This is a genomic window from Leptotrichia rugosa (assembly GCF_041200005.1).
GTDB classification, from domain to species: Bacteria; Fusobacteriota; Fusobacteriia; order Fusobacteriales; family Leptotrichiaceae; genus Leptotrichia; species Leptotrichia rugosa.
In genome coordinates this window covers 1-57,671 of sequence record NZ_CP165644.1, presented here as the reverse complement: position 1 = coordinate 57,671, position 57,671 = coordinate 1, and the positions used below count along the sequence as shown (strand labels likewise).

Sequence of the window (57,671 nt, the reverse complement as noted above, 5' to 3'; positions counted from 1 at the left end):
ATGATTTTCTATTATCTTTCTTAGATTTAAACTTTGGATAACCCTTTCCACTAAAAAAGTTCTTATAGGCTACATCTAAATCTTTTAAAGAATTTTGTAAAGAAAATTTGTCCACATCTTTTAACCATTTATTTTCTTCTTTTAAAACTGTTAGCGCTTTACTACACTCACTATATGACATAGATTTTTTCTCTTTGTTATACAATTCCTGTTTTAAACCTAAAAAATGATTATAGATGTATCTTACACAACCAAAAGTACAATTTAACTTTTCTATTTGAGTTTTAGTTGGATAAAATCTGAACTTGTATGCTTTTTCCATTTGATTTCACCTCCATTTACTTATACCTAAGTATACTATTTTTTATACTGTAAGTAAATGAAAAAGTAAAATTTTTCTAAATATATGAACCTAAAAACCGACTTAGTCGTTTTAGAGATTGTCGTTCACATAAGTACGCTACCACTTATGCAGTTCTCTTATGAACTTCTTAATATTTCTATTAAGCACAGACTATATCTTATCCCACAGCTCTACCTGTTTGGGTCTACCCACTTCCACGAAGCTTTTCGTGTACTTCCCTCAGGAGGAATAGTCGTTGAACCTTACCTTCCGGTCTTGGCTGCTGATTGCCCATTATCTTAACACTTAGGGTTTAACCTTATGTCATCTAGTATATTTTTTCTGCTTTCACAACGTTCACACTTGCCTCTCTCCTTAATTTGTTAAGGTGGAGTTGCTATGTTGTAGTTATACTAGCTTTAGGGGTTCCCAGCAATTCGAGTAGTATTGGATAGCTTTTTTAAGTCGCTATCTCTACATACATATTTCTATATATGCTGACTATACTTAATGGTCTAACTCACTTCTTACGTCACAAGTGTACAACCATATTTTTAATCAAATTTACTCTTGGCTGTAGCCCTATAAACTTAACACATCCCAATTGGTTATATTTCTTGGCAATCTCTTTTGAATAAAGATTTTCACTCCCGTCTATCGTCAAATAAACCTTAAAATTTTTGATTCCTTTATTTTCCAATATTTTAGTGGCTTCACAAATCACTTCAAAATTTTTAAAAACTCGTGGAAAACTGGGATAAAGAAAACTATTTTTCTCAATCTTTATATTTTTATTTATTTTCAAATTACCTAAATTAACTTCTGGATGTGCCACAATAACATTTTTTATTTTAAAAGCTTTTTTAAATTTCTCTCGTATCCAATCCTGTTGTACAATAACATAATTATTTTTTTTTATATTTATTTTATAGATATACTTATAAAATTTTGAAAAAAGAAATAATTTAAATGATTTTTTTCTCTCTTCTTTTGTCATATTATAAAACATCATTGGATTATGACAATATACCACTCTTTTATCTGCTGTTATATTTGGTGTCATATCGTGTAAAGAAAACCATAGATATGGCTTAAATTTTTTTGACAACTTTTTAAAATAAATGTACTCATAGTATATTCTTTTAAGATAACTTTTTTTAGAATCCTTGAATTCAATAAATCTTATCCTAGAATCAAATTCAGAAAAAGTTCTTTATTATGCACAAGAGCTATTATTTCATAATCCTTTAAAAGATATTCTTCCACGCATCTAAGACATTCCTTGTAAATTGTTAAAGGACCGCCTTCGCTGAAATTGATAGCGGATATTATTATTGTTTTTTTATTCATATTCCCCTCATTTTTAATTTTTAATAAATTTATACAATCATTTTCTAGTAGACTTTTTTCTGTAATAAAATCTTTTTTCCAAAAAATTATAAGATAATACTGATAAAATAAAATGTAATACCGCCATAATTATCCATATTAAAAACCAATATTTTACAGTATATTCATCTTCTAATTTTAAAAATCTTATTAATAAATATGTTCCTCCAAGTATTGGAAAATTCCATAAATAAATTCCATAAGAAATTTTCCCTAAATATTTTATAAATCTTGTATTACAAAAATTATTAACCCATTCAAAATTATAAAGTATGTATAACAAAGGAGGATAAATAATAAAATCAAAAAATATGTATAAATTGCTTACGAATACATTTGTATTACTTATAAAATTAGAATAATTTTCAAAATGAAAGAAAATATATCCAAATGATATAATAATTATAACTAAGGATATACAAATTAAAAATATCTTTACTTGTTTTTTTAATTCATCCATTTTATTGATCAAAAAATACAATATGATTCCCTCAAAAAATGCTATATATCCTCTTGCAGTACTTAAAGTCAGAAAAGGAAATTGCCAACCTGTTTCAAAAATTATAATTCCTAGTACAATAGGAAAAATAAAAATAATTTTATTAGAAAAATGAATATAAATATAACTAATTCCATAGGCTAAAACATAACAGACTAATAAGACGTTTATATACCAAATTGGACCATTTAATGATAAATTATTATTAATAACATGACTTCCTGAAAATAAAAAATCATATACCAAAGATATTATATTTATATTATTTCCACAAAATGTTGACCAACATTTTATATCATTAATTCTTGTAATAAATGCTAAAATATAACAAATAAAAGAGGTTAACACTACTAATGGCATAATTCTAATAAATTTTTTAAAAATAAAATCATCAAAAGTATATTCCTTTTTTATAATTCTAGGAATGTATACATAAGCAAATAAAAATCCTGATATTATAAAAAATAATTCCACCGACATATATCCTATTGGTCCACGTAATAAGAATAAAAATATTCTTGATGATAAAATAGAACTTTTTATATTTATTCCTAAAAATTGAATAAAGTGATAATTCCAATGTAAAAAAAATGCAATTATACACGCACTGATTATTTTTAATAAATTTAAAAAATTTAGATTACTTTGATTCATTTATTCTTGTATGATAATATATATTTATATAAAATACCATACACTCCTTTCTATGATATTTCTTCTAATATTACTAAAATTTTGAATCACTATTTCTTCATTTATTCCTAGATAACAAAATTTTAAAAAAGTATATTTAATATAATAACTACAATATTTAATAAAATTTCATTCTTTAAAATTCCTTCTTCTTTTATCTATTGTTTTTTAATTATATAAACTTTAACTTTAATTCCATGTTATATAACCCTATTTTTTAAATACAAATAATTTAGAAAAGATATAATTTAATACAATCACAATAATATTAGAGATAATTTTTATTCCAACACTAAACATCTCTTGGTGTGAATGAGAAATATATTTTGCTACAAAAAAGTCTACTCCAACTACAACAAAAATTTGATCTATAATAGCTGTTATTCCTCTTGCCAGAATAAATTGAATAAATTCTTTTATTGCTTGTTTTCCCTTGCTTTTACTTTCAAAAACCCATATTCTATTAGTAAAATATTGGAATAATATACAAATAATAGTGTCTAATATATTACCTGCTCCTGTTGGTAATTTCCATATATTTACAAATAAATGAAATAACACTATATTTAAAACTGTCGCTAATACTCCAAAAACGAGATATAAAAATGTTTCTTTGTTTGCTAATTTTTTTATTAAATCCATATTTCACCAACTTATTTTTTATCTACAGATCTATAAATATAATCTTTTGAATTTAACGAATTTTGCAAAATATGATGTAGATATCTTATTACAATACTTAAAATAAAAAATATTCCAAAAAATCCTAGACTCAACACTATAAATAACGAGGCCCATCCTTCTACTGTTTCCTTTACAATTCTCGTAATTAAACTATAAACAACTCCTAATCCAAATAATCCAAAAAATCCAAAAGCTAATCTTTGAGTAAACAGCATAATTGCATCTGTATAGTAAATTAAAGTATCAAACATCAACATTAAATTTTCTGAAAATCCTCTATTATTTTTATAATTCATGTCTACCACTATAGAAGAACTTCTCAATCCTGAAACTACATAAGCAACATTCCTATTAATAACTCTTTTTCCTACTTCAGCTACTTTATTTTGACCTCTTCTTGATGACAAAGTCATAACAGATGAACTAATATCTTCGTTAAAAGAATTTTTAAAATATTTATTTAAAATTTTGTAAAATATTTTTGAAGATTTTCTTGATTTTTTTGGTGTTAAAAATACAAAATCATATCCTTCTTGACTTTTTTTGTATATTTCTATTATTTTATTATAATCTATATCAAATGAAATATCTTCTATTTCAACAATATAATCACCTATCGCTATTGCCGTTCCCGCATTTAAAGCCTGTTGTGTTCTATGTTTTATTGGTAATTTTATTTCTGTATGTTTAAAGTTTAAAAATTTTAATGACTCTAAAGGATTTATTTTAGTAGTATTATCTACTACTACAATTTCATTGTTTTTAAAATTACTGTCCAAAACTTCTTTAATCTCTTTTATTTTTTTTTCTACTTGATTATTATCATCATTTATAACTAAAACAACTGATATATAATTTTGTTCTAAATTTTTTATCATCTTTTCCTCCACATCACTAAATTTAACCTGTAATATTTATTGTAATTTTTGATCCAGCTTTTTTATCAATTCTTTTAAATATTTTTTTGCCTTATCTTTTAATTCAGAATGTCTTAACCCAAATTCCACATTCGCTACAAACATTCCAAATTTATTTCCAGTATCATATCTCAACCCATCGTAATTATACGCATACAATTTCCCTCCATCATTTTTCATATTCAAAATCGCATCCGTTATTTGAATTTCTCCACCTTTTCCTGGTTTCGTATTTCTCAAATATTCAAAAATTTCTGGTTCCAATACATATCTCCCTAATGCCGCTAATCTACTAGGCGCTTCTTCCAGTGACGGTTTTTCTACAAAATTCCCCACCTCAACCGTTCTTTCATCAATTTTTCTTAAAGGTTTCACAATCCCATATTTATCTACATCTTTTTCTGGTACCTCTTGCACTCCCAAAATATTTCCACCATTTAATTTAACATATTTATCAATTAATTGTTTTGCAGCTGGTTTCTCTCCTTTGCTCTCGTCAGTGTAAATGACATCATCTCCTAATACTACTACAAATGGTTCATCCCCTACAAAAGCTTCCGCACATCCAATTGCATGTCCCAATCCTAATGGTTTTTTCTGTCTTACATAATAAATATTCGCCAATTTTGAAATATTATCTACTACTTTCAGTAATTCTAATTTCCCTTTTTCTTCTAACGTTTTTTCCAACTCAAAGGAATAATCAAAATGATTTTCAATCGAACTCTTATTTCTTCCTGTAACAATAAGAATTTCTTCTATTCCAGAAATAATCAACTCTTCCACCAAATATTGTAATGCTGGCTTATCTACAATAACTAACATTTCCTTTGGTTGAGCTTTCGTTGCCGGTAATACTCTTGTCCCTAATCCTGCCGCAGGTATCACTGCCTTTCTTATTCTTTTCATAAAATCTCCTTTTTTATTTAAATAATATTATATAAATCTAAGACTTTATTGTTTACTTTTCTATAAAATTTCATCTAAATCGTACATCGTATTTATTTTTCCAGAAAATATCGTATAAAAATCCGGATTTTGAGAATATTGTTTTATAATTGTCGGTCTTGAATCATCTATCTCAGAAGCAACTAAAATAGGTTTTATAGTAAATAATGATTTAACATATTTTATTTCTATATCTTCATTTAAATATTTTTTTGCAATTTGAACCATTTCTTCAAATGCTGTTTCTGGAAAAATTCCGCAATGAATACAACCTTTTGAATGTTCAGGATGTTTTTGCTTTTTTACATCTCCACAACAATCGTATGGTGGTAAATTTTCATAATTTGTAAAATGTGGTGTTCTTGAAACAGTTGTTATAGAATGATAACCTGTTAAACCAAATGGCATCAATGAGAAAAAAGGCCCATCCATAACTGTCAATCCAACATTTTTAATATTATCTGAAACTTCACACAAAATTACTTCACAAAATTCATATTTTATTGGTAAATATTCAAATCCTAATAAATCATGGATTATATTGATTCCCGCATAGGTTGCATTTAAAACAAACGGTGCCGAATATATTTCCCCATTTGAAGTTTTAAATACATATTCTTTCTCTTCTTTCTTTATTTCTACTATCTTCGTTTCAAATTTAAAATTACATCCTGATCTTACTAATTCTTTATACAGCATTTTCCCAATTATCTTAGCATCAAATGAATATTCCTGTGTCAAGAATGCCTTATCAATAGTGTTTTCATTAAAGAATTTCCCTTTAGGAATTTCATCACATCTTACATTTAAATTATCACAAAATTTCTGAAATTGTTCTCCATTTGCCCAACTATAGTCAGATGCTACTGCATAAACTTTTTCAAATTTATCATTGATACCTTCTTTGAAATCATTATAAAATCTATTAAAATATTTTTCTGATTTTGATGCTGTAGAATAAGACCTTGGGTAGTGATAACCATTATGCAGCCTAGCTTGATTTATATAAGAACCTCTATTGAATGGCTCTTTTTCTACTTCTATTATCAATATTTTTTCATTAGGATTTTTTTCTAAACTTCGTTTTGCAGCATACATACCATATATTCCTGCTCCTATTATAATTTTGTCATAAATTTGTTCCATTTTTTCTCCTTTTTCTTTTTTCTATTTTTTATTAAAAATAAAAAATTTTGAAAAAATATAATTAAGTACAACTACTCCCATATTAAAAATTTGAATCAATCATAATTGTTAAAATTTACTTACATACTCTCATACTCTCTAATACCAATAATACTAATTGAAAAAATTTTTGCTAGTAATTTCTCTGTATTTTATTTTGTAAAATATTAAAATACAAATCATCATTTCTAGTTATTATTCTATTCTATGCAACTGTATATCTTCAACAGCAAAAGAAAATTTATTTCTATTCCGTACTGTGAATTCAACTTTATGAGCTTTTTCTTTTAATTCAAATTCTATAACTACTGTCTTTTCATTACTTGAAATACTTGTTATATAATTATTGGGCACTTCTGCTTCTTTTAACACACTGAATTCTCCTATAGCTCCTTTAGGAAATTCACATGTGAACTCAACCCTATACTTTCCTATCGGTAAATCAATATATGGTCCATATAAAACTCCATTAGTAGGAATTTTAACTGTACCTTTTTCCCAAAATGCACCATCACCATAAAATTGTAAGCCTAATAAACTTTCTGTTAATTTAGGCAACAATTTATTATTTTTAAGTTTTAATACACTAAAAGTTCCAAAATCTAATTTTGTTACATATTCTATATTTTTTTGTTTAAACTTTTTACTTAATTTATTTGGATAGATAATATAATCAATTTTTGACAAATTATAGTATGGCACATTATTTATTAATGATTTCAGTTGTTTTTTAGATAAATCTACACCATTATTTTCTTGTTCTCCAACATATGATGCTTCATAAACTGCATAGACATTTGGTGCATACATATAAGTATCTAGTATTCTTTGATAATCGTTAAGAGATTCGTTTATAATTAAAAAATTTTTATCTAAATTTTTATTTATGTATTTATTTATTTCTATCACTTCTAATGCTTGACTTTTAGATATATGTGTTCTATTATTGACATTAATAATTTCTCTACTGTTTACAATTTCTAATCCTAAAAATATAATAAAGAAAAGCATTCCTATTATTAAATTACTCTTACTGTTATTTCTGTAAAATACTATAATTACTGTAGTTAAAAATATAATCATAGCACATTTTATAAAATTAATTTTATTATAAGCAATAACATAAACCCAATTTAAAACAGAATGATCTAGACCACTATCATTTTTAGGAGATTTAAAGAAAATTATAGTTAAAATGACTAAAATTAAGACAATTACTATATGAAATAGATTTTTTTTTATATTTTTACATTTTTCTTCTTTTTTTTCAATAATACTATAAAATAATACAATAAATGGTATGTATAAATAACCGAAATATCTTAAATGTGTTCTTGGAATTTCATCTCCAAAATTTTCTATAAAAGACCAAGTATAAGTTACTATACCTATACTAGATATAGCTAAAAAAACTAAAAGATAAAATAAATTTTTTTGCTTATCATTCAATGAATTATAATTCAATATTGGAATAATAATCGGTACAAATAAAATTGAAATCATTATATTTGCAAAATATATGAAGCAAGCATATAAAACATACCTAATTCCTCCTTTTACAGCAAAAACATTTTGAATTTGGCTTCCATATGTATTTTCCATTCCCTTGAAAATCGTATTTTGTACTAAAAAGAATAATATTCCAAATGTTATAGTTATTATTGAAAATTGTATAATTTCTTCTTTAGAATTTTTTATTCCATTATTTATCATTTTTATAAGTATAATTAATAACCAAGCTATTAAAAAAACAATACTAATTTCTTTAGTCATATATAAAGCATAAGTAAATATTCCTACTGATATACTATAAAATTTATTTTTAGTTTTATAAAATAATCCATCATATAAAACTATGCCCCATAAAGCTAAAGGAATAAATAGATTCTCGCTCATAAAGGTTTGCGAAAAATTTAAATCAGAAAAAAAACAATACAATATTAAACATAATAAAAGATTAAAATTATTCTTTATTATCCTTTTCCCTAATATATAAATTGGAAAAATACCAGAAGTAACTAGAATAGAATTTATTAATGCTATTGCTGATAATTGTCTAAATTTATCAGAAATCCAAAATGCTGGAATAAGAAATATATCGTATAAAATTTTTTGATCTGTATAAGGAATATTATAAAGAAATAATCCTTTTCCGTTAGCAAAATTTCGTGCAAAACCATAATATCTTAACTCATCGTAATAAACATATAATACTTTAATATGATTACTTAGTAAAAAATAAATCCCTGTGCTAATTATAAACAAAATAATTCCATATATTTTGAGTTGTTTTTCAGTTATTGATATTTTTTTTAACATTTCAATCCTTTCTTATGTCAAATTTTTAATAAATTCAACTGCTTTAGCAACATTTAAAGTTACAATATCATTACTACTTTTATTATTTATATGTTCTTCAAAACTCTTCAATGAAATACATATATTATTTTTTTCATCATATACTTTGCTTTCTATTATTTTATTATTATAACCATTTTCTGATTCTTTATGTTTTACAATAGATACCGTCGGAATGCCTAACATATCAAAAATTATGTTTCCATATTCACATATAAAGATTATTTTCCTTTCCTTTTTTTCTTCTAATAAACTACAATTGATTATACCTTTTATTTCTTCTATTTTAAATTCTAATGATCCAATTTCAACTATTCCCTGAAAATTTTTCTTTTTAGATATAATATTAGTAATCTTTATTTCTGAATCAAATATATATGATATAGCTGAGAGCATATGTACACCTAAAACCTCAAATACATTATCATTCTGATAAAATTTCCCAAATTGTTTGATGTTACCTTCACAATATAACACTTTTCCTAAAACTGATATCTTTTTTTTGATTTCATTTATTGAAGGAGAAACTGTATATATATAATCTGTAAATAATGTCAGATTATTTTTTTTTGCTAGATTTAAAAGTTCCATTGATTCTTCTAACTTCTTAGACAACGGTTTTTCACAAAAAACATGTTTTCCGTGTTCAAGTAATAATTTTACAGTTGAATAATGTTCATCAATAGGGTTACACACAAAAGCACATTCTATCGATTTATCTGTTAATATTTCTGTCATTTCCAGTTTATCTTCTAATAACGGATCATAAATACCTGATAATTTAAAAAAACTACTTTCTTTTATATATCTTTCTAATATTTTTCCCCAATATCCATAACCTATCAATACACATTTCATTATTTTTTACTCCTTTGGATCATATTCTTTTCTAAACATTTTCCATAAAATTTTTATTAAATCAATATTCCCTTTTATAGGACTAATTTTAGTTGGAATTTTTCCTTTAGCTGGATACTGTCTAAGAACCGGAACTTCTGTAACTTTATAACCTAATTGCGGAATTTTTACTGTAAGATAATGAATAAGAGCATAAGTAGGAAATGTGCCATATCTAAACGGCTGTATTCTTTTATCTTTAAATACTTCTATATTGTGCGCCCTAAATCCATTAGTTGTATCAGTATATTTAAATCCAGATAATGTATTTACTACTGGAACATGAATTAACTTTATTGCCACTTCTCTTAACTTAGGAGTATTTATAGCCATCCCTCCCTTAACATAACGTGATCCTTGTATCAACGAATAACCTTTATCTAGTGCTTCAGCCATTTTAAAAATTCCATCAATTCCATCTTTTCCATTCCCATCAATTGTTATTGTTCCTTTGTATCCATTTTCCAATGCATAGTAATAACCTAACATAAGCTGATCACTCATATGCCCAGGTGATTTTCTTATTACAAGCGCTGAAATCCCATATTTTTTAAGCATTTCTATATCTGCACTCCCGTCTGTGCTTCCTCCATCACATATAATAATATCAGCTACTGCATTTACTCTTAATTCTTTCATTTTTTTTAATTGATTTATAAATTTTTTTCCTTCATTTAATACTGGTATACATATTAAATATTTATTTTTTTTCTCTGTTATTCTATAAAGTTCATGTTTAGGTAATATTATTCTTTTATCTTTTATTTCCATGTATTCTTTTTGCATACTTTACCTCTTTCTATTTAACAATTATCGTCATAGATTTTATATTAACATCTTCATTAGAGTTATTTTCTATAATAGTTTCAAAATCCTGAATAAAATCATTTACTTCAATTTCACCAATAAATTGATTAACTTCCTTTTTTATAACTTTATAACCCATTGCAATTTTTTTATTCTTTTTATTTTTATATGTTATATATAAGGATACTGTATCTTTATCTAAATTTTCTCCTTTTATAATAATTTGATAATGATTAGGTCTTAATTCTATATACGGACCATACATTATACTGTGAGATTTTACAATTCCATTATTTAATTCTTTAGAATCACTTGTTGTAAATATATTATTTAAAGGAATAACATAAGTATTATGTTTTTTAGCTTTCACCTTCTTATTTTCTAAAATATTCTTTAATTCATCTCCTTTATAATATAAATCAAATTTATTATTCTTATTATTTTTTATATCTAATTTATAAATATTATTATCAAGCATAAATGATTCCTTACTTTCACTTACTAAACTTAATTCTTCTCTGTCCGAAAAAATGTTTTGCTCTACAAATTCTTCTGTATAATTTACATTATACCCATTTAAAATCATAAGATATATTGCTGGTGGAATTTGTCCATCTGTTATAAAATTTAAAGATATTTTTTCTTTCTTAGATTCTTTTATCATTTGCAATAATTGATATTTATTTTCTATTACTTCAAATGTTTTATCTGATTTTTCTATTCTTCTGTATCCTAAATTAATATCACAAATTGCATAAATTGATATACCCATTATCAAAGCTAAATATATTTTAGTATTTAATATAAATAACATATATACTGCTATTATAACCAGCAATAAAATAACCATATAAAACTTTTCAGGAGTATCAAATACATAATTAGGAGAAAATGACATTAAAGTTGTTATATTTACATCTACCATTTTAGAATTAACATCATTACTTTCTATTAATAAAAAGAAAACACTATGAACTAATGTAATTGTAATAGCTTGATATATATTACTCATATCTATTTTTTTCTTTATAATCAACACAATAATAAATAGTATAATCACTGAAGTAAAATGATCTGTATATCTTCCATAAATGTAAAAATTATCTGTACCTGTAAAATCCTTCGCAAAAAAAAGAGCTCCGATAATTGACGAAAATATAATCCCTATTACAGAAAATATTCCTACTATAGTATATTTTAGATTTTGAGTGTTATTTTCTTTCCATAATTTAATTAACAATACCAAAGCTAAAGCAAAAATTCCAAAACTCGTAATATTAATATAAAACAAATATGAAAATATAGCTCTTAGTATTGACATTATTGTATTTACATCTGTTATAACATTTAACCTATTATTTACTGTGTCTGAAAAAGTATTTATAAGTGAACCTTTTTGACTAACAAAAAACCATACTTGTAACTTTCCTTTTATAATCTTATCAATAAAAAATGTCAATAAAAATCCGATTAAATAAAAAGAAATACTTAAAATACTTCTTTTTTTAGATATAAAAAAATATAGATATATAATAATTATAACTGGAATTAGAACTATCATTCTACCATGTATAGTATAACTATAAGCCAACAATACTCCTAATAAAAAACTTTTTATTTTTCTATTTTTTTCTTCATAAATTAATTTTAATAATATAAATAATATAATCCAAGTTATTAATCTAATCCATGTTTCATTCCAACCATATTGAGCCATAGAAAAAGTGCCTGGATATATTCCAAGAAAAAAACTAATTAACAATTTTATTTTTCTATTATAAATTTCAAAAAAATCTTCTAGTATTATATATGAAATACATGGTATAAAAGATAATAATATCGAATTTACAAGAATTATACCTCTATAGATTGTAATAGGATTTTTAATTAATGCAAATAAAGGATAATAAAATATTGCTCCTCCCCAACCGTAATATAATTTACTTGCTAAATACCATTGATTCCCAGAAATTTTAGCTGGAATTGCCAAAACATTAATTTCATCAGGATTTATGGCTAATATTTTTACATTTAAAGAAATGATAAAGTTAAATACTAAAAATATTAATATAATTCCTATACAATCTTTTATTTTAGTATGTATAGATTTCATAACCTTTTTCTTCCTCTCTTTTTTTAAAATAATATATCACTTATTTTATTTTTATACTTTTCCCTATCAAAAATTTTATCATAATATTTTTTTATTTTTTCAGAAGTTTCATCATAAAAATATTTATCTTTAACTAATTTATTTATATATTCGGCAAATTCCTTTGGATCTTCTGTGACAAGACATCCACACTCCGTTTTATCTGGTAATCCATCTACTCCTCTTTCAGTACAAACAACCGGAATTCCTTTCTCCATAGATTCAACTACTTTTATCTTTATTCCAGTTCCTCTAAACATTGGACATATTGATACTTTAATATTTTCAAATACTTCCTCTAAATCAGGTACATATTGAATTATATCTACATTAGAATATGATCTGTTTATATTATTTGTAGCTGATCCAACTAATAAAATTTTCAAATTCTTATCAAGATAAGAATAAACTTCTTCTAAAAACCAATTTAGTCCTTCTACATTAAAAGGATTGTTAAAACCTATAAAAAATATATCCCATTTTTTCTCATTTGATAAATTTAAAGCATATCTTTTATTATTTGAAAAATGTGGAATAAAATACATTTTCTTTTCCAATAATTTTTCATAAAAAATTTTTTCATCATTCGAAACACAAAGAAATTCATCAAAATTCTTTAATCTTTCTAACTCTTCATCCATTAATTTTCCTAAAGTTAATTTCTTATTAACTTTCTTATCCCATAAATACTGTTGTAGAAACATACTATCTATCATGTAATAAATTTTTTTATAATTTACTCTATTTTTAGTTTTTATAATTAAATTAGCTAAATAAGAATAAGTTATAATAACAATATCATATTTATTCTCATAAGTAACTTTATCAAAAAAATCTTGTATTTCCTGATTAGTCCAATCTTGTAAATGATTTTCATTTTTAAATTTTATTTTATTTTTTATTTTTCTAACAATTGATAATCTAGAATTTTTTTTACTTTTTCCAAAATCATATAGGTATAATTTATTAACTAATCCTTCACTATTTTGTTCATTAAAATTAGAAAAGTTTGAATCAGGAGTGAAACCTTCGTATGCAAATACATCTACATCATAATTTATTTCTTTAAATATTTTTAATAATTGATATATATTCATATTAGTCCCATGTAATCCTTGTAAAAAATTATGAGGATATACTACTAATATTTTTTTATTATTCATTATAACATCTCCTCGTTTAATATTTTTCAATAATTCCGTCTTTTCTTATATTTGCATACCAATTTTCATTTTTTACTATCATGGAATAAACTTTATCAGATACTTCATTCCAAGTTAAAGACTTTATATTTTTAGATTTAGGTACTTTATCTGTATTTCTATTTTCTTCAAAAAATCGAATTTTATTTTCTAAATCTTCTTCATTTCTATTAAAGAAAATAGCATTTTCATTAGAAATTTCATGAAAAACAGGTATATCAGAACAAATTATTGGTAATTCATAGTATCCTGCTTCAATTAACGGTAAACCAAATCCTTCACCTGCTGAAGCTTGGATTAAAACATCTGAATTTTTATATGCAAAAGCGAGCTCTGAATCTGAAGCACCTTCAATAAATAAGAGCTTATTTTTAAATTCCTTGGACTTTTTTATCTCTTCAACAAATTCTTCCATTTTCCATCCTACATGGCCTATTATACATAATTTCCCTTCAAAATCATTTTCCCACATCTTTTTAAATGTATTGTAAACTAGCTTGTGTCCTTTTCTAGGTTCAATTGTACCAACCATCAGATAAATATTTCTATCATCTCCCATAAACTGAGATAACTCATATCCAATTTCTAAATTTTTATTTTCTTTAAAAGTATCTTGTCCTAAATGAAAATATCCTATTTTTAAATCTTCTTTTATTTTACCTGAACATTTTTTTTCATAATATTCTATAACATCATTTGCAACAGTTTTTGAGTCCGTTAAAATTCCTGTATAATTATTTAATAATTCATCTATATATTTTTTAAAATCATGACTTGTTTTATTTTCAAAATATTCAGGAAACTGTAACGGTAGTATATCGTATATTACTGCATAACAATTTATTCCCTTCTCCCTTAATCTGTTTGCATATGGATGTTCATTCGGAACCTGTAATCCTCTAATTTGGAATTCAGGCATAAAAAAAATATCATTTTCCATTAATATTACTTTTTCTTTAGTTTTTGTATAATCATCCATTGATATTAGTTCAAATTGTGTTTTTTCATCAGAATCTTGACTTACAACAACTGGTAGCACAATACACTTTTCTCTCATCGAATCAAATAATTTTTTACAAACCCTTCCTATTCCAGTACTATATTTATTTTTCAGCCATTCATGAACAACTGTCATATCATAAAGTATTCTCTTATTTCCTTGTATTACATTATCATTTTTGTTATCCTGTAATATTATTAAAGTATCTGTTATCTTCTGAATTTCTTTTTCATCAAATGAAAGTTTATTTTTAGCAAAAAGTAACGAAATATTTTCTAACATTTTTTCTGTAATAACTAATCTTTCATAATTATCTTTATTACTCTTTTTTCTATTAAATTTTGTTTCTATTGCATTTAAAGTCTTAATTGTAACTTTTTTCCAAGTATAACTTTTTGCATACTCAATTGAATTTTTTGCAATATCTAAAGTCTGAACTGGATTATCAAATACATATTTTATCCCTTTCATAATTTTTTTTGGAGATTTTACATCTACCAAAGTAGCATGATTTTTTGCAATTTCTACTAAACTTGAATTATCAGAAGTTACTACTCTCGTACCACACGCCATTGCCTCAAGCACTGGTAATCCAAATCCTTCATAAAGAGATGGAAATACTAGTAATTCTGTCATATTATATAATTGTATTAAATCTTCATTTGAAACATAACCTGTATAACAAATTTCATTTTCAACTCTGTATTTTTCAGATACTTTTATAAAATGTTTTTTTGTCTGTTCTGCCATTTTTCCAGTTACTACAAGTTGATATTTATTTCTTAAGTCCAATGGTAATAAAGAATATGCTTCTATTAATCCCTCTATATTCTTTTTAAAATCAATTCCTCCAGCAAATAAGATAAAAGGTTTCTTTATATTAAATTTTTCCTTTATTTTTTTGAATTCTATTTTCTCCAATTTTTTAAATTCCTGGTTAATTCCAGCATGTATTACAACTATTTTTTCCTCATCTATCCCCAAAAGTCTGACAGCATCATTCTTAGCAGACTCAGAAATCGCTAATAATAGATCTAATTTTTTTATAAATTCAATTGATTTTTCATAATTATCTTTATAAACTGGATCAAATAAACATTGTTCTGGAAAAATCATAGGTATTAAATCGTATAAAATCCCTACAGTGTACACATTCTTAAACCATTCTGCTTTATAAAAATTTCCATATTCATTTGGGCTAGTAAATAACATTATATCTATTTTACTCTGTTCTAAAAAGTGTTTTACTGATTTTTCTATAATTTCTTCTGTTAAATCATTATCAAAAAGTTGTTTTTCCCCTACATCTATAATTTTAGGCCCCGTATAATACTGATACAAAAAGCTGTGTTGATTTATAACAGGATCTCCAAGATAATCCCCATATAAATTTAGAAAGTGATATTTCATATCTTTCCCATTTTTTAAAATTTCAGAAATAAGTTCTCTAGAATACATTCCTATTCCTCTGTATTTTGAACCAGAAAAAAAGGGCTTTAAATCAATTCCTATGTTCACTTTAAAACTCCTTTCTATTATCTTCTTTTATCTATAAATATAGAATTAACTCCAGTAAAAGCATACTCTATATAATCATTCTCAAACATTAAATTTATAATATCATTTCTTTTCTTTGTCACAGATATTTTTTCACGATATTCTATTGTTTCTATAATAAAAATATATGGTCTATATTTCTCAAAATTCGTAGATTTCAATATATCCATCTCTAAACCTTCAACATCTAATGAAACAATTGTAGGAACACTAGCAAAATATTTTTCATATATTTCATCTAATGTATAAACTGGTACTTCAATCTCATCAACAATTTCAATCCAAGGAGTTTGACGTTGAGCTTCTTTTATAGACTCTAAATCAAAAGAATCTAATCCTGGTGTATTAAGTATATAAAATTTCATTTTTTCTGAATTTTTAGCTCCAATTCCACAATTTAAAACAATATCTTCTGGTCTGTACATTTTTATTTCATCAATATAAATTGGATTGGCATCTATTAAAACACCTCTTACTCCTTTTTTGTATAACGCATAAGAATTACTTAAGCTTTTATAATCGTTACATCCAATATCCAAATATGAAAGCCCTACATTTTTTTCTCCTAAATAAGACAATATGAACTCAATAATTTTATCTTCTCCTGCTTGTGAATAACTTTCGTATTTAGAAAGTTCTTCTTGAACTTTATCTTTTTCTTTTATTATATTCCATAAAGTATTTTCAAAATTTGCTAAGTGATTATGAGTATCTGTAAATTTATTTCCCATTTCTTCATTTATTGCTACTATTTCTCTTTTTGAATTCTCTATTTCTCTTTTTGAATTCTCTATTTCTCTTTTTGAATTCTCTATTTCTCTTTTTGAATTCTCTATTTCTCTTTTTGAATTCTCTATTTCTCTTTTTGAATATTTTAATATATTATTGCTATATTTAGCATACTCTGTAAGTGAACCTGTTATTTCACCATTTAATTCTTGAAATCTATACATTTTTTCTGCATAAGGTTGTAACATAAATCTTGTTGACTTTCTAATAGCTCTTTTTATAAAATTTTTTACTTTTTGAAGCGGTGTCCTTCCTTTACCAAAATCATAATCAAAAGTTGAAACAAAATGTTTTGAACTTTCAAATAATTTCGAACTTATTTCATGAAAAGTTTGTTCACTAAAATTATATTTATATTTCTCTAAATTTTCTTCATATTTCGTTTTTAAAATATTTGATATTTCTCTTCTTTCCATATATCATTCCTCCGATAGAATGTAATTGTCTAAAATAAATTTATGTTTCAATCGCAATAATCCTACATCATGTATATTACTATACATTTTGAATTGTGCAATACTTCTATAATGATCATAACTTGCTTTTTCTTCTAAATCAGCAACTGCGATACCAATATTATAATCTCCTGGCAATAAATTTAAATTTTCTAATTCAACTTCTATTATTCCTTCTTTTTGCAATTTAAGTTTTTTATACCCTTCTCTTGAAGTATTAGTTCCATATATATATGTTCCTTGAGTATTACTAATTTCAAATCCAATATTTACTTGTAAATCTTTTGGATCAACCTGACATAAATATTCAGCCTGTAATTTTATATTCTGTCCCGTATTAAAAGAGCGTCTATCTATACCTTTTTCATCTAATAATTTACAACTAGTAAAAATAATATCTCCATTTCCAAAATGTTCTCCTAAATGAGTTATTTTTATTTTTTTATCATCTAAAATTTTTATTTTTCCTGTATTGTTTTCTTTACTTTTAAGATTTTCCTCTTTTTGTCGCTCTTCTTGTTTTTCAGCCATAAATTTTAAATAAGCATTTTCAATTTCTTTAGGGCTTCCTTCTAATATTTTTTTACCTTTTTCTAACCACACAGCATAATCACATAATCTATCAATGGTTGACATATCATGAGTAACCAATATTATTGTAGTTCCTTTATTTTTCATTTCATAAATTTTATTAGCACATTTTGCTTGAAAATTTATATCTCCAACACCTAAAATCTCATCAACTAATAAAATATCAGCATCAACATGAATTGCTACTGAAAACGCTAATCTTGCATACATTCCAGAAGAATATGTTCTGAGAGTATTGTCAATAAAATCTTCTAGCTCAGAAAATGCAATAATTTCTGGTATTCTTTTATCAATTTCTTCTTTAGTAAAACCAAAAATAGTAGCATTATTATAAATATTTTCTCTACCAGACAATTCAGGATGAAATCCAGCTCCTAATTCTATCAAACTCGCTATTTTCCCTTTGATTTTTATTTTACCTTTATCAGGAAACATTGTTCTATTTATCATTTTTAATAATGTACTTTTTCCACTTCCGTTTTTACCTATCAACCCTATTGTACTTCCCTTTTTTACTTTAAAAGAAACATCTTTTAATGCATAAAATTCCTTGTATTCATTTTTTAATCCCTTTATTATTTTTTCCTTTAAAGACATAGGTCTATCGGAATACAATTTAAATTTTTTTGTAATATTTTCTATTTCTATAACTGTTTCCATTAAAACGCTCCTATTCTTATAATATTTCAGCAAATTTTTTCTGCAATTTTTGAAAAACAAAATATCCTGCAAAAAAAACAAAAAAAGAATATGCCAGCACATATATTAATAATAACGGTCTTTTCATTATCCCATAATACATAATATTTCTGTATAACACAATATATCCTGCCATTGGATTTACAAATAACAATATTTTTTGATATTTTTCAGGAAGTATAGTTATATTATACATAATAGGCGTCATAAAATATACTGCCATCAAACCAACATTTATCAAATACTCCAAATCTCTAAAAAATACATTAATACTTGAAACCAATAAAGAGAATCCCAAATTTAAAATAGTTTGACCTAATAATATTAATGGAAGCCATATCAAACTTATTGTTAATGGTATTTTAAATATCAATAACATCGGAAAAACTATCATATAACTGAATATTGTGTTACAAAGTCCACTTAATGTGTGTGTTATAGATAAAATTTCTCTTGGAAAATAAACTTTAGTTACTAAACTACTATTTCCTATAACTAAATTACATGCTCCTTGTACTGAATTTGTAAAAAACCCCCATGGAATAAGTGCTACAAATAGAAACATTGCATAATTTTTTTCACTTATTCTCAAAATAAATGGAAATATTAGCGAATAAACTAATAATTGTAACAAAGGATTAATAAAAGTCCAAAGAAAACCCAAAAAAGAACCTTTATATCTGGTTCTTAATTCCCTTATTGTGAAACTTTTTATCATTTCTTTAAATTTTAAAATTTCTTTTATTCTTTCAAACATAACAACTGAATAACTTCTATTGTTATTCTCTCCTTTCTATAATAACACTTCTCCAATATTCTAATACTTCTTCCAATGTATCATCAATAAGGAACTCTGGCTCCCATCCTGTATCTCTTTTTATTTTACTATTATCACACACTACAAGTGGTACATCTACAGGTCTAAATTTATTAGGATCAATTTCTATTTTTATTTCTTTTTTTGACATACTTATCAATTTTTTTAAAATTTCACTTACTTTAACTTCTTTTCCTGAACCTATATTATAAATTTCTCCAATTTTCCCTTTTTCTAAAAGCAGGGTATAACCTCTAACAATATCTCTAACATCTGTAAAATCTCTAAAAGTCTCTAAATTTCCCACTTTTAATATAGGCTCACTTCCTTTTTCAATTTGAGCAATTTTACTTGCAAAATCAGCTACAACGAAGTTTTTACTTTGTCCTGCTCCAATATGATTAAAGGCTCTTACCATTATTATATTCATATTATAAGCATTTACATAAAGTTTACACATTTCTTCCTGTGCCTTCTTACTTACACCATAAGGACTTTGTGGATTTTGAACTTTACCTTCTTTGATTGGACATTCTTCTGGTTTTATTGGACCGTATTGATCACTTGAACCAATGATTAATATTTTAGAATCTTTACTGTGATTTCTCACTGCCTCAAGTAAATTCAATGTTCCATTTACATTTATATTTACAGTCAAAACAGGTTTTTCCCATGAAAGTCCTACGGCACTTTGTCCTGCCAAATGAAATATTTTATCTGGTTTTACATCATTTATAATTTTATTAATCCGTTCTGTATCCAATAAATTCATTTTTTTTACATTAATTTTGTTATTTTTATAATTTTCTGATATTGTTGTTCCATATACTTCATAACCTTGTTCTAAAAGATATTCAGATAAATATTTCCCTACAAAACCATCAACACCTGTTATCAATGCTTTCATTTGTTCTCCTTAAAGTGTTTTCAATTTAATTTCTTTTTTAACTAATTCCAAATCATTTTCAACCATTCTTTCAACTAATTTAGCAAACGGTATTTCTCTTTTCCATCCCAATTTAGTTTCAGCTTTTGTAGGTTTTCCAATTAAAATATCAACTTCTGCAGGTCTATAAAATTTAGGATTAACTCTTACTACAACGTTACCAGTTTTAGAATCTTTTCCTGTTTCCTTCTCATCTTTCCCTTCCCAAACAATATCAATACCTACATGTTTAAACGCAGTTTCCACAAATTCTCTAACTGTTCTAGTTTCATTTGTTGCAATTACATAGTCATCGGCTTTATCCTGCTGCAACATTAGCCACATCGCCCTCACATAGTCCTTTGCATGCCCCCAGTCACGTTTTGCATCAAGATTTCCAAGTTCCAATACATCTTGAACTCCTAATTTTATTCTAGCTACTGCATCTGTAATTTTTCTTGTTACAAATTCTTTTCCTCTTCTTTCAGATTCATGATTAAATAAAATTCCTGAACAAGAATACATATCATAACTTTCTCTATAGTTTTTAGTTATCCAATGTCCATATAACTTAGCTACTCCATATGGACTTCTTGGATAAAATGGTGTATCTTCTGTTTGTGGAATTGCTTGAACTAATCCAAACATTTCACTTGTAGATGCCTGATAAAATCTCGCTTCTGGTTTTACAATTCTAATTGCTTCTAACATATTTAATGCACCAATTCCATCAATATCAGCTGTCGCCACCGGTTGTTCCCAAGAAGTTCCAACGAATGACTGTGCTGCTAAATTGTATACCTCATCAGCTTGAGAAATTTTCATAGCATTCACTAATGAAACAATGTCTGTCATATCAGCATATATAAATTTAATTTCATCTTTTCTATGTTCTATATTTCCAAAACTAGTTCTACTTTTTCTTCTAACTAATCCATATACTTCGTATCCTTTTTCTAATAATAATTCTGCCAAATACGAACCATCTTGTCCTGTTATTCCTGTTATTAAAGCTTTTTTCATAAAAATTTTATCCTCCTAAAGTTTATTTATTTTTATAAATATTCTGTTCTGTTGCATATTTTTAAGTTGTTTATTACCGCTTTTACTTCTTGGGTATTATCTTTGTTGCAAATTAATATTGCATCTTTTGTATCAACTATTATTATATCTTCCAATCCAATTGTCGCAATTAATTTTTCAGTTCCCTGAATTATTGAATTTTTAGTTTTAATGCTAATTACATTTCCATTTATTACATTTCCATCTTGATTTGTTTTATTTATTCTTTCTAATGATAACCAGCTTCCAACATCATCCCAACCAAAATTTCCAGGTATTACATAAATATTTTCAGCTTTTTCCATAATTCCATAATCTATTGATTCTGAAAGAATACTTAAAAATTCTTGCTTCAAAACTTTATCATAATTTGGGGTTCCGATAGTTTCGCCGATTCTTTTTACACTTTTATATATTTCAGGCAAAAATTTTTTGAAATTTTCTAAAATTGTTGAAACTTTCCAAACGAACATTCCACTGTTCCAAAGATACTGACCACTTGCTAAGTATTCCTTTGCTTTTTCTAAATCTGGTTTTTCTTCAAATTTTAAAACTTCGTAGACATTATGTTCAAGATTTTGAGCTTTTTTAAAATTTATATATCCGTATCCTGTTTCAGGATAATTTGGAGTTATTCCTATTGTTACAAGATTTTCACCTTCCTCAACTACATCCAAAGCTGTTTTTAAAGTATCAATAAAAATTTCATTGAATTTGATTAAATGATCTGAAGGTAACACTATCATTTTAGCATTTTTATCTTTTTTTGCTATGTATTCTGCCGCTAAAGCAATACATGGAGCTGTATTTTTAGCTATTGGCTCTACAATTATATTTTCATTTGGAATATTAGATATATGTTTTTTTACCAAATCTATGTAAAGCTCATTTGTAACAATGTATATATTTTCTATTTTGACTAATTCCTTCAACCTTTCCACGGTATGTTGAATCATAGATTTTCCATCTGATGTCAAAGATAAAAATTGTTTTGGCATATTTACTCGACTTTTCGGCCAAAATCTCTCACCTTTTCCTCCAGCCATAATTACTACTGATGTCATTATTTTCTCCTTTTCCAATATTGATTTAATTATGAAAAAATTTTAAATTAATAAATTTTTTAAATAAACCTTGTAATCACAGTTTTTTAATTCATTTATCGTATGCAATAATTGTTCTTTTTTTATCCACCCTTTCTGATAAGCAATCTCCTCAATACAAGCGATATAAAATCCTTGCCTTTTTTGAATAGCTTCCATATAATTGGCAGCTTGTAACAAAGCTTCATGAGTACCTGTATCTAGCCACACAGTTCCTCTTCCCAAACTTTTAACATTTAATTTACCTTTTTTCAAATATTCTTCATTTATCGCTGTAATCTCTAATTCATTTCTAGAGGATGGTTTTATAATTTTAGCTTTTTCAATAACCGTATTATCATAGAAGTATAATCCTGGTATTGCATAATTTGATTTTGGATTTTTTGGCTTTTCTTCCAACGAAATTGCTTTTCCATTTTTATCAAACTCTACAACTCCGTAGGCCCTCGGGTCTTTTACAGGATAACCAAATACCACTGCTCCCTCTTTTAACTTTGAAGCTTCCTCCAGTAATCCTGAAAGACCACTTCCGTAAAAGATGTTATCCCCTAAAATCAAACAGACATTGTCGTTTCCTATAAACTCTTCACCTATTATGAATGCTTCAGCTAAGCCGTTTGGATGCTCTTGCACTTTATATTCCAGTTTTAAACCCAATTGACTTCCATCTCCCAACAATTCTTCAAATACTGGAAGATCTCTAGGAGTAGAAATAATTAAAATTTCTCTTATATTTGCTAACATCAATACTGATAATGGATAATAAATCATAGGTTTATCATATATTGGAATAATTTGTTTTGAAATTGCTTTTGTTAAAGGATAAAGCCTTGTTCCACTTCCTCCCGCTAAAATAATTCCTTTCATAAAATCCTCCAATTTTATTTAACTATTATTTTCCCTTTCCAAATAGTATCACTTTGACTGTTTTAAAGATTATCAAAACATCTAAAATTAAATCCTGATGTTTTAAATAGTATAAATCGTATTCTAACTTTCTTTTTGTATCTTCAATATTTTCGCCGTAAGGATACATCACTTGCGCCCAGCCTGTAAGTCCAGGTTTTATCATGTGTCTTAAATTGTAGTATGGTATTTGCTTTTCATACTCTTTGGCTAAGATATCCCATTCTGGTCTTGGACCCACAAAACTCATCGTTCCTTTTAAAATGCAGAAAAGTTGTGGCAATTCATCAATTCTTGTCTTTCTTATAAAGTTTCCGATTTTTGTCACTCTATTGTCGTTGTCCTGTGCATATTTTGAATATTTTTGGGGATCATGTATTTTCATGCTTCTAAATTTATAAACTTTAAATGGAACCATATTTTCTCCAATTCTTACCTGTTTAAAAATAACTGGACCTTTTGATTCCAACTTTATTAAAATTGCCACGATTAGTGCCATTGGCGAGAGCAAAATCATTAGTGTTGAAGCTATGACTAAATCTACTCCACGTTTCATATTTTTTTGCATTCCATCATTTAAAATATCAAAACCATTAGACTGCAATAACCACTCTTCGTCAATTTTACTTGCATCTATTTTTTTTTGAATTTCTTCATTAAATATTTCATAGCTCAAAACTTTTAACCCATTTATTTTTAAATCAAAAAGTCGCTTTAAATACTTTTTAAAACTGGGACTTTGCATATCTTTTACAATTACAAGAAGATCAACTTTATTTTCTTTTATTATTTTTTCCATCTCGTCGTAATTTCCAATTAAATATTTTGTTGCACGGCTTTTGTTGTTGGAAATATAACCGATGTAGTTATAGTCCAAACTATTGATGATATCTTGCTGAATGTTGTTTTCAATGTGGTTTGAGCCAAAAATTAAGACATTTTTCTTTTTCATGTAAATTGAAGATATTATCTTTCGAAATATTGTCTGAAAGATAAAAACTGCACCAAAAACATAAAATATCTCTAATTTTCTTAAAAAGATAAAAAACACAAATGCAAAAATTGCATCAATTGAAAAATTTACAAAAATATTTTTTAATCTAAATCTTTCAGCATAAAAATCCAATTGTCCAAAAATAAATTTTATAAATATGAAAACCAAAAAGATAAAATTTGTCAAATATCTTGTTACATAATCGTATTGATTTAACAGTATATTGTAAATCAAATACAGAACAATAATATATATTATTCGAATTATAACGATTTTTTTTATTTTCATATCTTTTTCCCTTAAAAACTTCTTAGTTTCTCAGTAAAAAGTATAGCACAAATTAGAGCATAATTCAACTGAAATGTAAAAAGAATTTATTGATTTTTGGAAGTAATTTCTATATAATTTGTGTAAGCATAATTGTTTGTGAAAAGGAAGGAGTTTTAAAAAAAATATGAAAAATAAATTTATTTTGCTCGACAGAGATGGCGTGATTAATGTTGAAAAAAATTATTTGCATAGAATTGAAGAATTTGAATATGAAAAAAATGTTGTCTCTGGGCTAGCAAAATTGAGAGATTTGGGTTATAAATTTGTCATTATTACCAATCAGGCTGGGATTGCTAAAGGATTTTACAGCGAAGAAGATTATTTTAAATTGCAAAAATTTATTGAAGAAGATTTGCGAAAAAAGGGAATTAAAATTGAAAAGTCGTATTTTTGTCCGCATCATCCTGATGGGATTGGGAAATACAAAAAAAATTGCGAATGTCGGAAACCAAATACGAAAAATTTTGAGTTGGCAATAAAAGAATTTGAAATAGATGAAAAAATTTCTTTTATGATTGGCGACAGAGTGACAGATTTGATTCCTGGACAAAAGCTTGGGATGAAAACTGTTCTTGTGAAAACTGGATACGGAGTTAAAAACATTTCAAAACTTAAAGAAAATGGCTTAGATTCTATTGTTGCGGACGATATTTTGGAATTTGCCAACTTAATTGAAGAAGGAGAAAATCAATGAATACAAATAAATCTAAAGAAATTTTTGAAGAAGCAAAAAAATCTATTCCAGGTGGTGTAAATAGTCCAGTCAGAGCTTTTCAGTCCGTAAAAAAAGACTATCCCATTTTTATTGAAAGTGCAAAAGGAAGCAAACTTTTTGATGAAGATGGGAATGAATATATTGATATGATTGGATCTTGGGGACCTATGATACTTGGGCATAATTACCCTGAAGTTCTTGAAGTTGTGAAATCCGAGATGGAAAAAGGGACATCTTTTGGGCTTCCGACAAAAAAAGAAGTTGTATTGGCAGAACTTGTAAAAGAATGTTTTCCTGCGATTGAAAAAATTAGGCTTACAACTTCTGGGACTGAAGCTACGATGGCGGCTGTAAGACTTTCTCGGGCATTTACAAAAAAGAATAAAATTTTGAAATTTGAAGGATGTTATCACGGGCATTCGGATTCACTGCTTGTAAAAGCAGGGTCTGGACTTCTTACTTTTGAGCATCAGGACAGCAACGGAATTACCGAAGCCGTAACTCGAGACACGATAACTGCTCCTTTTGGAGATTTTGAAAAGATAAAAAAAATTATTGAAGATGAAAAAGACATCGCCTGTGTCATTGTTGAGCCTATTCCAGCAAATATGGGAGTTATTGAGACTTCAAAAGAATTCTTGGAATTTTTGCGAGAAATTACTCGTAAAAAAAATACTGTTCTAATTTTTGACGAAGTTATCACTGGATTTAGAATTTCGCTTGGTGGCGCTTGTGAAGTGTTTGGAATACAGCCAGATTTGGTGACTCTTGGGAAAATCATTGGTGGCGGATATCCAGTTGGTGCGTTTGGCGGAAAAAAAGAAATTATGGATTTGATTTCACCAGTTGGAAATGTTTATCACGCCGGAACTCTTTCTGGAAATCCAGTTTCTGTCGCCGCTGGAATTAAAACGATTTCCATTTTGAAAGAAAATCCTGAAATTTACAAGACTTTGGAGAAAAGAACGAAAGAATTGGTTTCTAAAATAGAAAACTTAATTCAAAAATATGAAATTCCTGCGACTGTGAACTATGTTAATAGCTTATTTACAATCTTTTTTGCAAAGGATAAAATAGAAAATCTGGAAGATGCGATTGACACAAGTGATGAAATGTTTGCCATTTATTTTGACACAATGTTAGAAAATGGGATTATTGTGCCGCCGTCAAAATATGAAGCTCATTTTATTTCCTATGTTCATTCCGACGAAGACTATGAAAAATTTTATTTTGCGTTGGAAAAAGCATTTGAGAAAATAAAAAATAGTTTGTAAAAGTAAAAATTTAGGAGAAAAATGAAGATTTTGAAAAAAACTTTGACCCAAATTGAAGCGGCAAATAGACAACGAATGGAAGAAAAAGAAAAAAAACTTGATTCTTTGCTAAAAACTCCGAAAGGACTTGGAATTATTGAAAATTTGGCAATAAAACTAGAAGGAATGCGGCAAAATTATCGACCTAAGAAAAAAATGGTACTCGTTATGGCGGCTGACAATGGTGTAGAGTGTGAAAAAGTGAGTAAATCCAAAAGATTCATAACTCAATATGTCGTAGAAGCGATGTTAAACGGCACTTCTTCAATAAATTCCTTAGCCAAAAGTTTTGGTGCTGATGTAAAAGTTGTCGATTTGGGAATTGATGAAAGTTCAAGCAATTCAAAAAAATTTGATTTTAAAGGAATTATTGACAAAAAACTTATGCCATTTGGGACGAATAATATTGCAGACGAAGCTGCTATGAGTTATGAAACCGCTGTATCCGCCATTGAAATTGGAATAAAAATGGTGGACGAATTTGTGAAAAAAGGTTATAATCTTTTTGCGACTGGAGAAATGGGGATTGGAAATACTTCGACGAGTAGCGCTATTTTAAAAGTTTTTTCAGATTTGCCGCTGGACGATATTGTTGGATTTGGAAGCGGAATTGATAAAAAGACTTTGGAGCATAAAAAAGAAGTTGTAAAAAGAGCGATTTTGACTAAAAAAATTGATAAAAAAGATCCGATTGACGTGCTTTCCAAAGTTGGCGGACTGGATATTGCAGGAATGTCTGGAACTTTTTTAGGTTGTGCTAAAAATGGCGTTCCTGTTGTCATAGACGGCTTTATCTCAGCTGTTGCGGCATTAATTGCACAAAAATTATGTCCGAATGCTCGTGACTATATGATTGGTTCGCACTTGAGCTGTGAGCCAGGGATGAAATATATTATGAGTGAGATTAATTTAACCGCGCCACTTCTGATGAATATGAAGCTTGGCGAAGGAACTGGAGCTATTATGATGTTTCCAATCATAGAAGCGGCTTGTAGAATAACTGAAGATGTGAGAACTTATCCAGATGTTTGATTAACTTAATTGACTTGATTAAAAAATAAAATATAAGAATTTAAAATTTAAAAATTAAAATTTTAAAAAAAAAGAAATAAATTTTAAAAAATATATATAAAAGAAAGAAAAGAAATAACTTAAAGAAATTAAAGAAACGAAAGAAAAAGAGAAAGGAAAAAAAAATAAAAAATGAAAGAAATTAAAGAAAATAAATTAAAATTATACATTGTAAGACATGGACAAACTGAATGGAATGTCCTGGAAAAATTTCAGGGACAAATGAATTCGCCACTTACAGAAGAAGGGATTGAAAAAGTTAAGAAAACTGCGAAAGAATTGGAAGATGTTAAATTTGATGCTGTTTATACTAGTCAAATGGGAAGAACAGTTGAAACTGCAAAAATTATTTTGGAAGATAATAAAAATGAGAAACCAGAACTTCAAGAAATTCCCGAGCTTAATGAAATTTATTTTGGGAAATGGCAAGGGATGACTTTTAGCGAGATTTTTGATTTTTCTCCGCAGGAAGCTCACAACTATTTTTATGATGTAAAAAATTACTGTGCGACAAATGTTGGCGGAGAAGAGTTGAAAGATGGACTAACTAGATTTTTACAAGGACTTGATAAAATCGTGAAAGTTCACGAAAGCGGAAATATTTTGATTGTCACACACGGAACTGTTTTAGAGCTTTTCTTTAACTATATTGAAAACAGGGAAGCAGACGATTTAGATGAGAGAAAACTTATTGGAAATGGAGAATGCCGAGTATTTTATTTTGAAAATGGTAAATTTTTTCAATAGAATTATTTAAAAATTATAATAAAATAAATAAAAAATTTTGGAAAGAGAGAAACATGATTTGGATAATTGGCGGAACGAAAGACGGAAGAGATATTTTGGAAAAACTTGTTAGTGTGAAAAATAAAAAGGATATTCTTGTTAGTACTGCCACTTCCTACGGTGGAGAACTTTTGAAAAAATATACTTTGGATAGCAAAAAAAATATTCAAGTTATTTGTAAAAAATTGGATGAAGAGCAAATGGAAAAAGTCATAACCGAAAAAAATATAAATCTTATCATCGATGCAAGTCATCCGTATGCTGCAAATGTGAGCCGTTCCATTTTGAAAGTTACAAAAAAACTTGGGACTAAATATTTGAGATTTGAGCGGGAAATGCTTGATTATGGAGATGAAAACGTCTTTAAATTTGAAACTTTGAGTCAAATGAATGAATTTATCTCAAAATATGAAAATAAAAACATTTTGAGTACACTTGGATCGAATAATCTAGAAGAAATAAAAGCTATGAGTAAAAAAAATAATCTTTTTGTGCGGATACTTCCAACAACTGCTTCCATTCAAAAGGCGGAAAATCTTGGATATTTACCTAAAAATATAATTGCAATTCAAGGGCCTGTTGACAAAAATTTGAATTTAGCTATGCTTAAAAGTTTTAAAATTGATTTTTTGATTACAAAAGAGAGTGGAAAAACTGGCGGAGAAAAAGAGAAAATTGATGCCTGTAAAGAATTTGGAACAGCTGTTTTAGTGCTAAAAAGACCTTTTGTGAACTACAGAAATGTTTATTCTGACATTGATAAACTTATAAATCATATTTAAAAAAGCCGAGAAATTTTTCCCGACTTTTTTATTTATTTTAGATTCTTTATTTTGACACGATGTATTTCAATCTTGTGAACTACTCCCACTTGTAGAAGAGGGAGCTTCTTGGGAAGTATCTGTTTTTGCTAGCCAAATATATTTACCAAACTCTTCGGACAGTCCCTGCCCTGACTACGAGTATTATACCATATAAGAGCTGTTATTTCAAGCTATATTCTGCAATTCGATGGTTTAAAAATTTTAGGGGCAGATTTTTTAATTTCAAATTTTTTAGCTTATTTTTGATTACAAGATGTTATTTTGTTTAATATTATTTTTTTATTTTTTTATTTTTTTATTTTTTTACATAAGGGGAAAGGACCGCCATTTCCCCTTATAATCCCCACGCTCGTCTAAGCATTTTTTTGAAGCAAAGCCGAAACTCGCACTAAACGTGCTCAAACAGTCGTCTTTACTCCAAAAAAATCACGACACCTTTTGTATAACAGTAAAATTTAAACCGTCGGAGCATTTTTATGTGCTGACAAAACTGTCTGAGCGTAAGCGAGTTTTTTGGCAGTGCATAAAAATGTCGAAGACTAGCCGGGGTGCAGGGGTGCGGCGATGAGCACTTCTGCTTAAAAAATAAAAAAAATATTTTAGTAACTTTCTGGATTGAATGAAAAACTTAAAATAAGATTTTTTATTTACCCCTAACTATTTTACTCTGTCTCTGCAATTCATCTCCCACTTATAGAAGAAGGAGACTTCTTGCTAAATATTGTTAAAACACTTATTTTAATACAACATCTCTTATAAAGAACTCTCCACCAATTGAAACAAATCCTAAATTAGTAACTCTCGGATTAACTAAATATTGTTTTTGTTTTTGGAATAAAATTACAACTGGAGCTTCCTGTGAAATTATTTTTTCCATTTCTATCATCGCTGGTACTCTTGTTTGCGGATCATCTGTTGATTTTACAGTTTTTACAAGCTGGTCATATCTTGAATTTACGAATTTTCCACGATTATTTGCATTTGTACTTTCAAATAAATCTAAATATGTAATTGGATCTAAGAAATCTCCAGTCCAGTTCATTAGAGCAATATTAAAGTTATTTTCTTTTGTACGGTTTATACGCTCTTTTCCAGTAACCATTTCCGCATCAACCTGAACGCCTAAATTAGTTTTTAAATTATCTTGAATATATTCCACAATCGCTTTTCTGCTTCCACTGTCGTTAAATAATATTTTTATATTTGGCAATTTAGAAATCCCTGCTTCTTTCATTCCTTCAGCTAACAATTTTTTAGCTTCTGCCACATCATATTTTGGCTGATCTGTTGGAACTTCTTTGGCAAAATCACCTTTTAGTCCGTTAAGTCCAATTCCTTGCGGTGTGAAAGTCTTAGTCGCTTTTTCAGAATTTGAAAGTGCTTTAGTCAACAAATCATTTTTATTGATTGCCATTGAAATAGCTTTTCTGATTTTCACATTTTTGTAAGCTGGATCGTTTACATTAAATAACAAATAATAAATTCCTCCATCTTTAGCTGTCACTAATTCAGGTTTTCCATTAAATTCTTTAGCTTGTTCAAATGTAACTGGTGTAACATCAACTTCATCATTTTTAAAAGCATTTACAGATGAATTACTGTCAATCATTTTTAAAACTACATTTTCTGTCTTAACATTTGCCGCATCCCAGTAATTAGGATTCTTTTTCAATCTCAATTCTGAATTATGTGTCCAGTCGTCCAAAGTGTAAGGACCTACTGCTATTGTATATTTAGCTTCTGAAAAATATTTGTCTTTAACTTGGTTGTAATATTTTTCATCTAAAGGCATGTATGCTTTAAATGTTACCAAATCATCAAAATATGAAACTGGCGCTTCCAATGTAACTTCCAAAGTTTTGTCATCAACCACTTTAATTCCAACTTCTTCGGCACTCGCTTTTTTAGCGTTATATTTTTCTCCATTTTTTATTACAAATAGCATATTTGCGTTACTTGCCGCTGTTGCTGGATTTAGCGCACGAAGCCATCCTGCTTTAAAGTCTTTTGCGGTAACTGGATCTCCGTTTGACCATTTTATTCCATCTCTTAAGTGAAATGTCCATTTTAATCCATCTTTTGATTTTTCCCACGATTTTGCAAGTCCTGCAACCGATTTTCCGTTTTTATCTTTTCGAAGTAATCCTTCTAAAATAAGTTCATCAACTGTTCCTCCAGGAATGTCAGTAGTAATTTGCGGATCAATTGAACTTGGTTCTGCCACAATGTTTAATGAAAATGTATTTTGGTCATTTCCACCATTTCCACAAGATAGTAGAAATAGCGACATTGCCAATGTTAACAATAATTTTTTCATCTAAAAATCCTCTCTTTCTTTTTTTATTATTTTTAAAATTTATTTGATATAAGTATAGTCCAATACATAATCTTTTCCAATTGGACTAAATACTATGTCGTGAACTCTTGGATTAACTAATTTTGTATTCTGTCTGTAATAAAGTATTCCAACTGGCATATCGTCAGCAAGAATTTTTTCCATTTGAATCATTGAAGCCACTCTCGCTTTTTGATCTCCAGAAGATTTTACAAATTTAACCAATCTGTCATATTCTGGATTTGAGTAATCTGAATAATTATTTCCATCTTTTGTAACAAATCTGTCCAAATAAGTGATTGCGTCATTAAAGTCCCCATTATAACCAGCAAGTGCAATTTCATAGTTTCTCTGTTCCATTCTGGCAAGTCTTTCGCTAAAAGTCATAGCTTGTATTTTTATATCGACACCTAAATTTTTATGAAGCTGATCTTGAATATATTCTGAAATTATTTTATTATTTCCACTGTCGTTAAAAATCATTTCAAGTGTCGGCAACTTTTGTAAATTTAGCTCTTTTAATCCTTCAGCTAATAAACTTTTCGCTTTTGCAGCATCAAATGCAGGAAAAACTTTTCCAGCTTCTTCAGAAAAATCTTTTTGCACTCCCATTATTCCAACGCCTTTTGCAGTATATGTATAAGCAGGTTTTCCAGTTCCACTAAGCACATCAGACACCAATTTTTCTCTGTCCACAGCAAGAGACAACGCCTGTCTTATTTTTTTGTTGGCAAGAACTTTATTTTTCATATTGTAAGTCATATACCAGACAGAACCATCATCTGTAAGTATTTTTCTCTTGTCATCTTTAAATTCTTTAGCTTGTTCAATAGAAATATTTGTCGAATCTATCTCATCATTTTTAAATGCGTTCAAGCTTCCATTTGGATCGTTTATAAACACAACTTTTACACCTTCAAGTTTTATGCTGTCTTTATTCCAGTAATTTTCATTTTTTTCAAAGACAATTTGTGAATCTCTTGTCCATTCTTTTATTTTATAAACACCTGATGAAATTGAAGTTTCTTTACTAGTCATGTATTTATCCTTAACTCTGTCATAAAACGCTTTGTTAAGCGGCGCATAAGTTTGAATTCGCACAATTGAGTCAAAATATGGCAATGGATCATTTAAAGTTACTACTAAAGTGTAGTTATCCACAACTTTTATTCCCAATTCATCAGGATTTTTGATTTTTCCTGAATTAAATTCTTTTGCATTTTTTATGTAAAATAATTTATCCGCATATTTTGAAGCAGTTTTTGGATCTAATGCTCTTACCCATCCATCTTTAAAGTTTTGCGCTGTAATCGGATCTCCATTTGACCATTTTGCATTGTTTCTCAAATGGAATGTCCAAACTGTTGAATCTTGATTGTGTTCCCAAGTTTTTGCTACCCCTGGCAATGATTTTCCATCTTTTGCCTGTCTTGTAAGTGTTTCTGTCACAAGAGAGTCCACAAATTCTCCTGTTGAATCATTTGCTAATTCTGGGTCATAAGATTTTCCTTCTTCTTTTAAATTTAAAATTAGCTCATTATCGCCGCTTCCACTTCCGCAAGAAACGATAAAAAACGCAACTAAACTTAAAAGTAATAAAATTTTTTTCATTTTTTTACCATCCTTTTTTTATTTATTTATTTTTATTTTGTTTTTTTATTTAAAATGACATTTAAATCAAATTTTTTTCTCTCAAAAATGCCGTTTCCACAAAATGTCCCGGTCTATATTCTGTAAGCTCCGGTTCACTTGGAACTTCATTAATTTCAGTCACATTTCCAATTGGACTTCGCAAATACGATTCGTCCATGTCAATTGTTTCAGTCTTTTTATAATCTGGATCTGCAATTGGTACGGCAGAAATCAACGATTTTGTATAACTGTGAACAGGATCTCCGTAAACTGCGTGAGGTGTTCCAAGTTCCACAACTTTTCCCCGATACATAACTGCCACTCTGTCTGAAATATATTTTACCATCGACAAATCATGCGCAATGAACAGCATAGTCAAGTTTCTCTCCTTTTGCAAATCCTTTAATAAATTTACAACTTGCGCTTGAATTGACACATCTAGTGCCGAAATTGGCTCATCACACACCAAAACACTTGGATTTACAGCAAGTGCCCTAGCAATCCCAATTCTTTGCCGTTGTCCTCCAGAAAATTCATGTGGAAAACGACTGGCATGTTCCCTATTTAATCCAACTAATTCCAATAAACTATAAACTTTTTCCATTCTCTCCTGCTTTGAACTTGCAAGTTTATGAATGTCAATCCCTTCGGCGACTATATCTCCTACCGTCATTCGGGGATTTAGCGATGCCTGCGGATCTTGAAATATCATCTGAATCTCTTTTGTGAAATCCTTTAAGGTGTAATCTTCCACAGGTTTTCCATTATACAAAATCTCTCCATTTGTCTTTTTGTAAAGTCTACTAATTGTTCTTCCAAGCGTTGTTTTCCCACTTCCAGATTCCCCGACAAGACTTAGGATTTCTCCTTTGTAAATATCCATCGTCACATTGTCAACCGCTTTTAATACAGTCTTTTTTTTCATTGGAAAATATTTTTTTAAATTTTTCATCTCTATTATTTTTTCCATAATTCACTTCCTAGTCATCATTTTTTTCATCTTTTAAAAATTCAATTTTAGGAGCTCCTTTGACATACAGCCACGATTTTACAAAATGTCCGCCTCCTAAATCAATCATAGGCGGCTTTCTCTCGTAGTCAATTTTCATCGCATATTCAGAACGAGCCGCAAACGGATCTCCTTTTGGTGGATTTAACAAATCTGGCGGTGTACCAGGAATTGAAGTAAGCCTTTCATTTGAGTTCATATCCAGTCTTGGAAGTGATTTTAACAGTCCCCAAGTGTAAGGATGCTTTGGATTTCTAAATAATTCTCTGACTGGCGCTTCTTCCAATTTTTCTCCTGCGTACATAACAATAACTCTATCCGCCGTCTGCGCTACAACTCCCAAATCGTGAGTTATAAGAATGACCGCTATATTTAATTCCTTTTTTATTTCATTTATCAAATCCAGTATCTGTGCTTGAATTGTAACATCTAACGCCGTTGTTGGCTCATCACAGATAAGTAAATCTGGCTCACATGCAAGAGCGATTGCAATTACAACCCTTTGCCGCATTCCTCCGGAAAATTCATGTGGATATTGATTAAATCGCTCTTCTGGCTTTGGAATTCCAACTTTTTTAAGCATTTCAATAGCTCTCTTTTTAGCTTCAATTTTATTTACTTTTTTATGAATTAAAATTCCTTCCATAATCTGCTTTCCAATTTTCATTGTTGGATTTAGTGAAGTCATTGGATCTTGAAATATCATCCCAATTTTTCCACCACGAAGTTTTGCCATTTTCTCATCACTTATAGCGACCAAATCTTCTCCGTCAAACAAAATTTCTCCCGATTTTATCTCTCCCGGCGGCATTTGAATAAGTTTCATAATTGTCTGAACTGTAACCGACTTCCCACTTCCAGACTCTCCGACAATTGCCAAAGTTTCTCCTCTTTCAACGAAAAAACTTATTCCACGAAGCGCCTGAACTTCTCCTGCGTAAGTATTAAAAGAAACACTTAAATCTTTTACTTCCAATAATTTTTTTCCCATTTTTTCCATTTTTTCCTTTCCCAATTTTTAGAAAAAATTAAATTTTAACTTCTCAATTTAGGATTTAGTGCATCATTTAGCGCATCTCCTATAATATTGAATGACAATGTAATAAGTGAAATTACAACTGACGGAATAATAAATAAATACGGATAAGAAGTTATATTAGACGACCCGTCATAGACTAAATTTCCAAGCGAAGCCTGTGGAATGGGTACTCCAAGTCCAATAAAGCTCAAAAATGCTTCCGTAAAAATAATATTTGGTATATCCGTCGTAAGTCTTATTATTATTATGCTAAGTGTATTTGGCACCAAATGTTTTAGCGTTATCCACCAAAAATTTCCACCAAGCGATTTTGAAGCCAATACAAATTCATTTTCTTTTATTTTCAAAACCTCTCCACGAACTAACAGTGAATAATTTAACCATCTTGTAAGCGACATCGCAATAATTATTGTCTTTATTCCATTTCCCATAATTACCATAAGTAAAATTATATAAATCATAGAAGGAATAATCATCAAAATTTCCACAAATCTTGTCATAATTGTATCTACAATTCCTCCAAAATATGCCGAAATTGCTCCATAAATTGTCCCAAATACAACACATATAGCAGCGGTTACAATCGCAAGTTCCATAGAAATTCTAATTCCCTGTGAAAGTCTTGCAAATAAATCTCTTCCCAAATTATCAGTTCCCAAAAAGTGACCTTTTTTCATTCCTTCCATTGGAGTCAAAAACTTAGAAGACAAGTCATTGCTGTTATAAGTGTATTTCGTCATCATCTGTCCAAATATTGCCAAAAATAGAAATACCGTAGTTATCACTAAAAATGTAAGTGCCAATTTATTCTTTTTAAACCTTCTCAGCCCGTCTTGCCAAAAAGTTAAACTTGGCTTGTAAATAACTTCACTTTGTGCCAAATTTGGTCCCACTATTTCAAAGTCTTCTGGTTTTGGCAAATAATCATTATTTTTTATATCTTGTGTCATTTACTCATTTTCTCCTTTCCCAAGTTTAATTTTAGGGTCAACCAAAACATAGATAATATCCATAACTATCATAATCGAAATCAAAAAGATTGCATAAAACACCGTAACTCCCAAAATTAAAGTATAATCTCTGTCGTTAATACTACCAACAAAATATTTTCCAAGTCCCGGAATCGAAAACATCTGCTCAATTACAAACGAACCTGTAAGAACCGCCGCAATTGTCGGTCCCATTATCGTAATAATCGGCAAAATTGCATTTCTCAAAGCATGTTTAAAAACCACATCTCGTGGTTTCACACCTTTTGCAATCGCAAGTTTTATGTAATCCTGCCCCATCACTTCTATCATTTTATCCCGCAAAAGTCTAGCCACAAGCGCTATCGTATAAAGCCCCAGTGAAATTACAGGAACTATTTTATTCTCAGGTTTTCTCCAACCAAGCAGTGAAATTTTTAAAAGTGGCAAGTGCAATTTACCAATCAAAATCCTGTTATGAACATCAACAGAATATTTTTGCAAAAGACCCGCCAATACAAAACTTGGCACAGAAATCCCAATTATCGCAATCAACATCGCAATTTTGTCCTGATATTTTCCTCTATTAAGTCCAGCTATAATCCCTAAAGGAATTCCCACTATAAGTGCAAAAATTAAAGCCCTTGCTCCTAAATCAGCTGATTTTGGAAATCCATCCTTTATCATACTGTTTACCGTTCTTCCAGACGCCTTCATAGACATTCCCAAATCTCCAGTTGAAACACTTTTTAAATATTCCACATACTGAACGCCTAAAGGTTTATCCAAATGATATTTTGCCATCAAATTTGCTTTAATTGCAGGTGGTATCGCTTTTTCATCTTGAAATGGATCGCCGGGCAACATATGTATCAAAAAAAATGTAATCGTAACGACAAGCCAAAGTGTTCCAAGCCCCATCAAAATCCGTTTAATCAAAAATTTCAAAATATTTTTCATACTTAGATTTTCTCCCTTTCTTTTCCAAAATTTTTATATATCTTATTATATCTATAAAAATACATATTTGCAAGTTATTTATTTTTGTATACAAATATTTTTTATTTTAATATAAAAAAACTACACTCTCTTATCTTGTATTTAAGATTTTAAGTGCAGTTTTAGTGAACTACTCCCGCTTCTAAAAGCGGGAGCTTCTTGGGAAGTATCTGCTTTTGTTAGCCAAATATATTTACCAAGCTCTTCGGGTAGTTCCTACCCTGATATATTTAGTGTAATACATTTTGCTATAAATGTTAATCAAAAATGCAATTCATCTCCCACTTATAGAAGTTGGAGACTTCTTGCCATCTTTTTATTAAAATAGTTTCAGTTTAGAAAATTTTAATTTAGAAAACTAATTATTCTTCTTCTTTTCTATAATCTTTTGTTCCATAATAGGTTTCCAGTAAAATTTCCTTTAATTCAGAAATCAGTGGATATCTAGGGTTAGCTGCTGTACATTGATCATCAAATGCATTCAATGCCATTTCATCAACCGCTTCTAAAAAGTCTTTTTCAGGCACTCCCCAATCTTTAATTGTCATAGGTATACCAATTCGTTTTTTAATTTCAACAATTCCGTCAATTAATTTTTCCATTTTTTCTTCTTTTGTATGTACATCTTTTCCAAATCCTAAATGGTCAGACATTTCTGCATATCTTTGCATTGCGTTTGGATATCTGTACTGAGGGAAAACTCCCATTTTTGTAGGTGCGTCAGCAGCATTATATCTTATTACAGTTTCTAATATAAGTGCATTTGCAATTCCATGAGGAATATGGAATTTTCCACCTAATTTATGTGCAAGCGAATGGTTAATTCCCAAAAATGCATTTGCGAAAGCCATACCTGCAAGACAAGAAGCATTTGCCATTTTTTCTTTAGCTTTTATAGCTTTTGCTCCACCATCAACTGACTCTGGAAGATATTTGAATACCAATCTAGCCGCTTCCAATGAATAAGGTTTTGTATATTCTGTCGCCATAACTGAAACATAAGACTCAAGTGCGTGAGTAAATACATCAATTCCTGAAGCCACAGTAAGTCCTTTAGGCATTGAAAGCATTAATTCTGGATCATTTATCGCCACATTTGGAGTTAATTCATAGTCTGCAAGTGAATATTTTACTCCAGTTTCGTCATCTGTAATAATTGAAAATGGTGTAACTTCTGAACCAGTTCCAGCTGATGTTGCAACTGCAATAAATTTAGCTTTTAGTCCCATTTTAGGGAATGGCAAAATTCTTTTTCTTATGTCCATAAATCTCATTGCCAAATCTTTAAATTTAGTTTCTGGATATTCATATAGAACCCACATAATCTTAGCGGCATCCATCGCTGAACCTCCACCAAGCGCAATAATTACATCTGGCTTAAATTCAAGCATAGCTTTTGCTCCCTCTTGAGTTGAGCTAAGTAATGGATCTGCTTTTACATCAGAGAAAATTCTAAAGTCAATTCCGATTTCTTCCAAGACTTTTGTAATGTGATCAGTGTATCCCAATTCTGCTAACACGCTATCTGTTACGATAAAGGCTTTTTTATGTTCTCCTTTTAATTCTTCCAAAGCTGTTGGAAGTGAACCATATTTAAAATATACTTTCTGAGGCACTTTGAACCACAACATATTTTCCCTTCTTTCCGCTATTGTTTTAACATTGATAAGATGTTTTACTCCGATATTTTCAGAAACTGAGTTTCCACCCCAAGAACCGCATCCAAGTGTCAATGATGGTTCCAATTTAAAGTTAAACACATCTCCAATTGCTCCAAGTGAAGCCGGCATATTAATTAGTGTTCTTCCTGTTTTCATTTTTCTTCCAAATTCATCGATTTTTTCTCTTTCTGCCAAATTTACATAAAGAGCTGAAGTGTGTCCAAGTCCTCCCAATTCAACCAATGTTTCCGCTTTATCAAGTGCATCTTTAAAGTTTTCACTTCTGTACATTGCAAGTACTGGCGATAATTTTTCGTGTGCAAATGGTTCTTCCATTCCTGTCGATTCAACTTCTCCAATCAACACTTTTGCAGTATGAGGAATTTCAAGTCCTGCCATATGTGCAATTATATAAGCACCTTTTCCAACTACTTCCGCATTTAATCTGCCATTTACAAACAAAATTTCCCTAACCTTTTGTTTTTCTTCCTCGTTTAATATATAGGCACCTCTGTCTAAGAATTCCTGTCTAACTCTGTCATAAATTTTATTGTCCACAATGACAGATTGTTCAGTTGCGCAAATTACTCCGTTATCAAATGTTTTAGACATTAAGATATAATTTACTGTCATTTTTATATCAGCTGTCTCGTCAATTATAACTGGTGTATTTCCAGCTCCAACTCCGATTGCTGGTTTTCCAGATGAATAAGCCGCTTTAACCATTCCAGGTCCACCTGTTGCAAGGATTAAATCAGCATTTTCCATAAGTTCTTTAGATAATTCCACACTTGGTTCATCCACCCATCCGATTATATCTTTTGGAGCTCCGTACTTAATAGCTTCTTCCAATGCAAGTTTTGCTGCATAAATCGTACATTTTTTTGCTCTTGGATGTGGTGATAAAATAATACCGTTTCTCGTTTTTAATGTTAATAATATTTTAAAAGCTGCTGTTGAAGTTGGATTTGTAGTCGGTATAACTCCTGCTATAACTCCTATTGGAGTAGCTATTTTTTTAACTCCATAAGATCTATCCTCTTCCAAAACTCCACAAGTTTTTTCATCTTTGTATTTATTATAAATATATTCCGAAGCAAAGTGATTTTTGATAACTTTATCTTCTATTATTCCCATTCCTGTTTCTTCCACTGCCATTTTTGCAAGCGTAATTCTTTCATCATTAATTTTTTGAGCTACTTTTCTAAAAATTTTATCAACTGTTTCTTGGTCAAATGTTGAAAATTCTTCCTGCGCTCGTCGTACACGAGCAATCAATTCCTTCAAACTGTCCAAATCTTTAACTGCCATTTATGATTCCTCCCAATAATTTATAAGTATATACTTCATTTTGATATAATAATACTACTACTTTTACTAAAAATTGTCAAGTGATTTTTTTCATTTGATAAAAAACTTAATTTTACATTTAATTTAAAATAAATAAGAACTATCTTTTTGTTATTTTTCAGATAGTTCTATTTTTTTATTTTTTTTAATTTTTTGTGTTTAATAAAAATTATTTATCTTCTTCACTATAATCATAAGTTACATTCCCTTTTGCAAACTTTTCTTTATAATCTTTGAAAAGCGCTTTTACTTCAAATGACATCCAGACAATCGCAATTAAGTTCGGAAGCACCATTAAACTGTTAAATATATCAGCTAGCGACCATACAATTTTTACTTCTTGCAGAGAACCTGCTATTATACAAAGAATTACAACAATTCTATATGGCAAGAGCATCTTTTTCCCAAATAAAAATTTGATATTTGATTCTCCGAAATAATACCACCCGATTATTGTTGTAAATGCAAAAAATGCTAGACAAACGGCTAAAAGTATTGCTCCAAATTCTCCAAAAGAACTTTTGAAAGCACCTTGCGTCAGTTGTGCTCCCACAAGAAAATCTCCATTTGCATCTTTTAAAATGTAAGCCTTTGTAACTAAAATAGATAGCGCAGTTGCACTACACACCAAAATTGTATCAATAAATACTCCAACCATAGCTGAAAGCCCTTGCTCTGCAGGATGTTTTACATGTGCCACAGCGTGAGCGTGAGGAGTTGAACCCATTCCTGCTTCATTTGAAAATAGACCTCTGGCAATTCCTTTTTGAACAGCCACTTTCACACTGGCTCCAGCAATTCCTCCCACAACTGCATTAGGACTAAATGCACTTTTTACAATCCAAGTAAATGTAGGTATAACTTCTTTATGAAATATCAGCAGTACCAAAATACTTGCCAAAATATACACCGCAGCCATAATAGGTACTACTAACTCAGCAAATTTCGCAATTTTATTCATTCCACCGATAAAAATTAAAGCGGCTAAAATCGCAACTATAATTCCTATTATACCAGGATTTATATTTTCAAGTCCAGATATTCCTTTTATTCCCGCAGCTATTGAATTTGATTGAACTGCATTTCCCATAAATCCAAGTGCCAAAATAATTGTCACAGAAAAGAAACTAGCTAAAAATTTGGCGAATTTTCCTGTTTTCTTAAGTCCTCTTGAAATGTAATATGCAGGTCCTCCAACAAGTTCTCCGTGAATTCTTTTTCTATACTTTTGCGCCAAAACCGCTTCTGTAAAAATTGTTCCCATTCCTAAAAATGCCGAAACCCACATCCAAAAAACTGCACCAGGTCCCCCGGCAGTAATGGCAGTAGCAACTCCCGCCACATTTCCAGTTCCAACTTGTGCCGCAACAGCCGTCGCCAATGCTTGAAACGAAGACATAGAACCTTCATTAGAATTTTCAGTTTTTCTAAACAGCCCTCCAAATACCATTTTAAAAGCATAGCCTATTTTTGTAATTTGTGGAAATCCAAGAAGGAAGCTCAAATAAGTTCCAGCCCCAAGCAACCCCCACATCAGAATATTACTAGCAATAAAGCTATTAATGTCGTTAATCAGTTTAACTAACTGTCCATAATCCATTTTTCTCTCCTTATTTAAAAAATTTTTACTTTATAAATAAAATTATACCAAAAAAATAAGTATTTTACAACGAAAGAGTGAAATTTAAGTTAATTTTTTCATTTTTTTAATAAAAAGATAGCAAGAAATCGTAGGCTTTCTATAAGTGGGAGTAGTTCACCAAATAATTATTTTGCCATGTTTATATAAAAAAAATCTTGACTTATAAAATTAAATATGATAGTATTCAATTATATCATTGAATAGTTTAAAAGATTGAAAGGATAAAGATTTTATGGCTACATTTGAAGATTATTTAAAATATGAAGTTACAGAAGAGCAGGAAGATAAAAAACAGTTAAGAATTATAGAAAAAGTTCAGCTTTCGGAAAAAACGGTAAAAGCAATAAAAAATATTGAAAAAGAAATAGAAATTATTGCAATTGCGCAAGTTTACTGTCCAGATTGCAGAGCTGCGGTTACATTTTTGAAAAAATTTAGCGATTTGAACGATAAAATTAAAATAGATTATCGAAATAGAAAAACTGGAGCTGAGTTTTTTCCAAATCTAAAAGAAGGAGAAAAAATAAAAATACCGTCTTTATTTGCCAAAAAGGGAGAAAATTATGAATTATTCTGGAATGAGTTTCCAAAAGTTGTGAGAGAAGAAATGGAAAAAAATCCAGATAATTTTGAAGATTTAAAATACAATTACAGAATTGGAAAATTTAACGATAAAATTGAAGAAGAATTGGTAAAATATTTTCTTTCTTTACAAAAATAATTTTATAAATTATTAAATTAAAAATACAGGAAATTTATTTAAAATAATAAAAATCCTGTATTTTTCATTTTTATAAAAAATTTTTTTATTTTTCAAACATTTTGTTTAATCCATCAATTTGCATAGTTCCTTTTTGGAAATCTTCTATTACAGATTTATTTATTTTAACGTTAGTCGGAACTTCAGTTATTTTAAATCCTTTTGAAATTGAACCATCAAAGTCGTAGTACACAGGGAAAGTAAACTTCTGTGTTTCCACGTATTTTTTTGCATTTAATAATGAAGATTTTTTGTTTGTAAATACAACTACCACATTTACATTGTCTTTATTTTCCTCATAAAACTTTTGTACATCAGGTAGTTCCATATGACAATCTGGACACCATTCGGCAGCCACTATAAACAAAGTTGGTTTACCGTTATTAAAGATTTTTCTACTTTTTGTCTTTACTCCTTTAAAATCTTTTAGTTCAAAATTTGGAACTTTAGTTCCTGGTTCTGCATTGATTTCAAAAGTTTTAACAGTTTTGGCACAACCTAGCACAAATGTCATAAGCAGTGACAAAATAATCAATATTTTTTTCATTTTTACATCCTTTCATGCAACTAATGTATTTTTAAATTCTGTTCATTAAGTTTCTAGAAATTTTGTTCAAATACAGTTGTTGCAGATTTTTAATTTTTTATAAAGTTATTATAGCACAATAACTTTATAAGTCAACATTTTTATATACAATTTTAAAAAAATAAAAAATTATTTTTTAGAATTATATTTATTCATCAATTTTTGAATTGGCATATTGTCTTTTATATCATCAATTAAATTAAAAATCTTTTCTCTCGAATCTCTTAAAACTTCCTTTTCTTCAGGTGTAAATTTTCCAAGCACATATCCCAATGTTTCTTCTTTCGTCTTGGGTTTTCCAATTCCAAATTTTATTCGCACAAATTCATTTCCAACATGCGAAATAATGGATTTTATCCCATTATGTCCTCCAGCACTTCCATTTTGCTTAATTTTCAATTTTCCAAACTGCATATCCATATCGTCGTAAATTACAAAAAGTTCAGTTTTGGGATCAATCTTAAAAAATCTTACCGCTTCTCCAACTGCTTCTCCACTTAAATTCATAAAAGTCAAGGGTTTTTGATAAAAAACTTTGTCACCATTGTAATTTGTGTTTACAAAAAGAGATTTATATTTTTCAGTAAAATTTGTAATTTTTTTTTCTTTTAAATATTCGTCAATAAATATAAATCCTATGTTATGTCTGGTTAATTTGTATTGTTCGCCTGGATTTCCTAATCCTACGATTAATTTCATGATAAAATTTCTCCTTTTTATTTTTTTTATTGTATTTTTTTATTTTTCTTCTTTTGTAGAAATCGCATCAACATCGTAATTATTTTTTTTGTCATCAATTTTTTTATTTTTAAGTTCGTAATAAGCCGCAACTCCAATCATTGCCGCATTATCCGTACAATATTCCATTTTGGGAAAATGAACTTCAATATCTGAAAAATTTTCAAACTTTTTCCGAAGACCTTTATTCGCCGAAACTCCTCCAGCTACAAGCAAAGTTTTTACATTTTTTTCTTTTACCGCTTTTTCCACTTTGTCATACAAAATGTTTACAATAGCTTCTTGTAACGACTTTGAAATATCTTCTTTTGAAATCTCATTTTTTTTCATTCTTTCGTGATTCACATAATTTGTAATAAAAGTTTTAACTCCGCTAAAACTAAAATTATATCCGTCAACTTTAGGTTTTTTGATTTTTAAAATATCTTTTCCATCAACTGAAAGTCTGTCAATTTGCGGACCACCAGGATATGGAAGTCCCAAAATTCTAGCAATTTTGTCATAAGTTTCTCCAACTGCGTCGTCTAAAGTTTCTCCCAAAAGCTCTGTCACAATTTTCTCATCTTTTTCGTAAATATAATACAAATTTGTGTGTCCACCCGAAACGACAAGTGAAATTGCTGGAAGTTTTACATCACTTTCAATAAAACTTGAAAAAATGTGTCCGTTTATGTGATTTATTGGAATAAGCGGAATATTGTTGGCAAAACTTACTGATTTTGCAAACATAAGTCCGACTAAAAGTGATCCAATTAGTCCCGGTGTATTTGTAACAGCGATGTAATCAATATCTTTAAGAGTTATATCTGCTTTTTTTAACGCTTGTGTAAAAACTGGCAAAATATTTTCGATGTGGTGACGAGAGGCGATTTCAGGCACAACTCCACCAAATTCTTTATGAATGTCAATTTGTGTTGAAATGATGTTACTCAACACTTTTTTTCCATCTTCAATTACAGCGACTGAAGTTTCATCGCAGGAAGATTCGATTGCGAGTATTTTCATTTTTTTCTCCTTATTTCAAATTATTTTTATTTTCAGTAATTTTTTCATATTCAAAAATTATTTTTTGTAGCACTTCTTTTACAGAAATTCCTGACATGCAGTCTTCGTATTTTTTAGGAAATTTATCATCTCCGTAAAGCGAGTGAGGTTTACAATTTGGATTTTTTATTAAAAAAGTATTTTTCTCAAAAGAAAATAAATTTGGATCTGTCGGGCCAAAAAATACAAAAGTTGGAGTTTTGACAGCACGAGCTATGTGAAATGGTCCAGAGTCATTTACAACAGCAATTTTTGCATATTTCAAAATAATTCCGCTTTCTTTAAAAGAAATTTTTCCACATAAATTAATAATTCTCCCATTTTCATCGTCTTGCACAATTTTTTTATCTTCTTTTCCACCAATCACAAAAATTTTTATATTTTTTTTGGAAAAATATTTTAACAAATCTTTCGCCAATTCATTGTAAAATGGCCATTTTTTCGTAAATTTAGAAGCTCCAGGTGCAAGGACAAAATAATCTTCATTTTTTAAATCATATTTTTCAATCAAATTTTTTTCTACAGAATTTTCCACATAAAACTCCAGCGCATCCCCAAGTCCATTTTTTTTATTTTTCCAAGAAAATTCAATTCCCAATTTTTTTAGTGCAGAAAAATAACTTTCCACAATCGTGCAATCGGCGTTATAATCAATAATTTTTGCTTTAACCAAAAGAGTTTTCCACCATTTTCTTTTTTTGTAGCAAAAATATTTAGTTTTAGAATTTTTCAATTTTATTCCGATTATTCTCGACAAAATTTTAGAATGTAAATCAATCACAAAATCATATTTTTCTTTTTTTAATTGAGAAATTATACTTTTTATATATTCTTTATCCTTACTTTTTTTCTTTTCAAAAACCACAAGTTTTCGGATATTTGGATTAAGCGAAATCGCTTGAGAGAAAGTGTCATAGACGGTAAAATCAATTGTGGCATCTGGATATTTTTTTTTAATCGCTCTGATCACAGGTGTCGTCAATAAAACATCACCAAATGAGCTAAATCTCATTATTAAAATTTTCATAATTATTTTCCTTTTGTTATTATTTATTTAAATTTTATACATCAAATATCGAATTAAGTCAAGTTTTTTAAATAAAAAAAAAGAAAGCTAATTAACTTCCTAACTTAAAATTATTTTTTAAAATGGTGCCTAGAAGAAGATTCGAACTTCCGACCCTACGGGTATGAACCGTATGCTCTAGCCAACTGAGCTATCTAGGCATAATTTGGTGGCGGGAGCTGGATTTGAACCAACGACCTTCGGGTTATGAGCCCGACGAGCTACCTGACTGCTCTATCCCGCGACAAGCTAAACACTATGGTGCCTCGAGCCGGACTTGAACCGGCACGGAATAATATTCCACAGGATTTTAAGTCCTGTGCGTCTACCGATTTCGCCACCAAGGCTAAACAAATTTACAAAAATAATTATACTATATATTTATTTTTATGTCAAGTGTTTTTTTGATATTTTTTAGGGTTGTACTGTATAATCAAGTGCAACACTAAAATGCATAAAAAAAAACAGAGTAAATCTGTGTCATTTACAAAATATAAAGTTTTCCTTCCTGCTAAAAAGGGATATTATGAAATTGGTGCAGTAAAAAAAATGGAAAAAATGAAACCTGTATTATTACTTTAGTTGATAGAAAAATTAGATGCAGAAAAATACCATTTTGATAATACTATAGCAGAAAAAAATTAAGAACAGAAAAAATTCTGCTCTTAAAAGATATTTTTTTATTATTTTTACTTTTTTATTGTACTTGACTTGACAATACACTAATAAATATTTTTTATTTGCTTCTAAATATTTAACTTCACCAATCCAAAGAATGATAAAAATTTTTTCTTAAATATATTTTTGTTATTTTTATTTATTTAATTTACACATTTCAACAAAAAACTTATGTACTTTAAGATCATCATTTAACTCAGGATGATACGAAGTCACAAGAATATTATTCTCCCTTGCTGCGACAACATTCCCATCAACTTCCGAAAGAACTTCCACATTTTTTCCCACACTTGAAATATATGGTGCTCGAATAAATGTCATTGGAATAACTCCAATCCCTTTAAATTCACTTTCAGTAAAAAAACTTCCAAGCTGTCTTCCATAGGCATTTCTTCTAACTTTTATATCCATCGCTCCCAAATAAGTCCGACTGTCATTTTCAATTTCCCTTGCCAAAAGAATTAATCCTGCGCAAGTACCGAATACAGGCAATCCTTCCAAAATAAGTTTTTTTATGTCATCAAATAAATCAAGGTCATAAAGCAGCTTTCCAATAACTGTACTTTCTCCACCTGGAATAATTAACCCATCAATATCATTATTATCAACAGCATTGCTTAAATCAGATTTTTTTCTTATTTCAAATGATTGTATCCCAAGTTTTTTCAGCATTTTTCTATGTTCTGCAAAAGCTCCTTGTAAAGCCAATACACCGATTTTCATTATTTACCTCTTTCAGCCATAAGTAACTTAATTTCATTTTCATTGATTCCAACCATAGCTTCTCCCAAATCTTCAGAAATTTCAGCTAACACTTTTGGATCGTTGTAGTTAGTAACAGCTTTAACTATCGCCTGAGCTCTTTTTGCAGGATCTCCAGATTTGAATATTCCCGATCCGACAAATACCCCTTCGGCTCCAAGCTGCATCATTAGTGCAGCATCTGCAGGAGTAGCAACACCACCTGCTGCAAAATTTACTACTGGCAATTTACCATTTTCGTGAACATATTTTACTAAATCAAAAGGAACTTGTAATTCTTTGGCAGTAAAATAAAGTTCATCTTCTCTCATATTTTGTATTCTTCTTATTTCTTGATTCATCATTCTCATATGTCTTACCGCCTGTACAATATCCCCAGTTCCTGGCTCACCTTTAGTTCTTATCATCGAAGCTCCTTCAGCTATTCTTCTAAGAGCTTCTCCCAAATCTTTTGCTCCACATACAAAAGGAACTTTAAATTTTTTCTTATCTACATGAAATTTATCGTCAGCAGGTGACAAAACTTCACTTTCATCTATGTAATCAATTTCTATCGCTTCCAAAATCTGCGCTTCTACAAAATGTCCAATTCTAACTTTTGCCATTACTGGAATTGAAACGACTTCCTGAATACCTTTAATCATTTTAGGGTCACTCATTCTTGAAACTCCACCCACAGCTCTAATATCAGCTGGAATTCTTTCAAGTGCCATAACCGCCGCCGCTCCAGCCGCTTCAGCTATTTTTGCCTGTTCAGGAGTGGAAACATCCATTATAACTCCACCTTTTAACATTTGTGCCAGATTTTTGTTTAATTCATATCTTTCATTTTTCATAAAATTTCATCCTTTCATGATAAAAAAATTTAATATATAATTATTATACTACTATTCAAAAAATTTTACAAATTTATATAATTAATTTGCTCACTTTTCATTGACTATTTTGAAAAATTAAGGTATACTTTAATGTAAAAAATAATAAATTAAAACAAATTGTGACTACGCAAAACTAAAAATTTTGAAAAATTATATTTTTTCTATTTTTAGTTTTGTTTTTTTATTTATAAATTTATTTAACTTAATAATTTTGTTTTTCAAAAAAGTTTCTAGCATTACAAAAAAATTTTATTGTAAACTTTTTAACATCGCAATTAAAATTGAAATGTCATTGTAGGTTACCCCACTGATTCTACTAGCTTGTCCAATATTTTTAGGATTTCCGTAGATTAATCCAGAAATTGCTATATTACTCAGTCCTTTTACATTTTCATAATCAAAGTTTTTTGGAATTTCCATCTCTTCCAACTTTTTAAATTTTTCAATCTGAGCTTTTTCCCGCTCTATAAAAATTTTATATTTCGCATTTATTTCAACTTGTTCTTTCGCCAATTTTGATAAATTTAAAGTTTCACAAAACTCACTTAAATTATCATAATTAATTTCTTTTCTTGCCAAAAAGTCAAATGCCGAAACGGGACTATTCATGCTATTTTCTGTGCCACCTTCAATATTTTTTAATTTTTCGTTATTTTCTTTTGTCGGATAAATTGTAATTTCTTTTAGTCTTTTTATTTCATCGTCAATTTCTTTTACAGCATCTTCCAATTTTTTTGTCGTATTTTTGTCCAAAATTCCGATTTCTTTTGATTTTTCGAGAAGTCTTATAAAGACATTGTCCTGTCTTAATGTAAGTCTATATTCAGCTCTTGACGGCAGTACCCGATATGGTTCTGGCGTTTTTTTATTAATTATATCGTCAATCAAAACTCCAATATATCCTTCACTTCTGTCAATCACAATTTCTTTTTTTCTCAAAATTTTTCTAGCCGCATTCACACCTGCAATAAATCCTTGACACGCCGCTTCTTCATATCCGCTTGTCCCATTAATCGTTCCCGCAGTATAAAGCCCTTCCAAAACCTTCGTTTCAAGCGTCAAATTGAGCTGATGAGCTGGAATGAAGTTATACTCCACAGCATACCCATATCGCACGATTTGAGCATTTTCCAAGCCTGTGATTGTATGCAGCATAGCTTCTTGCACAAATGGCGGCATAGCTGTCGTAAATCCGTTTATATAAATCTCATCTGATTCTATAGATTCCTGCTCCAAAAATATCTGGTGGTCGGTTTTTTGCGGAAAATTCATAATTTTTCTATCAAGCGAAGGACAATGTCTAGGCCCTTTTGTACTCACAATTCCAGTTACAATCGGCGAATATTTTAACATTTCCTGTCCAACTTTTATCGTTTCTGGTGTTGTAAATGTAAGCCAGGTGGGAAGTATTTCACTGTATTCCTTTTCAGTTTCATAAGAAAAATACCTTGGATTTGTCTCTCCGCCCAGTTTTTGCATTTTAGAAAAATCTATTGATTTTTTAGCAATTCTAGGTGGCGTTGCAGTCTGGTATCTGTCCAGCTCAAATCCATATTCTTCCAATCTATTGGGTAAATCAACGCTCGCAGGTTCCCCTACTCTTCCCGAAGAATATTTAACATCTCCCATAATGTATTCTCCGCCTAAAAATGTTCCTGTGCAAAGCACAACCGCTTTTGTCCCATATTCGATTCCAAAATTGTCCACAACACCACAGACTTTTTTTTCACAAACTTTTAAATCCACGACAATTGCTTGAACAACCTCTAAATTTTCTTGATTTTCCACAATTTCTCTCATTTTAATTCTATATTTATATTTATCGGCTTGAGCTCTCGTTATTCTTGAGGCAAGTCCCTTTGTATGATTTAAGTTTTTAAGCTGTAAATTATACTTATCGATATGTCTTGCCATTTCTCCGCCAAGCATCCCTAATTCTGACACCAAATGACTTTTTCCAGGTCCTCCAATTGACGGATTGCACGACATCATAGCAATACTGTCTAAATAAATAGTAAATAAAGCTGTTTTTAGGCCTTGTCTTGCTGAAGCCAGAGCTGCTTCCACTCCTGCATGTCCCGCTCCAACTACTATTACATCATAATTTTTACTCATCTTTTTTCCTTTCTAAAAAAATTTTTTCTTAAAATTATTTTTTCTTTTTAAAAGCTCTTCTAACTGGTCTAGTTAAATCCATTATAAACACATAATTTTTATGTTTTTTTATAAATTTATTCAAATTTTTGTAGACAACTTTTTCAGGTAGTTTACAATATTTTGCATATTCATTGCAAAAAATTTTAGCCAGTTTTTCATCTTCCATCATTCTTGAAACATTTTTCATCCGACTTTTAATACTCATCTTAACATCAAATTTCATTCTGTTCAAATCCACAAGATAAAACTCATAATTTTTGCTTTTTTCTATAATTAGAACATTTCCTGGCGAATAATCCTCAAAATAAATCCCCTTTTCGTGCAGTTCATACGAAAATTTTGCAAACTGTCTTATAACTTTTTCTCGTTTTTCTTCAATTTTTTTGTACCAATTCTCCTCTTTAACTTCTTCGTAATCTTCAGGCCAAAATATCTCCCGACAGGTAAAATCATATTTTAAATCTTCACTTATATAATAATCCCTTTTATCTTTTCCAAATTTATCAAAATAAGCAATTGGCTCCGGTGTTCCTATTTTTTTTTCCAAAAGCTTTTTGGCATATTCAAAAGAGCGTTTAGCCTTTGATCCTTTTATATATTTATAAATAACATTTGAAATAAAATTTGGTTTTTTAAATTTTTTTATGTTTAGCGTTTTACAAAAATTTTTTTCATCTATAACAACTCTTTTTATCTCATTCCGACCGGGTTCCACGACATATTCACCAATTTTATCAAAATTTTCTAATGTTTTTACCAAAATTTCCTTTTCATAATTTTTATTTATTTTATAGTTATTCATCTGTAACCTCTTGTTTTTTATTTTTTAAAATTTTTTTATATTTTCTTTTACCTTCATTCAACTTTTTTTTGAGTTCTTCTAAAATATTTTCATTTGTCAAAATATTTTTATTGTTTTTTATGCACTCAAAAGCTTCGTCATACTTGTGTTCCTTTTCCAAAACAAATATCAAATTGTAGTAATGTCTAGGAACTTCTGGCTCAATCATTATCATCTTTCGACAAATTTTTTCAGCTTCACTAAATTTTTTTCTTGCAAGATAATATCGCCCCTTTAAATTTAACATCTTTATTCTTGATAAACCTGAATTTTCATAATTTAAAAATAACAGTTCAATTTCTTTATATTCCTTCGCTTGAAGCAAAATTTCAAAAAAATCTTCAAATATGTAATCCTGCACATCTTCACAGCTTATAGCGATATTGTAATACTTTATAGCCTTCTTAACATCATTTGAATAAACCATTGTATCTCCCATTCGAGCATATAGTTTAGCCAATTTTATTCCTTTAAAATTTACAAGATTTTTATACTGCAAGATTGCACTGTCATATTTTTTCATCATTGTAAAAATATCACCTTTTTGGACATATGCTTCAACACTTTTTGGTTCCAATCCAATAGCTTTTTCCACATATTCCATTGCCTTTTTAAAATATTTTAAAAAGGAATAGCACATTCCTAAATTCAAGTAAACAAAATAGTTGTCCTCCTCTTCCAAAAATTTTTTGTAAACAGAAATCGCTTTTTTAAACTTTCCCAATGTCTGATATATGTATCCAAGAGAAAAAATGGTATCTTTGTTTTTAGGATATTTTTTATAACGCTTCTTTGCATATTTTACTGCTTCCCCATACATTTCAAACTCAGAATATAGTTCAACTATTCCAGTCAATGCCACAAAATTGCTTTCATCTATTTCTAAAACTGTTTTTAAATAAAGCATGGCGTTATCATATTCCTTTTTTTCTATCATTTTATCCGCTTCTAAAAGCAGTTGCTCCACATTCACTTGACTTTTCCCTTTCTTTCAAATCTTTAGTTTATCTTCAATTTCAAAAATTTTATTTTTATCTGTATCTGTATTTCATTCTGAATTCCACATCTTTTTTTAATTTTGACAAAATTCTTTTTCGCTCAATTTTAAAAACTTCTTTATTGTCACTTCCAATTTTGCAATCAATATAATTTTTTATCATATCTTCCATTTCTTTTTTAGCTTCGTTTCGTATTTCAAAGCTATATTCTTCATTATTGCCAATTTCTTTATTTTTTTCAATACAAAAGTATAAAAGTTCATTATAAATCTGCTGTGCCAAAACTTCCCGTGCCTTGTAATATGTCTTTTTATCCGTCTTTATAATTTTTAGTGCCTGTCTTTCCCCAGTAAATGGTTTTTCTTGAATAAGCCGAAGCATACTCTCAAAAATTTTATTTTTCTTTGCCATTTCGCACTCAAAACAAATTTTTTCATCTTTCATTGGCTTAAATAGACTTTTACACATTTTGCACTCCGCATACCCAAGCTCTTTTAGACAAATTCTCCGCTTTTCCATCTTTATCAAAATTCTTTCCAATCTTTCTGAAAGTTTTTTATCGCGATTTGGATTTTCAGTCATAGCTTTATGAATTTTGTCGATTATTTCTTTTGGCAAAATAACTTTATTTATATCAATTTTACCTTTTTTTGTAAATTTTTTAGTAAAAACTTTTTTTTTATTATTTCCCCATCTTCTTTTAGTAACTTCGTGTTCTCTCAACATCTCTCCAACTTTTAAAGTTCCAAAATTTTCTTCATTTTCAATTAATTCATCTAAAATTTCTCTTTTTATTTTATAGTTTACTTTATGAATCTCAATATTTCCTACGACATCTTCACCCAAAAATTTATTAATTCTGTCCTTTACCACATTTTTATGCAGAAGAAATGTGTGATAAACCGTTGCATCTGTCAAATTTACTGTCAAAATTTTCTGAAACAGACTTTTTGGCTCAGACCTTTCAAAAATTGGACCACCAACAAATATTTCCCAATTTTTTTTTATTTTCTCCAAAATATATTTTTCATTATTAAAAAAAGAAATTTTTTTCTTATCATGTATATATTTAGCTAAATTACCTAATTTATTGACTTTATCTTCCATTTTTATTCCCCCACTTCTGTTTTTCCACCGTCAACAATAAATTTTTTTCCAAAAATTTTCAAATCTTGCGTCGAAGTTATAAAACACTGAATTTTTTTATTTTTGAAATAATCCAAAATGCTATTTTTTCTAATTTCGTCAAAATATGAAGAGATATCGTCCATAATAAAAATCGGATATTCATTTTTTTCCGCCATCAAAATGTCAATCTCAGAAATTTTTAGTGAAAATATTATTGATTTTTTTTCTCCTTGAGAAGAATAAGATTTTGCATTTTTTCCATTTAACTCAAAGACGAAATCATCTTTTTGCGGTCCCAGCAAACTGTATCCCAAAAAATTTTCCCTCCCCATTTTTTTTAAACACTGCTCTTCAAATTTTTCCACTAATTCAGACTTACTTTTTTTTTCTACATCTCCCAAAAAACAGTCATATCTTAACTTTAACTTAGCTTTTTTGTCAAACAGTTTCTGGTAATTAAAATTTAGCAAAACCGATATCTTTTGTATAAATTCTCTTCTGTGAACTATAATATTCACACCCTCTTCAATAAATTTTTTGTTGTAAATCTCATAAATTTCGCAACAAGTTTTATTTTCTTTTATAAGTTTATTTCTGACTTTTAGTATTTTTTCAAAATTTACAATCGACTTCAAGTAATCTTTTCTCGCCTGTGAAATTTCATAATTAAAAAAGCCTCTTCTGATATTAGGATTTCCCACAATTAGCTCAATATCTTCTGGAATAAAAGAAATTACATTTAAGTTTCCGATGTAGTCTATATATTTACTTTTACTTTTATTTATGTAATAATCCTTCTTTTCTTCGTTGACATCAATTGCAATAATTTTATTTCCATCATTTGTCTCAAATTTTCCAAAGACAATTGTTCTATGGACATTATACTTTCTCATTTCCTTAATTTTTTTTGTCCTAAAACTTTTTCCTGTTGCGAGAAAATAAACAGCTTCAATAAGAGAAGTCTTTCCTTGCCCATTTTTCCCATAAATTAAGTTAAAATTCCTATTAAACAGCAATTTATCATCTTTCAAGCAACGAAAATTATTAAAATTTATTTGACTTAAATACATTATATTTTTCCCTTTTTTATTTTTTTAAACTTCTTTTTCCATAACAATTTTTTCTCCATTAAATTCCACAACATCGCCTGGATATATTTTTTTCCCTCGTCTAGTTTCAATTTCCCCATTTACCTTCACATCACCATTTAAAATTACCATTTTTGCCATAGCCCCCGATTCAACTAAATTTGCCCACTTTAACAACTGATCTAACTTTATAAATTCTGTATGTATTATCATTTTTTTCTCCCTTATTGATTTTCTATTTTTAACTATTTATATTTATATCATAAATTCCAAAAAATTTATACTTTATTAAAAATTTCTAGTCAATTTTTTTAATCATTAATAATATTAATGTTTAAAATTGAATTGTGGAAAACTCAATTTTATTGTGGAAAACTTTTTCCACATAGTTTTCCACATAGTTTCCACAATACCATTTTATACCTGTTTTTAGAGGATTTCAAACATCCTAAAAATTTATTTTAAAATTTTACTATTTTTGGATTTTGTGGAAAACTCATTTCTTTCTTTTTGTTTTTAATTAAATTTATAATATTTTTTATATATAATTTAAATTTTTATAAGTTTTCAACATTTAAAATAAATCTTGTCAGTTTTCCACATTTTTTAAATCCAGTTTTCCACATAGTTTTCCACATTTTTATTTCTTTCCGTTTAAAAATAAGGATTTATTTACTCTCATAAAAAATATAGATTGTGGAAAACTTCTCTTTTTTCCACATTTTTCCCAAAAAATTTTTTACATTTTAAATTATTTTTTTATTTTTTTTAATATATAATAATTTTTATTTAATTTTTTATAAATAATTTTTTCCCTGTGGAAAACTTTTTCCACATTGTGGAAAACTATCTAAATTTTTCAAAAGTTTTCCACATAGTTTTCCACATTTTTAAAATTTTTTTCCACACACTAAATAAAAAAAAATTCTATATTTTAAATATCTTTTTATATAAATTCTCTACTTCTTTTTTGAATACGTCATCTTCCTCTTTTGATTTTTCTACTTTTCTTATGCTACTTATTACTGTACTGTGGTCCTTTCCTCCAAAAAGCCCGCCAATAGCGGTTAAACTTAAATCTAACTCAACATTATGCTTTAGTATATACATTGCAATTTGTCGAGATTCTACTATTTTTTTTTGCCTTTTTTTAGATTTCATATCGTCAACACTTACACCATAATGCAATGAAATCATCTCTATCACTTTTTGAGCTGTCATCTTTGAGCGCTCCTTTTTTATGTTGTGAGAAAGCATTTCCTGAACCTGATCTATTGTAATAGGTTCATTTAATAGCTTTGCTCTAGCATTCAAATTCGTCAAAATTCCCTCAAGTTCTCTAACATTTGAAACGACTGCATCTGAAATATATTCCAAAATATCATCGCCAATTTCTATGTCTTGACTTTTTGCAATATTTTTTAAAATCATCATTCTAGTTTCAAAGCCAGGACGCTGGATTTCTACCGTAAGTCCAGATAAAAATCTAGATTCCAGTCTTTTAGATAAATTCTTTATTTCTTTAGGAGATTTGTCGCTTATCATAATAATTTGTTTTCCCAATTCCTGTAATTTGTTAAAAGTGTGGAAAAACTCTTCTTCCACAGTCCCTTCACCACGTCCAAAAACTTTTTCAAAAAATTGAATATCATCTAACAAAAGTACGTCTAAATTTCTAAATATATCCCTAAAATTCTGGATTCTTCCACTGTTTAAAACTTTAAAAAATTCATTTGCAAATTCTTCGGATGTAGAATAATACACTCTTTTTTCAGGACTTTTTTTAAGAATTTCATTTCCTACAGCTTGCATTAAATGAGTTTTTCCAAGTCCAGAACTTCCAAAGATAAAAAGAGGATTGTAAACAGGTTTGGGATTTTTTACTACAGCAAGGCAAGCATTATATGCAAGTCTACTATTTTCACCAACTACAAAGTTGTCTAGCCTATGTTTTGGATTTAAACCAGTATTTGCCATTTTTTCGTTTTTAATTTTAGGCTTTTCCAGATCCTTTGTGGTAAAAATCTTCATTTCAGGATGTTTTATCTCCTTTTTTTGCTTCTTTATTTCTATTTTTATTTCCATTTTTTCATCAGTTACAAGTTCTAAGATTTCTTCCATTTCAATTCTGTAGTTTTCCACATTTTTTTTAATAATTTTTGAGTTACAGGATAACAGAAGCGTATTCTTCACAATTTCCACAGCCTTGACATTTTGAAAAAATGTTTCAAAAATTACTTCTTCCACACTTTTTTTTACTAATTTTTTTAACTTTTCCCATAATTTTTCAGCTTCCTGCAC

At 28.6% G+C, this 57,671-nt stretch carries 48 protein-coding genes and 3 tRNA genes (1 of these 51 running past the window's edge); 6 read left to right on the top strand and 45 right to left on the bottom strand.

What is annotated here, in order from left to right; genetic code table 11:
• The 21 genes from tnpB to AB8B22_RS00155 all read right to left on the bottom strand — a co-directional run.
• On the bottom strand, positions 1 to 322 hold the 5' end (the start) of the coding sequence (gene tnpB, locus AB8B22_RS00255; protein WP_369711128.1) for an IS200/IS605 family element RNA-guided endonuclease TnpB. Its footprint begins 782 nt before the window's first position; only the first 322 of its 1,104 coding nucleotides appear in the window; its start codon is at positions 320 to 322; the stop codon falls past the left edge of the window.
• 553 nt (positions 323 to 875) lie between these two features.
• The gene (locus AB8B22_RS00250) at positions 876 to 1,451 is read right to left on the bottom strand and encodes a hypothetical protein (protein ID WP_369711127.1); all 576 of its coding nucleotides are present in this window, start codon (positions 1,449 to 1,451) and stop codon (positions 876 to 878) included.
• 279 nt (positions 1,452 to 1,730) lie between these two features.
• Positions 1,731 to 2,885 (bottom strand): acyltransferase family protein, encoded by a 1,155-nt coding sequence (locus AB8B22_RS00245; protein WP_369711126.1) that lies wholly within the window; start codon positions 2,883 to 2,885, stop codon positions 1,731 to 1,733.
• A gap of 249 nt (positions 2,886 to 3,134) precedes the next feature.
• On the bottom strand, positions 3,135 to 3,566 hold the full coding sequence (locus AB8B22_RS00240; protein ID WP_369711125.1) for a GtrA family protein: 432 nt from the start codon (positions 3,564 to 3,566) through the stop codon (positions 3,135 to 3,137).
• 11 nt (positions 3,567 to 3,577) lie between these two features.
• Entirely contained in the window at positions 3,578 to 4,486 is a 909-nt protein-coding gene (locus AB8B22_RS00235) for a glycosyl transferase family 2 (RefSeq protein WP_369711124.1), read from the bottom strand.
• A 36-nt stretch (positions 4,487 to 4,522) separates the two neighbouring features.
• On the bottom strand, positions 4,523 to 5,434 hold the full coding sequence (galU, locus tag AB8B22_RS00230) for a UTP--glucose-1-phosphate uridylyltransferase GalU (RefSeq protein ID WP_369711123.1): 912 nt from the start codon (positions 5,432 to 5,434) through the stop codon (positions 4,523 to 4,525).
• Between the two features lie 60 nt (positions 5,435 to 5,494).
• Complete coding sequence (locus AB8B22_RS00225; protein WP_369711122.1) at positions 5,495 to 6,619, bottom strand: FAD-dependent oxidoreductase; 1,125 nt, start codon at positions 6,617 to 6,619, stop codon at positions 5,495 to 5,497.
• A 234-nt stretch (positions 6,620 to 6,853) separates the two neighbouring features.
• The gene (locus AB8B22_RS00220; protein ID WP_369711121.1) at positions 6,854 to 8,977 is read right to left on the bottom strand and encodes a hypothetical protein; all 2,124 of its coding nucleotides are present in this window, start codon (positions 8,975 to 8,977) and stop codon (positions 6,854 to 6,856) included.
• 12 nt (positions 8,978 to 8,989) lie between these two features.
• A complete protein-coding gene (locus AB8B22_RS00215; protein ID WP_369711120.1) occupies positions 8,990 to 9,874 on the bottom strand; it encodes a Gfo/Idh/MocA family protein in 885 nt (294 codons plus the stop codon).
• 6 nt (positions 9,875 to 9,880) lie between these two features.
• Positions 9,881 to 10,699, bottom strand: coding sequence for a glycosyltransferase family 2 protein (locus AB8B22_RS00210; protein WP_369711119.1), 819 nt, complete (start codon positions 10,697 to 10,699; stop codon positions 9,881 to 9,883).
• 13 nt (positions 10,700 to 10,712) lie between these two features.
• Positions 10,713 to 12,833: a hypothetical protein gene (locus tag AB8B22_RS00205; protein WP_369711118.1), complete on the bottom strand. Its 2,121-nt coding sequence runs from the start codon at positions 12,831 to 12,833 to the stop codon at positions 10,713 to 10,715.
• 23 nt (positions 12,834 to 12,856) lie between these two features.
• A complete protein-coding gene (locus tag AB8B22_RS00200) occupies positions 12,857 to 14,035 on the bottom strand; it encodes a glycosyltransferase (protein ID WP_369711117.1) in 1,179 nt (392 codons plus the stop codon).
• A 16-nt stretch (positions 14,036 to 14,051) separates the two neighbouring features.
• Positions 14,052 to 16,592, bottom strand: coding sequence for a glycosyltransferase family 4 protein (locus tag AB8B22_RS00195; protein WP_369711116.1), 2,541 nt, complete (start codon positions 16,590 to 16,592; stop codon positions 14,052 to 14,054).
• Between the two features lie 17 nt (positions 16,593 to 16,609).
• On the bottom strand, positions 16,610 to 17,836 hold the full coding sequence (locus tag AB8B22_RS00190) for an FkbM family methyltransferase (protein ID WP_369711115.1): 1,227 nt from the start codon (positions 17,834 to 17,836) through the stop codon (positions 16,610 to 16,612).
• 3 nt (positions 17,837 to 17,839) lie between these two features.
• Positions 17,840 to 19,126 carry an ABC transporter ATP-binding protein gene (locus AB8B22_RS00185; protein WP_369711114.1) on the bottom strand — a complete coding sequence of 429 codons (1,287 nt, stop codon included), beginning with the start codon at positions 19,124 to 19,126 and terminating at the stop codon, positions 17,840 to 17,842.
• Between the two features lie 16 nt (positions 19,127 to 19,142).
• Positions 19,143 to 19,922 carry an ABC transporter permease gene (locus AB8B22_RS00180; protein ID WP_369711112.1) on the bottom strand — a complete coding sequence of 260 codons (780 nt, stop codon included), beginning with the start codon at positions 19,920 to 19,922 and terminating at the stop codon, positions 19,143 to 19,145.
• A gap of 22 nt (positions 19,923 to 19,944) precedes the next feature.
• Entirely contained in the window at positions 19,945 to 20,889 is a 945-nt protein-coding gene (locus tag AB8B22_RS00175) for a GDP-mannose 4,6-dehydratase (RefSeq protein ID WP_369711111.1), read from the bottom strand.
• Positions 20,890 to 20,898: 9 nt separating this feature from the next.
• Positions 20,899 to 21,930 carry a GDP-mannose 4,6-dehydratase gene (gene gmd, locus AB8B22_RS00170; RefSeq protein ID WP_369711110.1) on the bottom strand — a complete coding sequence of 344 codons (1,032 nt, stop codon included), beginning with the start codon at positions 21,928 to 21,930 and terminating at the stop codon, positions 20,899 to 20,901.
• Positions 21,931 to 21,962: 32 nt separating this feature from the next.
• Positions 21,963 to 23,033 (bottom strand): mannose-1-phosphate guanylyltransferase, encoded by a 1,071-nt coding sequence (locus AB8B22_RS00165; protein WP_369711109.1) that lies wholly within the window; start codon positions 23,031 to 23,033, stop codon positions 21,963 to 21,965.
• A gap of 42 nt (positions 23,034 to 23,075) precedes the next feature.
• Positions 23,076 to 23,939 carry a glucose-1-phosphate thymidylyltransferase RfbA gene (gene rfbA, locus AB8B22_RS00160; RefSeq protein ID WP_369711108.1) on the bottom strand — a complete coding sequence of 288 codons (864 nt, stop codon included), beginning with the start codon at positions 23,937 to 23,939 and terminating at the stop codon, positions 23,076 to 23,078.
• 25 nt (positions 23,940 to 23,964) lie between these two features.
• Positions 23,965 to 25,260: a sugar transferase gene (locus AB8B22_RS00155; RefSeq protein WP_369711107.1), complete on the bottom strand. Its 1,296-nt coding sequence runs from the start codon at positions 25,258 to 25,260 to the stop codon at positions 23,965 to 23,967.
• A 166-nt stretch (positions 25,261 to 25,426) separates the two neighbouring features.
• Here AB8B22_RS00155 and AB8B22_RS00150 point away from each other — a divergent pair, with 166 nt between their 5' ends.
• From AB8B22_RS00150 to AB8B22_RS00130, 5 genes are all read left to right on the top strand, one after another.
• The gene (locus tag AB8B22_RS00150) at positions 25,427 to 25,996 is read left to right on the top strand and encodes a D-glycero-alpha-D-manno-heptose-1,7-bisphosphate 7-phosphatase (protein ID WP_369711106.1); all 570 of its coding nucleotides are present in this window, start codon (positions 25,427 to 25,429) and stop codon (positions 25,994 to 25,996) included.
• Positions 25,993 to 27,291, top strand: coding sequence for a glutamate-1-semialdehyde 2,1-aminomutase (gene hemL, locus AB8B22_RS00145; protein ID WP_369711105.1), 1,299 nt, complete (start codon positions 25,993 to 25,995; stop codon positions 27,289 to 27,291). Before AB8B22_RS00150 ends, hemL begins: the two co-directional genes overlap by 4 nt.
• A gap of 21 nt (positions 27,292 to 27,312) precedes the next feature.
• Complete coding sequence (gene cobT / locus AB8B22_RS00140; RefSeq protein ID WP_369711104.1) at positions 27,313 to 28,362, top strand: nicotinate-nucleotide--dimethylbenzimidazole phosphoribosyltransferase; 1,050 nt, start codon at positions 27,313 to 27,315, stop codon at positions 28,360 to 28,362.
• Positions 28,363 to 28,533: 171 nt separating this feature from the next.
• Positions 28,534 to 29,148, top strand: a complete 615-nt coding sequence (locus AB8B22_RS00135; RefSeq protein WP_369711103.1) for a histidine phosphatase family protein — start codon at positions 28,534 to 28,536, stop codon at positions 29,146 to 29,148.
• A gap of 53 nt (positions 29,149 to 29,201) precedes the next feature.
• A complete protein-coding gene (locus AB8B22_RS00130; protein ID WP_369711102.1) occupies positions 29,202 to 29,969 on the top strand; it encodes a cobalt-precorrin-6A reductase in 768 nt (255 codons plus the stop codon).
• 775 nt (positions 29,970 to 30,744) lie between these two features.
• Here the strand turns inward: AB8B22_RS00130 and AB8B22_RS00125 are convergent.
• The 8 genes from AB8B22_RS00125 to AB8B22_RS00090 all read right to left on the bottom strand — a co-directional run bounded on the left by AB8B22_RS00125 (position 30,745) and on the right by AB8B22_RS00090 (position 42,604).
• Entirely contained in the window at positions 30,745 to 32,328 is a 1,584-nt protein-coding gene (locus AB8B22_RS00125; RefSeq protein WP_369711100.1) for a peptide ABC transporter substrate-binding protein, read from the bottom strand.
• Positions 32,329 to 32,367: 39 nt separating this feature from the next.
• Entirely contained in the window at positions 32,368 to 33,957 is a 1,590-nt protein-coding gene (locus AB8B22_RS00120) for a peptide ABC transporter substrate-binding protein (RefSeq protein WP_369711098.1), read from the bottom strand.
• Positions 33,958 to 34,018: 61 nt separating this feature from the next.
• The gene (locus AB8B22_RS00115) at positions 34,019 to 34,948 is read right to left on the bottom strand and encodes an ABC transporter ATP-binding protein (RefSeq protein WP_369711097.1); all 930 of its coding nucleotides are present in this window, start codon (positions 34,946 to 34,948) and stop codon (positions 34,019 to 34,021) included.
• Positions 34,949 to 34,958: 10 nt separating this feature from the next.
• A complete protein-coding gene (locus tag AB8B22_RS00110; RefSeq protein WP_369711959.1) occupies positions 34,959 to 35,978 on the bottom strand; it encodes an ABC transporter ATP-binding protein in 1,020 nt (339 codons plus the stop codon).
• A 44-nt stretch (positions 35,979 to 36,022) separates the two neighbouring features.
• Positions 36,023 to 36,976: an ABC transporter permease gene (locus tag AB8B22_RS00105; protein WP_094079542.1), complete on the bottom strand. Its 954-nt coding sequence runs from the start codon at positions 36,974 to 36,976 to the stop codon at positions 36,023 to 36,025.
• Positions 36,977 to 37,954 (bottom strand): ABC transporter permease, encoded by a 978-nt coding sequence (locus tag AB8B22_RS00100; RefSeq protein ID WP_369711096.1) that lies wholly within the window; start codon positions 37,952 to 37,954, stop codon positions 36,977 to 36,979.
• A 401-nt stretch (positions 37,955 to 38,355) separates the two neighbouring features.
• A complete protein-coding gene (gene adhE, locus AB8B22_RS00095; RefSeq protein ID WP_369711095.1) occupies positions 38,356 to 40,965 on the bottom strand; it encodes a bifunctional acetaldehyde-CoA/alcohol dehydrogenase in 2,610 nt (869 codons plus the stop codon).
• A gap of 208 nt (positions 40,966 to 41,173) precedes the next feature.
• Positions 41,174 to 42,604, bottom strand: a complete 1,431-nt coding sequence (locus AB8B22_RS00090; RefSeq protein WP_094079539.1) for an alanine/glycine:cation symporter family protein — start codon at positions 42,602 to 42,604, stop codon at positions 41,174 to 41,176.
• Between the two features lie 274 nt (positions 42,605 to 42,878).
• Between AB8B22_RS00090 and AB8B22_RS00085 the strand changes: the two genes are divergently transcribed.
• A complete protein-coding gene (locus tag AB8B22_RS00085; protein ID WP_369711094.1) occupies positions 42,879 to 43,367 on the top strand; it encodes a thioredoxin family protein in 489 nt (162 codons plus the stop codon).
• An 85-nt stretch (positions 43,368 to 43,452) separates the two neighbouring features.
• Here AB8B22_RS00085 and AB8B22_RS00080 read toward each other — a convergent pair whose 3' ends face one another.
• The 16 genes from AB8B22_RS00080 to dnaA form a co-directional block, all read right to left on the bottom strand.
• Positions 43,453 to 43,953: a TlpA family protein disulfide reductase gene (locus tag AB8B22_RS00080; protein WP_369711093.1), complete on the bottom strand. Its 501-nt coding sequence runs from the start codon at positions 43,951 to 43,953 to the stop codon at positions 43,453 to 43,455.
• Between the two features lie 168 nt (positions 43,954 to 44,121).
• Positions 44,122 to 44,691 carry an aminoacyl-tRNA hydrolase gene (gene pth / locus AB8B22_RS00075; RefSeq protein ID WP_369711092.1) on the bottom strand — a complete coding sequence of 190 codons (570 nt, stop codon included), beginning with the start codon at positions 44,689 to 44,691 and terminating at the stop codon, positions 44,122 to 44,124.
• Positions 44,692 to 44,730: 39 nt separating this feature from the next.
• Entirely contained in the window at positions 44,731 to 45,735 is a 1,005-nt protein-coding gene (gene tsaD, locus AB8B22_RS00070; RefSeq protein WP_094079535.1) for a tRNA (adenosine(37)-N6)-threonylcarbamoyltransferase complex transferase subunit TsaD, read from the bottom strand.
• Between the two features lie 10 nt (positions 45,736 to 45,745).
• On the bottom strand, positions 45,746 to 46,801 hold the full coding sequence (locus tag AB8B22_RS00065; RefSeq protein ID WP_369711091.1) for a glycosyltransferase family 9 protein: 1,056 nt from the start codon (positions 46,799 to 46,801) through the stop codon (positions 45,746 to 45,748).
• A 123-nt stretch (positions 46,802 to 46,924) separates the two neighbouring features.
• Positions 46,925 to 47,001 (bottom strand) — tRNA-Met (locus AB8B22_RS00060).
• A 6-nt stretch (positions 47,002 to 47,007) separates the two neighbouring features.
• Positions 47,008 to 47,084: transfer RNA gene (locus AB8B22_RS00055), tRNA-Met, on the bottom strand.
• Between the two features lie 15 nt (positions 47,085 to 47,099).
• Positions 47,100 to 47,187: transfer RNA gene (locus AB8B22_RS00050), tRNA-Leu, on the bottom strand.
• 466 nt (positions 47,188 to 47,653) lie between these two features.
• Complete coding sequence (pdxT, locus tag AB8B22_RS00045) at positions 47,654 to 48,241, bottom strand: pyridoxal 5'-phosphate synthase glutaminase subunit PdxT (RefSeq protein ID WP_369711090.1); 588 nt, start codon at positions 48,239 to 48,241, stop codon at positions 47,654 to 47,656.
• The gene (gene pdxS, locus AB8B22_RS00040) at positions 48,241 to 49,116 is read right to left on the bottom strand and encodes a pyridoxal 5'-phosphate synthase lyase subunit PdxS (protein ID WP_369711089.1); all 876 of its coding nucleotides are present in this window, start codon (positions 49,114 to 49,116) and stop codon (positions 48,241 to 48,243) included. The genes pdxT and pdxS overlap by 1 nt, the downstream gene beginning before the upstream one ends.
• 291 nt (positions 49,117 to 49,407) lie before the next feature.
• Positions 49,408 to 51,273 carry a tRNA uridine-5-carboxymethylaminomethyl(34) synthesis enzyme MnmG gene (gene mnmG / locus AB8B22_RS00035; RefSeq protein ID WP_369711088.1) on the bottom strand — a complete coding sequence of 622 codons (1,866 nt, stop codon included), beginning with the start codon at positions 51,271 to 51,273 and terminating at the stop codon, positions 49,408 to 49,410.
• A 34-nt stretch (positions 51,274 to 51,307) separates the two neighbouring features.
• Complete coding sequence (locus AB8B22_RS00030) at positions 51,308 to 52,117, bottom strand: lipopolysaccharide kinase InaA family protein (protein ID WP_369711087.1); 810 nt, start codon at positions 52,115 to 52,117, stop codon at positions 51,308 to 51,310.
• Positions 52,110 to 53,129 (bottom strand): tetratricopeptide repeat protein, encoded by a 1,020-nt coding sequence (locus tag AB8B22_RS00025; protein WP_369711086.1) that lies wholly within the window; start codon positions 53,127 to 53,129, stop codon positions 52,110 to 52,112. The genes AB8B22_RS00030 and AB8B22_RS00025 overlap by 8 nt, the downstream gene beginning before the upstream one ends.
• Before the next feature lie 58 nt (positions 53,130 to 53,187).
• Positions 53,188 to 54,261, bottom strand: a complete 1,074-nt coding sequence (locus tag AB8B22_RS00020) for a DciA family protein (RefSeq protein ID WP_369711085.1) — start codon at positions 54,259 to 54,261, stop codon at positions 53,188 to 53,190.
• Between the two features lie 2 nt (positions 54,262 to 54,263).
• Positions 54,264 to 55,352 carry a DNA replication/repair protein RecF gene (recF, locus tag AB8B22_RS00015; protein WP_369711084.1) on the bottom strand — a complete coding sequence of 363 codons (1,089 nt, stop codon included), beginning with the start codon at positions 55,350 to 55,352 and terminating at the stop codon, positions 54,264 to 54,266.
• A gap of 24 nt (positions 55,353 to 55,376) precedes the next feature.
• Positions 55,377 to 55,583 (bottom strand): S4 domain-containing protein YaaA, encoded by a 207-nt coding sequence (gene yaaA / locus AB8B22_RS00010; RefSeq protein WP_094079527.1) that lies wholly within the window; start codon positions 55,581 to 55,583, stop codon positions 55,377 to 55,379.
• A 714-nt stretch (positions 55,584 to 56,297) separates the two neighbouring features.
• On the bottom strand, positions 56,298 to 57,671 hold the full coding sequence (gene dnaA, locus AB8B22_RS00005) for a chromosomal replication initiator protein DnaA (protein WP_094079526.1): 1,374 nt from the start codon (positions 57,669 to 57,671) through the stop codon (positions 56,298 to 56,300).

What these genes read in the sequence shown, in the direction of transcription:
- AB8B22_RS00245 (WP_369711126.1), bottom strand. Translation starts at nt 2,885, where the DNA reads ATGAATCAAAGTAATCTAAATTTTTTAAATTTATTAAAAATAATCAGT.
- AB8B22_RS00240 (WP_369711125.1), bottom strand. Translation starts at nt 3,566, where the DNA reads ATGGATTTAATAAAAAAATTAGCAAACAAAGAAACATTTTTATATCTC.
- AB8B22_RS00235 (WP_369711124.1), bottom strand. Translation starts at nt 4,486, where the DNA reads ATGATAAAAAATTTAGAACAAAATTATATATCAGTTGTTTTAGTTATA.
- galU (WP_369711123.1), bottom strand. Translation starts at nt 5,434, where the DNA reads ATGAAAAGAATAAGAAAGGCAGTGATACCTGCGGCAGGATTAGGGACA.
- AB8B22_RS00225 (WP_369711122.1), bottom strand. Translation starts at nt 6,619, where the DNA reads ATGGAACAAATTTATGACAAAATTATAATAGGAGCAGGAATATATGGT.
- AB8B22_RS00220 (WP_369711121.1), bottom strand. Translation starts at nt 8,977, where the DNA reads ATGTTAAAAAAAATATCAATAACTGAAAAACAACTCAAAATATATGGA.
- AB8B22_RS00215 (WP_369711120.1), bottom strand. Translation starts at nt 9,874, where the DNA reads ATGAAATGTGTATTGATAGGTTATGGATATTGGGGAAAAATATTAGAA.
- AB8B22_RS00210 (WP_369711119.1), bottom strand. Translation starts at nt 10,699, where the DNA reads ATGCAAAAAGAATACATGGAAATAAAAGATAAAAGAATAATATTACCT.
- AB8B22_RS00205 (WP_369711118.1), bottom strand. Translation starts at nt 12,833, where the DNA reads ATGAAATCTATACATACTAAAATAAAAGATTGTATAGGAATTATATTA.
- AB8B22_RS00200 (WP_369711117.1), bottom strand. Translation starts at nt 14,035, where the DNA reads ATGAATAATAAAAAAATATTAGTAGTATATCCTCATAATTTTTTACAA.
- AB8B22_RS00190 (WP_369711115.1), bottom strand. Translation starts at nt 17,836, where the DNA reads ATGGAAAGAAGAGAAATATCAAATATTTTAAAAACGAAATATGAAGAA.
- AB8B22_RS00185 (WP_369711114.1), bottom strand. Translation starts at nt 19,126, where the DNA reads ATGGAAACAGTTATAGAAATAGAAAATATTACAAAAAAATTTAAATTG.
- AB8B22_RS00180 (WP_369711112.1), bottom strand. Translation starts at nt 19,922, where the DNA reads ATGTTTGAAAGAATAAAAGAAATTTTAAAATTTAAAGAAATGATAAAA.
- AB8B22_RS00175 (WP_369711111.1), bottom strand. Translation starts at nt 20,889, where the DNA reads ATGAAAGCATTGATAACAGGTGTTGATGGTTTTGTAGGGAAATATTTA.
- gmd (WP_369711110.1), bottom strand. Translation starts at nt 21,930, where the DNA reads ATGAAAAAAGCTTTAATAACAGGAATAACAGGACAAGATGGTTCGTAT.
- AB8B22_RS00165 (WP_369711109.1), bottom strand. Translation starts at nt 23,033, where the DNA reads ATGACATCAGTAGTAATTATGGCTGGAGGAAAAGGTGAGAGATTTTGG.
- rfbA (WP_369711108.1), bottom strand. Translation starts at nt 23,939, where the DNA reads ATGAAAGGAATTATTTTAGCGGGAGGAAGTGGAACAAGGCTTTATCCT.
- AB8B22_RS00155 (WP_369711107.1), bottom strand. Translation starts at nt 25,260, where the DNA reads ATGAAAATAAAAAAAATCGTTATAATTCGAATAATATATATTATTGTT.
- AB8B22_RS00150 (WP_369711106.1), top strand. Translation starts at nt 25,427, where the DNA reads ATGAAAAATAAATTTATTTTGCTCGACAGAGATGGCGTGATTAATGTT.
- hemL (WP_369711105.1), top strand. Translation starts at nt 25,993, where the DNA reads ATGAATACAAATAAATCTAAAGAAATTTTTGAAGAAGCAAAAAAATCT.
- cobT (WP_369711104.1), top strand. Translation starts at nt 27,313, where the DNA reads ATGAAGATTTTGAAAAAAACTTTGACCCAAATTGAAGCGGCAAATAGA.
- AB8B22_RS00135 (WP_369711103.1), top strand. Translation starts at nt 28,534, where the DNA reads ATGAAAGAAATTAAAGAAAATAAATTAAAATTATACATTGTAAGACAT.
- AB8B22_RS00130 (WP_369711102.1), top strand. Translation starts at nt 29,202, where the DNA reads ATGATTTGGATAATTGGCGGAACGAAAGACGGAAGAGATATTTTGGAA.
- AB8B22_RS00125 (WP_369711100.1), bottom strand. Translation starts at nt 32,328, where the DNA reads ATGAAAAAATTATTGTTAACATTGGCAATGTCGCTATTTCTACTATCT.
- AB8B22_RS00120 (WP_369711098.1), bottom strand. Translation starts at nt 33,957, where the DNA reads ATGAAAAAAATTTTATTACTTTTAAGTTTAGTTGCGTTTTTTATCGTT.
- AB8B22_RS00115 (WP_369711097.1), bottom strand. Translation starts at nt 34,948, where the DNA reads ATGGAAAAAATAATAGAGATGAAAAATTTAAAAAAATATTTTCCAATG.
- AB8B22_RS00110 (WP_369711959.1), bottom strand. Translation starts at nt 35,978, where the DNA reads ATGGGAAAAAAATTATTGGAAGTAAAAGATTTAAGTGTTTCTTTTAAT.
- AB8B22_RS00105 (WP_094079542.1), bottom strand. Translation starts at nt 36,976, where the DNA reads ATGACACAAGATATAAAAAATAATGATTATTTGCCAAAACCAGAAGAC.
- AB8B22_RS00100 (WP_369711096.1), bottom strand. Translation starts at nt 37,954, where the DNA reads ATGAAAAATATTTTGAAATTTTTGATTAAACGGATTTTGATGGGGCTT.
- adhE (WP_369711095.1), bottom strand. Translation starts at nt 40,965, where the DNA reads ATGGCAGTTAAAGATTTGGACAGTTTGAAGGAATTGATTGCTCGTGTA.
- AB8B22_RS00090 (WP_094079539.1), bottom strand. Translation starts at nt 42,604, where the DNA reads ATGGATTATGGACAGTTAGTTAAACTGATTAACGACATTAATAGCTTT.
- AB8B22_RS00085 (WP_369711094.1), top strand. Translation starts at nt 42,879, where the DNA reads ATGGCTACATTTGAAGATTATTTAAAATATGAAGTTACAGAAGAGCAG.
- AB8B22_RS00080 (WP_369711093.1), bottom strand. Translation starts at nt 43,953, where the DNA reads ATGAAAAAAATATTGATTATTTTGTCACTGCTTATGACATTTGTGCTA.
- pth (WP_369711092.1), bottom strand. Translation starts at nt 44,691, where the DNA reads ATGAAATTAATCGTAGGATTAGGAAATCCAGGCGAACAATACAAATTA.
- tsaD (WP_094079535.1), bottom strand. Translation starts at nt 45,735, where the DNA reads ATGAAAATACTCGCAATCGAATCTTCCTGCGATGAAACTTCAGTCGCT.
- AB8B22_RS00065 (WP_369711091.1), bottom strand. Translation starts at nt 46,801, where the DNA reads ATGAAAATTTTAATAATGAGATTTAGCTCATTTGGTGATGTTTTATTG.
- pdxT (WP_369711090.1), bottom strand. Translation starts at nt 48,241, where the DNA reads ATGAAAATCGGTGTATTGGCTTTACAAGGAGCTTTTGCAGAACATAGA.
- pdxS (WP_369711089.1), bottom strand. Translation starts at nt 49,116, where the DNA reads ATGAAAAATGAAAGATATGAATTAAACAAAAATCTGGCACAAATGTTA.
- mnmG (WP_369711088.1), bottom strand. Translation starts at nt 51,273, where the DNA reads ATGAGTAAAAATTATGATGTAATAGTAGTTGGAGCGGGACATGCAGGA.
- AB8B22_RS00030 (WP_369711087.1), bottom strand. Translation starts at nt 52,117, where the DNA reads ATGAATAACTATAAAATAAATAAAAATTATGAAAAGGAAATTTTGGTA.
- AB8B22_RS00020 (WP_369711085.1), bottom strand. Translation starts at nt 54,261, where the DNA reads ATGGAAGATAAAGTCAATAAATTAGGTAATTTAGCTAAATATATACAT.
- recF (WP_369711084.1), bottom strand. Translation starts at nt 55,352, where the DNA reads ATGTATTTAAGTCAAATAAATTTTAATAATTTTCGTTGCTTGAAAGAT.
- yaaA (WP_094079527.1), bottom strand. Translation starts at nt 55,583, where the DNA reads ATGATAATACATACAGAATTTATAAAGTTAGATCAGTTGTTAAAGTGG.